The organism is Rhizobium sp. UFLA01-1127, assembly GCF_059803845.1.
In genome coordinates this window covers 54,990-105,117 of sequence record NZ_JAUQTZ010000002.1, presented here as the reverse complement: position 1 = coordinate 105,117, position 50,128 = coordinate 54,990, and the positions used below count along the sequence as shown (strand labels likewise).

50 protein-coding genes and 1 tRNA gene (1 of these 51 running past the window's edge) are annotated in these 50,128 nt (G+C 59.8%); 27 read left to right on the top strand and 24 right to left on the bottom strand.

The window, feature by feature from the left end:
* Positions 1–246: 246 nt before the first annotated feature.
* The gene (locus Q4Q11_RS01230; protein ID WP_498568296.1) at positions 247–1,161 is read right to left on the bottom strand and encodes a DMT family transporter; all 915 of its coding nucleotides are present in this window, start codon (positions 1,159–1,161) and stop codon (positions 247–249) included.
* A 144-nt stretch (positions 1,162–1,305) separates the two neighbouring features.
* Between Q4Q11_RS01230 and Q4Q11_RS01225 the strand changes: the two genes are divergently transcribed.
* The gene (locus Q4Q11_RS01225) at positions 1,306–1,779 is read left to right on the top strand and encodes an Lrp/AsnC family transcriptional regulator (RefSeq protein ID WP_112335727.1); all 474 of its coding nucleotides are present in this window, start codon (positions 1,306–1,308) and stop codon (positions 1,777–1,779) included.
* Between the two features lie 65 nt (positions 1,780–1,844).
* On the opposite strand, the gene mgtE is transcribed toward Q4Q11_RS01225, so the two are convergent.
* Together mgtE and Q4Q11_RS01215 are read right to left on the bottom strand one after the other, a co-directional pair.
* Complete coding sequence (mgtE, locus tag Q4Q11_RS01220) at positions 1,845–3,218, bottom strand: magnesium transporter (RefSeq protein ID WP_498568295.1); 1,374 nt, start codon at positions 3,216–3,218, stop codon at positions 1,845–1,847.
* Positions 3,219–3,648: 430 nt separating this feature from the next.
* Positions 3,649–4,866, bottom strand: coding sequence for an MFS transporter (locus tag Q4Q11_RS01215; RefSeq protein WP_498568294.1), 1,218 nt, complete (start codon positions 4,864–4,866; stop codon positions 3,649–3,651).
* Positions 4,867–5,182: 316 nt separating this feature from the next.
* Between Q4Q11_RS01215 and Q4Q11_RS01210 the strand changes: the two genes are divergently transcribed.
* Positions 5,183–6,130: a diacylglycerol/lipid kinase family protein gene (locus Q4Q11_RS01210; RefSeq protein WP_112505709.1), complete on the top strand. Its 948-nt coding sequence runs from the start codon at positions 5,183–5,185 to the stop codon at positions 6,128–6,130.
* Between the two features lie 4 nt (positions 6,131–6,134).
* Here Q4Q11_RS01210 and Q4Q11_RS01205 read toward each other — a convergent pair whose 3' ends face one another.
* Together Q4Q11_RS01205 and Q4Q11_RS01200 are read right to left on the bottom strand one after the other, a co-directional pair.
* Positions 6,135–6,305, bottom strand: coding sequence for a hypothetical protein (locus tag Q4Q11_RS01205; protein WP_498568306.1), 171 nt, complete (start codon positions 6,303–6,305; stop codon positions 6,135–6,137).
* Between the two features lie 183 nt (positions 6,306–6,488).
* Entirely contained in the window at positions 6,489–7,469 is a 981-nt protein-coding gene (locus Q4Q11_RS01200) for a glycosyltransferase family 2 protein (protein ID WP_498568305.1), read from the bottom strand.
* A 135-nt stretch (positions 7,470–7,604) separates the two neighbouring features.
* On the opposite strand from Q4Q11_RS01200, the gene Q4Q11_RS01195 reads away from it, so the two are divergent.
* Positions 7,605–8,564: a lysylphosphatidylglycerol synthase domain-containing protein gene (locus Q4Q11_RS01195; protein WP_112505707.1), complete on the top strand. Its 960-nt coding sequence runs from the start codon at positions 7,605–7,607 to the stop codon at positions 8,562–8,564.
* 4 nt (positions 8,565–8,568) lie between these two features.
* Here Q4Q11_RS01195 and Q4Q11_RS01190 read toward each other — a convergent pair whose 3' ends face one another.
* Genes Q4Q11_RS01190 through Q4Q11_RS01175 form a run of 4 tightly spaced genes read right to left on the bottom strand, consistent with a single transcriptional unit; the run spans position 8,569 to position 10,949 of the window.
* Positions 8,569–9,810 (bottom strand): RNA polymerase sigma factor, encoded by a 1,242-nt coding sequence (locus tag Q4Q11_RS01190; protein ID WP_498568304.1) that lies wholly within the window; start codon positions 9,808–9,810, stop codon positions 8,569–8,571.
* An 11-nt stretch (positions 9,811–9,821) separates the two neighbouring features.
* On the bottom strand, positions 9,822–10,199 hold the full coding sequence (locus Q4Q11_RS01185) for a YciI family protein (protein ID WP_112505705.1): 378 nt from the start codon (positions 10,197–10,199) through the stop codon (positions 9,822–9,824).
* Positions 10,200–10,216: 17 nt separating this feature from the next.
* Positions 10,217–10,579, bottom strand: a complete 363-nt coding sequence (locus Q4Q11_RS01180; protein WP_112505703.1) for a YciI family protein — start codon at positions 10,577–10,579, stop codon at positions 10,217–10,219.
* Positions 10,580–10,589: 10 nt separating this feature from the next.
* On the bottom strand, positions 10,590–10,949 hold the full coding sequence (locus Q4Q11_RS01175; RefSeq protein ID WP_112505700.1) for a YciI family protein: 360 nt from the start codon (positions 10,947–10,949) through the stop codon (positions 10,590–10,592).
* Between the two features lie 155 nt (positions 10,950–11,104).
* Between Q4Q11_RS01175 and Q4Q11_RS01170 the strand changes: the two genes are divergently transcribed.
* Positions 11,105–11,335: a hypothetical protein gene (locus Q4Q11_RS01170; RefSeq protein ID WP_112505697.1), complete on the top strand. Its 231-nt coding sequence runs from the start codon at positions 11,105–11,107 to the stop codon at positions 11,333–11,335.
* Between the two features lie 26 nt (positions 11,336–11,361).
* Here Q4Q11_RS01170 and Q4Q11_RS01165 read toward each other — a convergent pair whose 3' ends face one another.
* The 3 genes from Q4Q11_RS01165 to Q4Q11_RS01155 all read right to left on the bottom strand — a co-directional run bounded on the left by Q4Q11_RS01165 (position 11,362) and on the right by Q4Q11_RS01155 (position 13,704).
* On the bottom strand, positions 11,362–12,864 hold the full coding sequence (locus Q4Q11_RS01165; protein ID WP_112505694.1) for an AMP nucleosidase: 1,503 nt from the start codon (positions 12,862–12,864) through the stop codon (positions 11,362–11,364).
* Positions 12,865–12,983: 119 nt separating this feature from the next.
* Positions 12,984–13,151 carry a hypothetical protein gene (locus Q4Q11_RS01160; RefSeq protein ID WP_162701587.1) on the bottom strand — a complete coding sequence of 56 codons (168 nt, stop codon included), beginning with the start codon at positions 13,149–13,151 and terminating at the stop codon, positions 12,984–12,986.
* A gap of 214 nt (positions 13,152–13,365) precedes the next feature.
* Positions 13,366–13,704, bottom strand: coding sequence for a DUF2147 domain-containing protein (locus tag Q4Q11_RS01155; RefSeq protein ID WP_112505691.1), 339 nt, complete (start codon positions 13,702–13,704; stop codon positions 13,366–13,368).
* A gap of 465 nt (positions 13,705–14,169) precedes the next feature.
* On the opposite strand from Q4Q11_RS01155, the gene Q4Q11_RS01150 reads away from it, so the two are divergent.
* Positions 14,170–14,433: a tetratricopeptide repeat protein gene (locus Q4Q11_RS01150; RefSeq protein WP_112505688.1), complete on the top strand. Its 264-nt coding sequence runs from the start codon at positions 14,170–14,172 to the stop codon at positions 14,431–14,433.
* A 206-nt stretch (positions 14,434–14,639) separates the two neighbouring features.
* On the opposite strand, the gene Q4Q11_RS01145 is transcribed toward Q4Q11_RS01150, so the two are convergent.
* Entirely contained in the window at positions 14,640–15,752 is a 1,113-nt protein-coding gene (locus Q4Q11_RS01145) for a pyridoxal phosphate-dependent aminotransferase (RefSeq protein ID WP_112505685.1), read from the bottom strand.
* A gap of 237 nt (positions 15,753–15,989) precedes the next feature.
* A complete protein-coding gene (locus Q4Q11_RS01140; RefSeq protein ID WP_112505682.1) occupies positions 15,990–16,742 on the bottom strand; it encodes an SDR family oxidoreductase in 753 nt (250 codons plus the stop codon).
* 97 nt (positions 16,743–16,839) lie between these two features.
* Between Q4Q11_RS01140 and Q4Q11_RS01135 the strand changes: the two genes are divergently transcribed.
* Positions 16,840–17,748 carry an AraC family transcriptional regulator gene (locus Q4Q11_RS01135; RefSeq protein ID WP_498568303.1) on the top strand — a complete coding sequence of 303 codons (909 nt, stop codon included), beginning with the start codon at positions 16,840–16,842 and terminating at the stop codon, positions 17,746–17,748.
* Between the two features lie 110 nt (positions 17,749–17,858).
* Here Q4Q11_RS01135 and Q4Q11_RS01130 read toward each other — a convergent pair whose 3' ends face one another.
* Positions 17,859–18,257 carry a PilZ domain-containing protein gene (locus Q4Q11_RS01130; RefSeq protein WP_498568293.1) on the bottom strand — a complete coding sequence of 133 codons (399 nt, stop codon included), beginning with the start codon at positions 18,255–18,257 and terminating at the stop codon, positions 17,859–17,861.
* A 310-nt stretch (positions 18,258–18,567) separates the two neighbouring features.
* On the opposite strand from Q4Q11_RS01130, the gene Q4Q11_RS01125 reads away from it, so the two are divergent.
* A complete protein-coding gene (locus tag Q4Q11_RS01125) occupies positions 18,568–19,002 on the top strand; it encodes a glyoxalase superfamily protein (RefSeq protein WP_498568292.1) in 435 nt (144 codons plus the stop codon).
* Between the two features lie 64 nt (positions 19,003–19,066).
* The gene (locus Q4Q11_RS01120) at positions 19,067–20,434 is read left to right on the top strand and encodes an MATE family efflux transporter (RefSeq protein ID WP_498568291.1); all 1,368 of its coding nucleotides are present in this window, start codon (positions 19,067–19,069) and stop codon (positions 20,432–20,434) included.
* Between the two features lie 51 nt (positions 20,435–20,485).
* Here the strand turns inward: Q4Q11_RS01120 and iolB are convergent, their stop codons facing one another.
* From iolB to Q4Q11_RS01095, 5 genes are all read right to left on the bottom strand, one after another.
* Positions 20,486–21,283: a 5-deoxy-glucuronate isomerase gene (iolB, locus tag Q4Q11_RS01115; protein WP_498568290.1), complete on the bottom strand. Its 798-nt coding sequence runs from the start codon at positions 21,281–21,283 to the stop codon at positions 20,486–20,488.
* A gap of 174 nt (positions 21,284–21,457) precedes the next feature.
* On the bottom strand, positions 21,458–22,375 hold the full coding sequence (iolE, locus tag Q4Q11_RS01110; protein ID WP_498568289.1) for a myo-inosose-2 dehydratase: 918 nt from the start codon (positions 22,373–22,375) through the stop codon (positions 21,458–21,460).
* Between the two features lie 66 nt (positions 22,376–22,441).
* Positions 22,442–24,292 (bottom strand): 3D-(3,5/4)-trihydroxycyclohexane-1,2-dione acylhydrolase (decyclizing), encoded by a 1,851-nt coding sequence (gene iolD / locus Q4Q11_RS01105; protein WP_498568288.1) that lies wholly within the window; start codon positions 24,290–24,292, stop codon positions 22,442–22,444.
* A gap of 25 nt (positions 24,293–24,317) precedes the next feature.
* Positions 24,318–26,252 carry a bifunctional 5-dehydro-2-deoxygluconokinase/5-dehydro-2-deoxyphosphogluconate aldolase gene (locus Q4Q11_RS01100; protein WP_498568287.1) on the bottom strand — a complete coding sequence of 645 codons (1,935 nt, stop codon included), beginning with the start codon at positions 26,250–26,252 and terminating at the stop codon, positions 24,318–24,320.
* 179 nt (positions 26,253–26,431) lie between these two features.
* Positions 26,432–27,304 (bottom strand): MurR/RpiR family transcriptional regulator, encoded by an 873-nt coding sequence (locus Q4Q11_RS01095; protein WP_498568286.1) that lies wholly within the window; start codon positions 27,302–27,304, stop codon positions 26,432–26,434.
* 232 nt (positions 27,305–27,536) lie between these two features.
* Here Q4Q11_RS01095 and Q4Q11_RS01090 point away from each other — a divergent pair, with 232 nt between their 5' ends.
* From Q4Q11_RS01090 to Q4Q11_RS01080, 3 genes are all read left to right on the top strand, one after another.
* On the top strand, positions 27,537–28,652 hold the full coding sequence (locus Q4Q11_RS01090; protein WP_498568285.1) for a Gfo/Idh/MocA family protein: 1,116 nt from the start codon (positions 27,537–27,539) through the stop codon (positions 28,650–28,652).
* Between the two features lie 156 nt (positions 28,653–28,808).
* A complete protein-coding gene (locus tag Q4Q11_RS01085) occupies positions 28,809–30,026 on the top strand; it encodes an NAD(P)/FAD-dependent oxidoreductase (RefSeq protein ID WP_498568284.1) in 1,218 nt (405 codons plus the stop codon).
* Positions 30,027–30,154: 128 nt separating this feature from the next.
* Positions 30,155–30,244: transfer RNA gene (locus tag Q4Q11_RS01080), tRNA-Ser, on the top strand.
* Between the two features lie 69 nt (positions 30,245–30,313).
* On the opposite strand, the gene Q4Q11_RS01075 is transcribed toward Q4Q11_RS01080, so the two are convergent.
* Positions 30,314–31,228, bottom strand: a complete 915-nt coding sequence (locus Q4Q11_RS01075; RefSeq protein WP_498568283.1) for a LysR family transcriptional regulator — start codon at positions 31,226–31,228, stop codon at positions 30,314–30,316.
* 119 nt (positions 31,229–31,347) lie between these two features.
* On the opposite strand from Q4Q11_RS01075, the gene Q4Q11_RS01070 reads away from it, so the two are divergent.
* The 4 genes from Q4Q11_RS01070 (at position 31,348) to Q4Q11_RS01055 (ending at position 35,525) form a co-directional block, all read left to right on the top strand.
* Entirely contained in the window at positions 31,348–32,076 is a 729-nt protein-coding gene (locus Q4Q11_RS01070; protein ID WP_498568282.1) for an SDR family oxidoreductase, read from the top strand.
* Positions 32,077–32,103: 27 nt separating this feature from the next.
* The gene (locus tag Q4Q11_RS01065; RefSeq protein ID WP_498568302.1) at positions 32,104–32,391 is read left to right on the top strand and encodes an Atu4866 domain-containing protein; all 288 of its coding nucleotides are present in this window, start codon (positions 32,104–32,106) and stop codon (positions 32,389–32,391) included.
* Between the two features lie 536 nt (positions 32,392–32,927).
* Positions 32,928–33,989 carry a porin gene (locus Q4Q11_RS01060; protein ID WP_112506805.1) on the top strand — a complete coding sequence of 354 codons (1,062 nt, stop codon included), beginning with the start codon at positions 32,928–32,930 and terminating at the stop codon, positions 33,987–33,989.
* Between the two features lie 441 nt (positions 33,990–34,430).
* Positions 34,431–35,525, top strand: a complete 1,095-nt coding sequence (locus Q4Q11_RS01055) for a porin (RefSeq protein WP_113215449.1) — start codon at positions 34,431–34,433, stop codon at positions 35,523–35,525.
* A 119-nt stretch (positions 35,526–35,644) separates the two neighbouring features.
* Here the strand turns inward: Q4Q11_RS01055 and Q4Q11_RS01050 are convergent, their stop codons facing one another.
* Both Q4Q11_RS01050 and Q4Q11_RS01045 read right to left on the bottom strand, forming a co-directional pair.
* The gene (locus Q4Q11_RS01050; RefSeq protein WP_498568281.1) at positions 35,645–36,538 is read right to left on the bottom strand and encodes an alpha/beta fold hydrolase; all 894 of its coding nucleotides are present in this window, start codon (positions 36,536–36,538) and stop codon (positions 35,645–35,647) included.
* 126 nt (positions 36,539–36,664) lie between these two features.
* A complete protein-coding gene (locus tag Q4Q11_RS01045; protein ID WP_498568301.1) occupies positions 36,665–38,587 on the bottom strand; it encodes a lytic transglycosylase domain-containing protein in 1,923 nt (640 codons plus the stop codon).
* A gap of 346 nt (positions 38,588–38,933) precedes the next feature.
* Between Q4Q11_RS01045 and dapA the strand changes: the two genes are divergently transcribed.
* The gene (gene dapA / locus Q4Q11_RS01040) at positions 38,934–39,818 is read left to right on the top strand and encodes a 4-hydroxy-tetrahydrodipicolinate synthase (protein WP_113215452.1); all 885 of its coding nucleotides are present in this window, start codon (positions 38,934–38,936) and stop codon (positions 39,816–39,818) included.
* A gap of 150 nt (positions 39,819–39,968) precedes the next feature.
* Positions 39,969–40,448 (top strand): SsrA-binding protein SmpB, encoded by a 480-nt coding sequence (gene smpB, locus Q4Q11_RS01035; protein WP_112506815.1) that lies wholly within the window; start codon positions 39,969–39,971, stop codon positions 40,446–40,448.
* A 387-nt stretch (positions 40,449–40,835) separates the two neighbouring features.
* Here smpB and Q4Q11_RS01030 read toward each other — a convergent pair whose 3' ends face one another.
* Positions 40,836–41,420: a LabA-like NYN domain-containing protein gene (locus Q4Q11_RS01030; RefSeq protein WP_112506817.1), complete on the bottom strand. Its 585-nt coding sequence runs from the start codon at positions 41,418–41,420 to the stop codon at positions 40,836–40,838.
* 310 nt (positions 41,421–41,730) lie between these two features.
* On the opposite strand from Q4Q11_RS01030, the gene rpoZ reads away from it, so the two are divergent.
* The 10 genes from rpoZ to Q4Q11_RS00980 all read left to right on the top strand — a co-directional run.
* A complete protein-coding gene (gene rpoZ / locus Q4Q11_RS01025; protein ID WP_075852112.1) occupies positions 41,731–42,129 on the top strand; it encodes a DNA-directed RNA polymerase subunit omega in 399 nt (132 codons plus the stop codon).
* Positions 42,130–42,229: 100 nt separating this feature from the next.
* Positions 42,230–44,452: a RelA/SpoT family protein gene (locus tag Q4Q11_RS01020; RefSeq protein ID WP_498568280.1), complete on the top strand. Its 2,223-nt coding sequence runs from the start codon at positions 42,230–42,232 to the stop codon at positions 44,450–44,452.
* Positions 44,453–44,644: 192 nt separating this feature from the next.
* Positions 44,645–44,794, top strand: coding sequence for a DUF3563 family protein (locus Q4Q11_RS01015; protein WP_075852114.1), 150 nt, complete (start codon positions 44,645–44,647; stop codon positions 44,792–44,794).
* Between the two features lie 221 nt (positions 44,795–45,015).
* Positions 45,016–45,603 (top strand): DUF2062 domain-containing protein, encoded by a 588-nt coding sequence (locus Q4Q11_RS01010; RefSeq protein ID WP_112506821.1) that lies wholly within the window; start codon positions 45,016–45,018, stop codon positions 45,601–45,603.
* A 38-nt stretch (positions 45,604–45,641) separates the two neighbouring features.
* Complete coding sequence (acpS, locus tag Q4Q11_RS01005; RefSeq protein WP_112506823.1) at positions 45,642–46,046, top strand: holo-ACP synthase; 405 nt, start codon at positions 45,642–45,644, stop codon at positions 46,044–46,046.
* A gap of 115 nt (positions 46,047–46,161) precedes the next feature.
* Positions 46,162–46,908, top strand: coding sequence for a signal peptidase I (gene lepB / locus Q4Q11_RS01000; RefSeq protein ID WP_112506825.1), 747 nt, complete (start codon positions 46,162–46,164; stop codon positions 46,906–46,908).
* Entirely contained in the window at positions 46,905–47,624 is a 720-nt protein-coding gene (gene rnc, locus Q4Q11_RS00995; RefSeq protein ID WP_112506827.1) for a ribonuclease III, read from the top strand. The genes lepB and rnc overlap by 4 nt, the downstream gene beginning before the upstream one ends.
* Positions 47,625–47,759: 135 nt before the next feature.
* Positions 47,760–48,704 carry a GTPase Era gene (era, locus tag Q4Q11_RS00990; protein ID WP_112506829.1) on the top strand — a complete coding sequence of 315 codons (945 nt, stop codon included), beginning with the start codon at positions 47,760–47,762 and terminating at the stop codon, positions 48,702–48,704.
* A gap of 85 nt (positions 48,705–48,789) precedes the next feature.
* Entirely contained in the window at positions 48,790–49,545 is a 756-nt protein-coding gene (locus tag Q4Q11_RS00985) for a Crp/Fnr family transcriptional regulator (protein ID WP_112506831.1), read from the top strand.
* 219 nt (positions 49,546–49,764) lie between these two features.
* On the top strand, positions 49,765–50,128 hold the 5' portion of the coding sequence (locus Q4Q11_RS00980) for a response regulator (protein WP_498568300.1). The gene runs 119 nt beyond the window's last position; only the first 364 of its 483 coding nucleotides appear in the window; its start codon is at positions 49,765–49,767; its stop codon lies beyond the right edge, outside the window.

The following is a 50,128-nucleotide window of genomic DNA, read 5'->3' as shown; positions in this document are numbered from 1 at the left end:
ACGGACCGGCACGTGGCTTTCAACGCGCCATTCTATGCGTCCTTAGGATTTCAAATCCTCGATGATGGAGAAAGGCCGGCCGCTCTCACGCAGATCCTGGAGAATGAATTGGCCCACGGCGCCGATCCGGCCAGACGCGTAGCCATGGCGCTTCGATTTTGATCCTAGCTCCATGAATTTCAGAGGCAAATAGAAAGAGCGGCTCAGCACTTCGCTGAACCGCTCCATATCTCAGCAAAATGCGATTTAATGCTGGACGGCCTTCCGGGCGAGCAGGCCTGTGGAAAGGGCAACGCCGACGCCGGTCACGATTGCGGCTGCAATCCCTGCCATTCCGATTTCCTCGCCGAGCAGAAAGCCGCCGCCGATCGTGGCCAGAACCGGAGTGATCGCGGTGAACGCTGCGGCTTGGGTGCCACCGAGAGCCTGGACGGCAAGACCGTAGGCAAGCGTGGCGGCAAGGCCTGATAGTAGCCCCTGGCTGACGATCTGCAGGCCGATTTCCGGCAGGGGGATTGAAGTCAGCGAGCTGCCGAAGATGGCGGCCAGACCGGCATGAATCAGGAACGACCAGACGGCGATGATGGCGCTCGATTGCACGGCGCTGAGGCCCGAGCGACGGAAAGCGTGGGTGTAGGTTGCCCAGAGCAGAGCGGCAAGCGGCAGCAGCGTGAAGCCTTCCCAGGAGATCTGCACGCCATAAAGGCTGCGGGCAAGCAGGATGACGACGCCGGCGACGATGCCACCAAGGCCGAGCCAGCGCGTGATATCGGGCCGTTCGCGAAACAGGAGCACGCCGATCAAAGCGGCCGCCAGCGGCATGGAGCCGCCGAGCAGGATACCGGCCGATGAGGCGGGCGTGAACTGGATGGCGAAGGTGGTGAGCTGGAAGAAGAGGGCGCCGGAGCCGCAGACCATCAGCGCCAGCAGCTTCAGCGGCACGCTCTTCGGCAGCAGGCCCGTCCGCCACCAGACGGGAGCGAGCACCAGCGCCGGCACGCCGTAGCGGATTAGCCCGAGGTCGATGGTGCCCATCTGCGCTTCGGCCGTGTGGCGGGTGGCCAGAATCCAGTTCGCCCAGATCAGGACTGTGACGATGGCACCGGCATAGCCGACCACGGTGGGGGTTGCCTTGCGGGTGGAGAGAGACAAAGCGGTCATCGACATATCCTTTCCAACGATCCGGTTCTCTTTCGAATGAAGAGAAGATAGCGCCGAAGGCCGAGGCATGTCCTTGCTAGTTATGTCTCAAAAATCGTGTTATCAGCAATAATCTGCCAATATCGATAATTGGACTTTTCGGATATGCCAAAACTGGATAAATTCGATATCGCGATCCTCAATTGCCTGCAGGAGGATGCGCGCGCTACCAATGTCGAGATTGCCGAGCGGGTAAATCTCTCGCCGTCTCCCTGCCTGAGGCGCATCCGAAATCTGGAAAAATCGGGGCTCTTGCGCGGCTATCGCGCAGATATCGATCGCAAGCAGGCCGGTCTCGGTCTCACGGTCTTCGTGGAACTCAAGGTAGGCCATCATTCGAAGGAGAATTCCGAGACGCAGCAGGCAGCGTTGCTCGCCATTCCGGAAGTCGTCGCCTGCCATCTGATTTCGGGCACGGCCGATTTCCTGGCGGAAGTCGTGGTCGAGGATTTGGCTGCCTATGAGAAGGTGATGTCGGAAAAGCTTCTGGTGCTTCCGGGCGTGGTCGACCTGCGTTCCAACTTTGCGATCCGCACCATCAAGACCAATGGTGCTTTGAAACTGCCACAGCCTGAATGAAACAGCCGGAGTAAAAACACAAAAGGGCCGTCGCCGGCCCCTTTGCGAGGAGAGTCTGATTATTCTCAGAGCATCGTGCCGCTGAGGATCAGCAGCGCGACCGAGAAATAGATCACAAGGCCCGTGACATCGACCAGCGTCGCGACGAACGGCGCCGATGCGCTGGCGGGGTCGAGCCGCAGCTTCTGTAAGATGAAGGGCAGCATCGAGCCGGCCAACGAGCCGAAAGTGACGATACCGATCAGCGCCGCGAATACGGTAAAGCCGACCAGCTGCCAGTGCGGACCGTAGTCGAACAGGCCAAGGCTTTGCCAGAGCACGATGCGGGCGAAGCCGACGAGGCCAAGGATCGCGCCGAGTACGATGCCGGTCGGAAGTTCCCGGAACGCAACGCGCCACCAGTCCGCAAGCTTGAGTTCACCAAGCGCCAGCGCTCGGATGATCAGCGAGGTCGCCTGCGAGCCGGAATTGCCGCCGGAGCTCATGATCAAAGGAATGAAGAGCGTCAGCACCACGGCCTTCTCCAGCTCGCCTTCGAAGTGCTGCATGGCACTTGCCGTGAGCATTTCGCCGAGGAAGAGGGCTGCGAGCCAGCCGGCACGCTTGCGGATCATGCCGGCAAAGCTGATCTTCATATAGGGCTGGCCGAGGGCTTCCATACCGCCGAACTTCTGGGCATCTTCGGTCGTATCGGCGATCATCGTGTCGATGACATCGTCGACGGTGACGATGCCGAGCATGTGGCCCTTGTCGTCGACGACCGGGAGCGCCAGCAGATCGTGGCGGCGGATCAGGCGCGCGACATCCTCCTGCTTCATCAGCGGCGGCGCCGTGACCGGCACGCCCTTCTGGGCCACGGTCAGGATGCAGGCATCCGGCTCGCCGGTGATGAGACGGCGCAGCGTCACGACATGCAGCAGCACATGCGTTTCGTCGTCGAGAACATAGATGGCGTAGACGGTTTCGCGGGAGCGCTCGACCTGGCGAACGTGGTCGAGCGTCTGGGCCACGGTCCAGCTTGCCGGCACGCTGACGAATTCCGTCGTCATGATGCCGCCTGCCGTGCGCGGCGGATAGCCCATCAGGCCCTGGATCGCCTGCTTTGCATGTTCGTCGAATGTTGCGAAGAGCCGGGCGCGAGTTTCGACATCCATTTCCAGGAGCACGTCGGCGACGCGGTCGTTGGACATGCCATGCAGCAGCCGTGCGGCGTCCGCATTGCCCATGACTTCGAGAATGGCGGGAGCGTTACGCAGTTCCGGTCGGTCGAGAATGCGCACAGCGCGCTCTTCCGGCATTTTGGCGAGAATGCGGGCAGCCTCTGCCACATCTACTGCGTTCAGAGCCTCGACACGTTCCGCAATGGTGACGGCTCGATTGTTATTGATGAATGCGCGCGCGGCATTGCCGGCCCGCGTGGGAAAGCTGTTGATGTTCATTATAGCTCGCCTTTCCGGTCGATCCGCCGTCGTAGCGGATCGTGGCGAGCCGACAGGAGTCGGTTAGTGCACGAATGCTACTGACGGCAAAGGCAATCGACTACTACTGTCGCTAGGCATCGAAAGATGACTCCGGTTAATCGGTATGGAAAACGCTGTTCCCCACGTGCGGAGAAGTCGCGCCGAAGGAATGAAAAGTCAAGAGGTGGACGCGGTTTAAGGGCCAATGTCGCAAGAAAAATTTGCTTAGGCGGCTGAAGCTTATGCAATGCACCGAAATTCGTTGCCGAACCGCCAAAGTAGCGTGAGCGGACGACACGCGTCCGGCTCGATTTTTCGGGAATTTCGCCGGCTCGGAAGCCGGTGATGATGGCCAGCTCATCATTTTCCCGCGGCGAACAGGCCGATATCGCCCTTTGAATCCACAGTCTCAGACGTGACCGGTGCGCCGCTCCAGGCCAACCGAGAGGGCGAAGACGGCAAGGCCGCCGACAGAGAGAACCGCGCCGACATATCCGGTCGCGGCCGCGGTGAAGCCCCAGGAGATTACGAGCCCGCCGAGCCAGGCGCCGAGCGCATTGGCGATATTGAAGGCGGAGTGATTGGAGGCCGCGGCCAGCGTTTGCGCATCCGCAGCCACATCCATCAGGCGGGTCTGTACGGCGGGACAGGCGGCAAAGCCGCAGCCGATCAGAAAGACGCAGATGCAGAGCATGACGGGATTGGCGGCGGTCAGGGAGAACAGCATCATGATAACGATGTTGAAGATCATCATGCCGCCGATCGTTCCCTTGATCGAGATATCGCCGAGGCGCGAACCGACGATATTGCCGACATTCATGCCGATGCCGAAGAGAGCAAGCACCACGGGCACCATGGCGCTGCCGAGGCCGGCGACCTCGGTCGTCGTTGTGGCGACGTAGCTGAAGATCGAAAACATGCCGCCGAAGCCGATGGCGGCGACGCCAAGCGAAAGCCAGACCTGGATACGCTTCAAGGCACCCAGTTCGCGGGTGATGCTGGCGCCTTCCTCGACCTTGTCCTTCGGCAGGAAGAGGGCGATCAGCAGCATAGCAACGAGGCCGACGCCGCCGACCATCATGAAGGCCGCACGCCATTCGAGAACCTGGCCAAGGAAGGTTGCGATCGGCGTACCGATCAGCGTCGCGATCGTGAGGCCAAGCATGACCTGGCCGACGGCGCGCACACGGCGGTGGGCCGGCACCATAGAGGCGGCAACGAGCGCCGCGACACCGAAATAGGCGCCATGCGGCAAGCCGGTGATGAATCGCAGCGCGGTGAAGCTTTCGAACGTCGGCGCAAAGGCGCTGGAAATATTGCCGGCGGCAAAGATCGCCATCATCAGCAGGAGCAGCGTGCGGCGCGCCATCTTGGCGGCAAGTACGGCGATAATGGGCGCACCGACGACGACGCCGAGGGCATAGGCACTGATCACGTGGCCCGCTTCCGGCGTGGTGACGCCGAAAGTGCCGGCAACATTGGGCAGAAGTCCCATGATCACGAATTCGCCCGTGCCGATGCCGAAGCTGCCGACCGCCAGAGCCAATGTCACCAGCGCGATCGTGGCGCGTGAGGGCGCTTCGAGGGAGGTTTGGGTATCGAGGACCTCGACGGCAATATCGCTCACGAAAACTCCTTGGGCGGCAAATCGGATCATGCGCCGAGAATGAGGCGGCAAATCCCAGCACGGCGCTCAGTGCATCAAAATGGAATAAGGGACTGGTGGGGCATGGACATGCCTCCGTTGATACTATCAATGAGGGCATTATTTCTGTCGTGTGCATTTTTTGCAGCGCAGTATGTCGGATCATGCATAAGTCTGTTGCCGCCGGTCGGGCGAAGCGGTCGCCATGCTTGAAATCGTTCCAACCGAAACCATCTGACAAGGAGCGCACGGGGTTTCAGCCCCTCAGAGATAATTTGCGGGAAGACCGAGAGCCCCAATGAAGTTGATCGGCTTTTTCAATCGCGACGGCGGCACGTTCCGCACAACCGATATGGCTGCTTACGAGAAAAAAGCGGAACAGGTCTTTCGCGACGCCGGCCACGATTTCGAAGCTGTGGTGGTGGAGGGGCGCAACATCGTGTCGTCGATGGAGCGTGCCGCACGCCGCGACGACATCGACGGGATCGTCGCAGGCGGAGGAGACGGCACGATTTCGGCGGCCGCCGCCATCGCCTGGAAGAACGGCGTCGCGCTTGGCGTCATCCCAGCCGGCACCATGAACCTCTTTGCCCGCTCGCTGCGCCTGCCGCTCGACATCTGGCAGACGCTCGTCGTGCTGGCGACAGGCGAGGTCGACAATGTCGATATCGGCAGCGCTAATGGCCGCGCCTTCATTCATCAGTTTTCAGCGGGCCTGCATGCGCGCATGGTGCGCTATCGCAACGCCTATACCTATCGCTCCCGCATCGGCAAAATGTCGGCGAGCACCCGGGCCGCCTTCGGCGTCATCGCCAATCCGCCGGAATTCGATGTCGATTTCGAGGCCGGCGGCATTCGCGAGCGCAGGCATGTCTCGGCGATCTCCGTCTCCAACAATCCCTTCGGCGCCAATGCGTTGCTTTACGCCGACAGTCTTCGCAGCGGCGAGCTCGGTTTTTACACGGCAAAGCCACTGCGGCCGCTCGGCGTTGCCCGCCTTGCGTTCGATATGCTGCGCGGCCGGGTTCGCGAGAACACGGACGTCATGGTCATGCACGCGCCGGAGGTGCATCTGCATTTCCCGAAGCTGCGGCACCTTTCGAACTGCGTCATGGATGGTGAATTGCTGCCGCTCGAGCGGGACGTGACGCTGAAGGTGCACCCCGGCGAGCTTAGGGTCATGGTTCGGCAAGGGACCGCCGCCAGCGTCAAGCGTGAAGGTATCATCGATAGCGTGGCTATTTGATCGCTCAAAGGCGGGGCACGTAGGTCCGATAGTCGAAATCCGAAGCGCAGCGCAGATGGCGGATCGCTTCCTTGTGCTTCGTATCTCCGTAAAGCCGCTGATACCGCTCACTGAAAATATCCTGCATGCTGGCTTCGCCGCCGCTCGTCATCAGCCTTGAGGAAGTAGATGCCATGGTGCGCATCGCGCGGGGCGCGCTCGACGCTGTCTGGGCGAAAGTGAAACCGTGATCAGCGCCTCGGCGCTGATGCCGGCACTTCCCGCTTGCCCGCCTTGTGAAGGCTCTTGATATCCTCTTTCGGACCAATGCGCGGTTCAGCTCCTTTTGCGGATAGGCCCGTGCATGGGCGCAATATGCCTAGGCGTCCTGATGATCGCGATCGAAGATCTTGCGCACGATGTAGTTCGGCGAAAGGTCGTCGCGATAATAGATGCGGGCGATCATTTCGGCGAGAATGCCTGTCGTGATCATCTGCACCGATGACAGGAGCAGCACGACGCCGACCATCAGTAGCGGACGGCTGCCGATATCGTCGCCGAAGATGAATTTATCGATGAAGAGCCAGAGCAGGATCACGCCGGCAAGCGCACCGAGGCCGAGGCCGAGCGAGCCGAAGAAGTGTCCCGGCCGTGCCTTGTAGCGCATGAAGAACATCACCGACAGCAGATCGAGGATGACGCGGAAAGTGCGCGAGATCCCGTATTTCGACGTGCCGTGCTGGCGGGCATGGTGGGTGACCGGGACTTCGCCGATCCGCGAGCTCGGTACGACGCCGGCAACCCAGGCGGGGATGAAGCGATGCATCTCGCCCATCAGCTTCACCTGCTTGATGATAGAGGAACGATAGATCTTCAGGCTGCAGCCATAATCGTGCAGTTTGACGCCGGTGATGCGGCCGATCAGGTAATTGGCGCACCATGAGGGAATCTTGCGCAGCAGGAGGCCGTCCTGGCGGTTCTTGCGCCAGCCGACGAGCAGATCGAGCTGGCGCCGTTCAAGCTCTTCGACCATGGAGGGGATATCCCTCGGGTCGTTCTGCAGGTCGCCGTCCATGGTCGCGATCAGACGGCCGTTGGCCGCATCGATGCCGGCCTGCATAGCCGCGGTCTGGCCGAAATTGCGCTGAAGCTCGACGATGCGCAGGATCAACCCTTCCTGCGAAAGCGACCGTCGGGCATTGACGAGCGTCGCGTCCGTGCTGCCGTCGTCGACCAGGATCAGCTCCCAGGATTTGGCAAAGCCGGTCATGGCTGCACAGATGCGCTCGATGAGCGGGCCGACGCTTTCTTCCTCGTTGAAGACGGGCACGACCAGCGAAAGCTCAAGGGGACTCGCCATATCGGCCTGGGGGAGGGGCGACTCTGCCGTTGTCTGCAACACTTCTTTCTCCTAAAAGACCGGCAGAACCTGCCGGACGGAACGAGCGAGAAGTCCGGTTTCAGCCTTCCGCTCGCATTTGGGTGCCCTAACTACATGAAGACTCCGACGGTTGCCAGCCGACAGAATTGGTTTATTCGCAACCGAATGACGCTGCTGACGCTCGCGGTCGTAGTAGCCTACGCCGGCTTCATCGAATGGTTCTGGGGCTGGGGCTCGATCCTGGCGCAATGGGGCAAGGTCGGCGCATTGCCCATCCTTCTCGCTCTCGCATTTCTGACCGGCACCTATTTCCTGCGGACCTGGCGCATCTATGACTACTTTCCGAAGGAAACATCGGGCCATTTCGCGGCGCTGTTCCGCGTGACGCAGGTCCATAATCTGCTGAATATCATGATGCCGTTCCGCACGGGGGAAACGAGCTTTCCGGTACTGATGCGCTCGGAGTTCGGCATTCCGCTGGCGCGGGGAACCTCGGCGCTGTTCGTCATGCGGCTGCTCGACCTGCATGCGCTGCTGGCCGCAGCCGGCGTCGGCCTTGCGCTTGCTTCGTCTTATCATGTCCTGGCCTGGATGCTGTGGGCGGTTTTTCTGCTGCTGCCGGTCGCAGGCTTTGCCTCTCGCCGGCCCCTGATCCGTCTTGCAGCCCGCGTTCTGCCGAAGAAGGCGCAAGGGTTGGTGCATGAGCTGGAACGCGGCCTGCCGGTCAACGCCCGGGCCTTTGCGCGCGCCTGGCTGACGACCATCGTCAACTGGCTGGTCAAGGTCGTGGTGCTTGCCTGGGCGCTCGGCCTGATGAACGTGACGCCGCTCTCGGCAAGCTTCGGCGGCGCGCTCGGCGGCGAACTGTCGTCAGTCCTGCCCGTGCATGCGCCAGGAGGTGTGGGCACCTATCCGGCCGGCATCACCGCCGGCGCGATGGCCTTCGGCGCTTCGAGCGCGAAGGAGGCAATCGAAAATCTCGCACAGGCCAGCATCAATGCTCACCTGCTGATCGTGGTTTCCGCGCTGACGGGAACCGCGATCGGATTGTTGATCTCGCGCAAGCGCGGCTGACCGGCTACTGTAGCGTCTTGCTCTCAAGCTCGGCCAATCGCCTGCGCAGGAATGCCTGCTCCGGCGCCTGCTGACACAGCGAAAGCGCGGTTTGGTAAGATTGCCGCGCCTCGTCCGTCCGGCCAAGTTGGCGCAGAAAATCGGCCTTCGCCGCATGGGTGAGATGATACCGCGCCATGCGTTCCTCTTGCAGCAATCCGTCGACAATGGAAAGCGCCGCCGACGGTCCGTCACGCATGGAGACGGCGACTGCCCGATTGAGTTCGATCACCGGGGAGGGGCTTGCGATCAGCAGCAGGTCGTAGAGCATCACGAGTTGCCGCCAGTCGGTATCCTCAGCGGTCACGGCGCGCGCATGTTCCGCCGCAATCGCGGCCTGCAGGGTGTAGCTGCCTACGCTCTCCGCTGACATGGCCCGCGCCGATAGCGCCAGGCCTTCGCGGATCTGACTGTGATCCCAAAGCGCGCGATCCTGGTCGACAAGCAGCACCAGATCGCCTGATGTATCGGTGCGCGCATCTCGTCGCGAATCCTGCAGCAGCATGATCGCCAGCAGCCCCTCGACCTCCGGATCCGGCAATAGCTGCAGCAGCAGCCTGCCGAGCCGTATGGCCTCCGCGGCAAGATCGGCGCGCACGATCGCAGCGCCCGATGATGCCGAATAGCCCTCGTTGAAGACGAGGTAGATGACATGCAGCACCTGCGCCAGCCGCTCCGGCAGATGAGCTTTATCGGGCACTTCGTAGGGAATATGGGCAGCACGGATGCGGTTCTTGGCGCGGACGATGCGCTGGGCGACTGTCGGAGCCGGGATCAGGAAGGCATGGGCGATCTCTTCCGTCGTTAGCCCGCAGACTTCGCGCAAAGCCATGGCCATACGTGCCTCGGCGGGTACGAGGGGATGGCAGCAGGTGAAGATCAGCCGCAGCATGTCGTCCTCGATCTCCTCGTTTTCCGACGTCTCCATTGTTTCGCCCTCCGGATAGAGACTGTCAGCGATATCGGCCTGCGCAGTATCGAAGCGCGTTCGGCGCCTGATGTGATCGATCGCGCGAAAGCGGCCGGCTGAGACGAGCCAGGCATAGGGATTGGCCGGGATCGTCTCCTCCGTCCATTGCTGCGCCGCTGCTGCAAAGGCATCGTGAAGGGCCTCCTCGGCCCTGTCGAAATCGCCAAGCAGACGGATCAGCGTTGCCAGCACGCGGCGTGAGTGACTGCGATAGATACTATCGATGGTCTGGTTCAGCGACACGGGCGTCAATTATTCTCCGCGAGATCGCCTTGAAGCGTCAGGATGCGCACCGGGCGGATCTCGACGGCGCCGTAACGCGCTGAGGGAATGCGCTTGGCGATATCGGCAGCGCCCTCGAGGTCTGGGGCTTCGATGAGATAGAAGCCGGCCAGATGCTCCTTCGTCTCCGCGAACGGCCCGTCCGTCACCGAAAATCCTTTGCCGTCCGGGCGGATGACGATCGATTTGTCCCGAAGCGCCAGCGCTTCCGAAACGATCATGGTGCCGTCCCGCTGTAAGGCTTCGTCAAAGACGAAATGCTCGGCGACCAGATGATTCATTTCCCTTTGCGTCAGTCTTCCGTCGATATCGACGGGCATGTAGATCAAGCATAGAAACCGCATCTATTTTCCTTTCTCAATCATTCGTCCGGAAAGCGGATGTCGAAGGCTGCGCGAACCTCGATCATGCCGTAGTGCGCGACGGGGAAGGTGGCGGCGATACGGGTCGCTTCCTCCATGTCCTGGGCCTCGATCAGCACGAAGCCGCCGAGATGTTCCTTGATCTCCGCGAATGGGCCGTCGGTAACGGTGGTTCCGTCCTTGCGTACACGAACCGTTCTCGCCGTCTCCGGTTCGCGCAAGGCATTGGCGACGATGAGATGGCCGCTGTGGCGCAGCCGGTTGTCGTTGTCGATCGAATCCTGCGTCAGCTTTCGCCCTTCCTCTTCGGAAATCTTGGCGATTTCCGCGCTCTCGAACCACACCTGGCAAAGGAATTTCATCGTCGCCTCCTCAAACGTTCGGGCCGAAGGAATAGATCGGCCGCACCTCTATGGCGCCGAGCTTGGCCAGCGGAATGCCGGCGGCAATCCGGATCGCATCATTCAGGTCCTTCGCTTCGATCAGGATGAAGCCGCCTAGGTACTCCTTGGTTTCGATGAAGGGACCGTCCGTCACCGATGTCTCGCCATTACGGACCCGCACTGTCACCGCAGACTTCGGCGATTGCAGCGCTTCGGCATGGATCATATTTCCGCTCGCCATCAGATCTCGGTCATAGCCGAGCGAATCCGCATCGAGCTTGTGCTTTTCCTCCTTGGCCATGGCATCGAGCCTCGTGCCATCGAACCAGACCTGGCAGAGATATTTCATCGCAGCGTCTCCTCTTCAATTTGCTGACAGCCATAGACGAGCGGCTGCGAAGCAAATCGACATCCCGATCCGCAGCATGACAAAAATTTCCGGTGCTGTCGAAAAAGCTCGAGGCCGGACGACCAGTTCCGTCATCTCAAAAAGGAGAAACGGACATGTACAATCTTGAAGCAGCCCTCATCCACAACTGGCACAAGAAGACCCTGTCGGATGAAGAGTTATTGCAAATGTCAAATCCCGGCGAAGTGATTGCCCGCACGATGATCGGATTTGCTATTTTTGCCGTGATGATCCTTGGTCTGAATTTATGGGCGGCGCCAAACGACGAACGGCCGCAAGTCGCGGCCGCTCACCAGGAGCAATCGGTGTCAGCAGAAAAGCAATAGGGTGAAGCCCCATTGCCTGCTGGCGCTTACTGAAATGCCGTTTCGAAGAAGCTGCGCAGCTTGCGCGAATGCAGCGCTTCCGGCGGCATGGCGGCCAGTTTCTGGATGGCGCGGATGCCGATCTGCAGATGCTGGTTCACTTGCGTACGGTAGAAGGCCGTCGCCATGCCAGGCAGTTTCAGCTCGCCATGCAGAGGCTTGTCCGAAACGCAGAGCAATGTGCCGTAGGGAACGCGGAAGCGGAAGCCGTTGGCGGCGATCGTTGCCGATTCCATATCGAGCGCGACAGCGCGGGCCTGCGACAGCCGCTTCACCGGGCCTGCCTGATCGCGCAGTTCCCAGTTGCGGTTGTCGATGGTGCCGACTGTGCCCGTGCGCATGATGCGCTTCAGCTCGAAGCCTTCATAGCCGGTGATCTCGGCAACGGCGGCCTCAAGCGCCACCTGCACTTCGGCGAGCGCCGGGATCGGCACCCAGACCGGCAGATCGTCATCGAGAACGTGATCCTCGCGCATATAGGCATGGGCGAGCACATAATCGCCGAGGCGCTGGCTGTTGCGCAGGCCGGCGCAATGGCCGAGCATCAGCCAGGCATGCGGGCGAAGCACGGCGACGTGGTCGGTGATCGTCTTGGCGTTGGAGGGACCGACGCCGATATTGATCATGGTGATCCCGGCATGGCCTTTCTTCTTCAGATGGTAGGCGGGCATCTGCGGCAGTCGCGGTGGCGTGGTGTCGCCTTCGGGATGACTGAAGCCAGCCTTGGTGATGATGTTTCCCGGTTCGACAAACTCGGTATAACCGTCGCCGCCCTTGGCCATCAGATCCCGCGCCCAAGTGCAGAATTCGTCGATATAGAACTGGTAGTTCGTGAACAGCACGAAATTCTGAAAATGCGCCGCGCTGGTCGCCGTGTAATGGACGAGGCGAGCCAGAGAATAGTCTATGCGCTGCGCCGTGAAGGGTGCAAGCGGCGAGGGCTCGCCTGGTGGCGGGATATATTCCCCGTTGGCGATTTCGTCGTCGGTCGTGTTCAGATCGGGCGTATCGAAGAGGTCGCGTAGCGGAATGTCTTCGAAGACGGCAGCAGAGGATTCGACATGCGCACCTTCGCCGAATGCGAAATGCAGCGGGATCGGCGTCGTCGATTCCGACACGACCACCGGAACATTATGGCTGCGCATCAGGAGCGTCAGCTGTTCCTTGAGATAATGCTTGAAGAGCTGCGGGCGGGTGATCGTCGTCGTATAGACGCCTGGCGCGGTGACATGCCCGTAGGAGAGGCGCGAATCGACATGGCCGAAGCTCGTCGTCTCGATGCTGACTTGCGGATAGAAGGCGCGATAGCGCGCCGTGATTGGCGCGCCCTTGGCAAGCTTGGCGAAATTGTCGATCAGAAACGCGGTATTGCGCTCATAAAGCTCGGCCAGCGCATCGACGGCCTTGCCCGGATCATCGAAGGTCCGGGGCTGGAACGGGCTGGGGGAGGAGATGTCGAGGGGTGAAAAAGAAGAGATTCTGTTGCTCATGAGCCATTATAGAGTGTCATTGGTTACAAGCAAACGACGTTGCGGCTCATGATCCGAATTCTCGCAGCTATTTTGCGGCCACATCGGGTCCTCCGCGCATCGGGCGCGGAGATAGTCCCTTACTGCACGGTCGTGCAGTAAGGGGTGCCGGTTTGCAGGCAAGTGAAGCTTGCACCGAAATGCGACTGCGCACCGCTGCGGCCCGCATGCTCCACCGCAACCGAGAAGCTGAATGCAAAGACGGCGGCAAACAGCATGATAACAACAAAACGCCGTGCGATAATCATCGAGTCCATGTTCCTGGCCCTACCAGTGCCCTATACTGGACATTGTTTTGCCATGGTCAGGCTGAACAGGTGCTGAGATACCGGTTCATCCGGCGTTCAGAAATATTACCGGTTTCGAATGGTCGCCCGCCTTTATCCGCAGGCAAATAACAAAAGACCTGCCGGCTGATAGCGGGCAGGCCTGACATGCATTTTGTAAGAGGCAAACGCCTTTTTAAAGTCTCGTCCAGGTCTGCGATTTGCAGAATACCTTCAGCACGCAGCCCTTCATCCTCACGCTATTGCCGCTCACGGTGCCGGAACCGCTATAGGTCTTATCTTCGGAGGGATCTGTCAGCTCGCCTGTATAGCTGCCGCCCTTGCCCTGCATCTTGCCGATCTGCTTGCCGGCATATTTTCCGGTCTTCAGCGTTACGCAGTAGCTGTCCGCACAAGGCATGATGGCGGCGGTATCGCCCTCGACGGTTTTCCAGTTGCCGACGATCGGCTCTTCGGCAAAAGCCGCGCTCGCGCCCAGCAGCAGCGCGGCAGCAAGAATGGTGGCACGGATCATGATGTTGTTTCTCCCCCGGACGCCGCCCGGCATTCCAGACGGGCATAAGGTCAAGATTATCTGACGCGAACGTAAAGGTAAATATGGTTTTCGGAGCGCAGATCGCCTCTGTCGTCTCGTCCATCAGCCTTGTTGAATACTTCATCCAATCGGAACGCGTTCCTTTTGTGGTGAAGAAAGAGTTTAAATTCAAATCCTAACAGAAGATTAAACTCGCCCGAAAATCCTTAATTTGCAAGGGAAGCGATGTTTAACAAAATCCCAAGTTTACCAAGCATTTGCACTTTGTTTGCATCGAATTAATCATGCATTTTAGGCGTTTTTTGAAAGCCGTCTGCGATAGTGAAGCCATCAAACGAGCGGGGCAAACCCGCCGGCCGGAAGAACCGGAAAGCCGCGAACGACGGCAAGGTTCGGACGGAAAACAGGGCAGATACGAACAGAAGTCAAACAGGGATAATAGCAATGGCACGCTTCGAAACGACGATGTCTGGAAATGCCATGATGGGTGGTAACGGCGCCGATGCACTTTGCGAATTGGGCGTGAACTACGCGACCGGCAGGGGCTGCACCGCGGACCTCATTGCCGCTCACAAATGGTTGAATATCGCGGCCATCCGCGGCAGCGAGCGTGCCGCCGAACTTCGTGCCGACGTCGCAGCGACCTTGACCAAGATGCAGCTCGCAGCAGCGCTGCGCGCCGCCCGCGAATGGATGACCACGCACTGAACCGCGTCGAATCGAATGCCACTTCCTGACCTCGGAAGAGGGGATGCCGGCGGCCGAAGGAGATGCCAGCCGAAATGATGAAAACCGCGACCGGCCGGGACAAGGCAGGCGCGGTTTCGTCGTTTCGCAGCAACTCCAGGAAAAGCATGTAGCGGTTTTTCGTCCGGAATTGTGTAAAAAAATCAATACAGGATGCCTCCCGCCGGTCAGCCGATCGCCTTCAGTACTTTCGGCAGTGCTTCGGCCAAGAGATCCAGATCCTGCTTGGGGCCGACGCTGACGCGGATGCAGCGATTGAGCGGGGCTACGCCCGGCATGCGGATAAAAACGCCGTGCTGGATCAGCCCGTCGACGATCGCGCGGGCATAGGTGCCGTCTCGGCCGCAATCGATGGCGACGAAGTTTGTGGCCGAGGCAAGAGGCAGCAAGCCATTGTCGCGGGCGATCGTACCGATCTCTTCGCGCGCGGCCCGGATCTTGCCGACCACCTCGGCGAGATAGGCCTGATCCTTCAGGGCAGCAAGGGCCGCCACGGTCGCGAGCCTGTTCATGCCGAAATGATTGCGGATCTTGTCGAAGGTCAGCACCGTCTCCGGCGCGCCGATGGCATAGCCGACGCGGGCGCCGGCCAGCCCATAGGCCTTGGAGAAGGTGCGGGTGCGCAGCACGTTCGGCAGGCCGATCAGATCGGAAATCGCCGGCAGCGAGCTGGCCGGTCCGGTTTCGCTATAGGCTTCGTCGAGCACCAGCAGACAGTTTTCCGGCAGCGCACGGGCAAAGGCGACGATCTTGTCGGCATCCCACCAGCTGCCCATCGGATTGTCGGGATTGGCGAAATAGACGAGCGGCGCATTCTCGCGCTTCACCGCCTCAAGCAGCCCGCCGAGATCCTCGCGGTCATCGACGTAAGGCACGGTAACGAGGCGACCGCCGAAACCGGCGACATGGAAATTGAAGGTGGGATAACCGCCGAGCGAAGTGACGACGGGCGTGCCCGGTTCGACGACCATACGGACGATCAGGCCGAGCAGGCTGTCGATGCCTTCACCGACGGCGATGCTCGCCGCCTGTACGCCGAGGTGCGCGGCAAGCGCCTGCTTCAGCTCGTAATTTTCCGGATCGTTGTACATCCAGATATCGCCGGCCCCTTCGCGCATGGCCGCGATGACGGAAGGCGCTGGTCCAAAACCGTTTTCATTGGCGCCGATACGGGCTCGGACCGTCAACCCGCGCTGACGCTCCAGCGCTTCGGGGCCGACGAAGGGCACGGTGGAGGGAAGGGCGCTGATCAGCGGCGTGAAGCGCGAGAAGGCGGACATGCTGGCTTTGTTTCCCGAATGCAGTTGCAAGACGCAGCAGAATAGGCGCTTGGCAGGTGGTTGCAAGGTGGAAAGACATTCGTCCACCTTGCGCTATTTGCAGTCATCGCAACCGATGAAGGATCACCTGTTCGACAATTCATAAGGCAGCGTAAACGCGCTTCGCTAGACGGCTGCGCGTTCCTGTTAATGCATGGTCGGTTGGAACAGCAGTTTTTCGGCGGCCACGGTTTCCGGTTACAAACCTGCCTCGGCCATCCAAAGCTCGGCATCCGCACCTCCCGGAATTCGCAGCGGCGCGGATGGATCGTTGGCAGCCCGCCAAACCGCCTCCGCCACGTCGGGAGCATAAGTCACTGGACCGGTGTCGTCCTGCACATTCTTTACGAATTGCTGGATCAGTGGCGCATAATCCGGATCGTCCAAACCACGCAAATGCGGACGCGCATTCTCCCCAAAACGTGTTTCCGGTGAGCGGCCTGGCAAGACAATATGCACCCGGACGCCAAACGGCTCCATCTCCACCGACAAGGACTCGGTGAAGGCGTTCACCGCTGCCTTGCTTGCTCGATAGACCCCAATTACCGGTAAGATCTTAACGGTCACCGTGGACGTGACGTTGACGATGACTCCGGTCCGGCGTTGACGCATCTGGGGCAATACAGCCTGAACCATCGCCAGTGTGCCGATCGTATTTGTCTGGAACAGCGACTGCACCGTCTCCGGTGCGGTCAGCTCGACCGGTGCGGGCGCTCCGAAACCGGCATTGTTGACCAATACGTCTATCGGACCGGCAGCCTTCACAGCCTCCCCGATGCTTGCCGGGTCAGCGACGTCGAGCGCGAGAATACGCAGGCGCTCGGAAACCGGCAGTAGCTCGGGTTTGGGTGTGCGCATTGTCGCGATCACATCCCACCCTCGTTCAAAAAACAGTTTCGCAGTCTCCAGGCCGAAGCCAGACGAGCAACCGGTGATCAATATCGTGGACATGAGCTTCTCCAAACGAAAGGAATGATGCCATGGTAGTGACCAAGCCAGAGACTTTATATACGCTGCAGTCTCCATTTCTTTAGCGTTAGTCCTGATGATGACAATTGATCCTCTTGCCGAAATCGTCACGCTGTTGCAGCCGGCCGCACGCTTTTCGAAACTGGTGGAATGCGCCGGCGCCTGGCGAATTCATCGGGAGGCCACGGGCGAACCATTCTATTGCGCAATCCTTGAGGGGCGTTGCCGCGTAACGTTTGAAGGGCATCCGCCTTTTATTCTCCAGGCCGGTGATTTCGTGCTCGTGCCGGCCATGCGCGACCTTATCAACGAGAGCGTCGATGCACCGGCCGATCTGTCTCCCATGGTTCCGATGCAGTTGAGTGGCGGCCATTTCCGTGTCGGCCGCCTCGACGAGCCGGCCGATGTGCGCATGCGCATCGGGCATTGCAGCTTCGGCGCGCCGGATGCGGCCTTGCTCGTTTCCCTCCTGCCTGACGTGGTTATCGTTCGCGATGAGCCCCGACTCGCTACACTGATGCAATTGGTCGGCGAGGAAACACGTGAGCGGCGGCCGGCGCGCGAACTCGTGCTGCAACGGCTGCTGGAAGTACTGTTGATCGAGGCATTGCGATCCGGCGCGGAAACAGCCGTCACGCCGAGCCTGAGCCGCGGCCTTGCGGATGAACGCTTGGCTGCAGCACTTCACGCGATGCATGCGCGTCCTGCCTATCCTTGGACCGTGGCGGATCTTGCAACCGAAGCGGCCCTGTCTCGATCGGCTTTCTTTGCGCGTTTCAGCCGCGTCGTTGGCTTGCCTCCAATGGAATATCTACTGGCCTGGCGTATGGCTCTTGCAAAGCAGCTATTGCGCAGTCGCGAATTGGGCATGGATCAGGTGGCCGAACGCGTAGGTTATGGATCAGCAAGCACTTTCAGCGTCGCCTTTGCGCGATATGCAGGCATGCCGCCTGCTCGATATGCCCGTGGGGACGTGAGAAACGACTGAGGACGTGAAGTCGTCAACTAGCGCTAAGAGACGGTCCCGCCAGACGAATATGGGAATGGCGGCTCAAGGCCGAACGCAGCCATCGGCGGCCCTGCCATTTCTCATGGAATTTATACCAGTTGCCTCTTGCCGCGCGCAGCCAGCGCTTCGGTATTGCCGATCATGAAATCGGCACGCACCACGCGGCGCAATGTCTCCGGCTCGATCAGGTTGATGAAGCGGACGTGGACGCGGTTGCCGTTGCGGTTCACCTCGGCGCAGGCGATGCGATAGGCAAGACCGAGAATGTTCAGGTAATAGTGGCTCGGCAGGCCGACGGTCGTGCCGACGACGAAACTGGCGCCGCCGCGCGAGATGTCGATGATCTCGGCGCTGCGCACGGAGATGCCGGTGAGGCAGGGACGGACCGCCACGAGGCGCGCCGGCCTCTGGACGTAGAAGCGTTCCCAGCTGCGTTCATAAACTTCGGATTTGACTTTCGCCAGATGGGTCGCGCGAAGCATTGTCATTCCCTGTTGAAGAACAGACCGAATTCATCTCGGTTACTCCATGAACCTTGCACGGAGGTTTTGCGGAAGCGTCAATTCCATAGATAGAATTTTAACGGGTTCGTCTTTTGTATCGATTTTAGCGCATCTTGACACTGGGATCGGCTTCGATCATAGGAATGCTCGGTTCGAGGCGCCTGCCGCTCGCGGATGAAAATCCAAGGTGAAGTCCTCGCTGTTCTTGGTCACAGCCACATAGGGCATGCTGATCGACGGTAACGCGAGCTCCGTTTCACGGTCGTAAGTGCGTGCCTTAGCAAAGGCTGATCCTATGACGACGTATCCGTCCATAGACGAATTGAAGGCTCAGGCCCGGCGTCTGCGTCAGGCCATGATCGGGCGCGGCGACGACATGAGCCACAGCACGGCACTGGAGCTGATCGCCAAGCAGCATGGGCTGCGCGACTGGAACACGCTGTCGGCACTGGCGGCGAAACCGAATGATGGGCCGGATGCGCCCTTCGATGTCGGCTCCGCCGTGCGCGGACGCTACCTGAACAAGCCCTTCACAGGCAAGATTCTGGCGATGTCGGCAAAATCCGGCGGGCTCTACCGGATCACCATTCACTTCGACGAACCGGTCGACGTGGTGGAATTCGAGAGCTTCTCGGCATTCCGCCGGCGCATCAACGCGCAGATCGACGCCGACGGCATTTCGCCGCGCAGGACGTCGAACGGCGTACCCCATCTGGTTCTCGACATCTGACTTCATCTTTCATCGATAGGCGGCTATCTTTGCCGATAGCGAGCATTCTCGTCCGGATTCCCCCATGACGCACACTCTCGAAAACAATATGTTCCTCACAGGCTGGCTGCCAGGTGTCTTTGCCAAAACCGCCGCGCCAATCGTCGTCATCACGACAGTCAACGGCCTCTTTGCCGTCATCGACGCCTATTTCCTCGGCGCCTATGTCGGGGCCGATGCGCTGTCGGCGGTGAGCCTTATCTTTCCTGCGCTCATGCTGCTGATTGCGCTTCAGACGCTGGTTTCGAACGGTATGGCGAGCATTCTCGCGCGCCGTCTCGGAGCTGGAGATCGCATCGGGGCACGAGCGGTATTCACCGGCGCGCATGGGCTGGCGATCGCCATCGTACTGGTCGTCAATCTCGTTTATTGGCTCGCAGGGCGGCAGCTTATCGCCGCTGCCGCGGGCGGAAACGCCGATGTCGCCCAAGGTGCCGAGGCCTTTATGGGCATCATGGTCGCCTTCGCGCCGGTCAGCTTTTTGCTCTCGCTGCATGTCGATGGACTGCGCTGCGACGGCAAGCTCGGCTTCATGATGCTGGTGACGATTGCCTCCACGCTGCTCAATATGCTCGCAAACTGGCTGCTGATGGCGGTTGCCCATTGGGGCGTGGTCGGCTCCGCCGGCGGCTCGATCCTGGCACAATTCATCTGCCTGGCGATCATCTTTTCATATCGCCTGCGCCGCCCTGGCGCGTTGTCGGTCGATATTGGGCTGCACCTTCGCGAGTGGCGCGGCATCTTTGCCTTCGGTGCGCCGATGAGCCTCGGCTTCATTGGAGTTTCGCTGAGCTCGGCCGCAATCCTCTTCAACCTGTCGATCTGGCACGAGGGGGACTATGTCGCAACGGTCGGTGCTTATGGCATCGTCACCCGGGTGATGACCTTGGCCTATCTGCCGCTTCTCGGCTTGAGCATCGCTCTGCAGACCATATCGGGTCACAATCACGGTGCTGCGCTTCCCGCCCGTGTCGGCCATAGCGTTGTCATCGCCATGGTTTCGGCGCTGATCTACTGCGCGGCCGTCGAGCTCGTCGTCGAATTGCTTGCGGCACATCTGGGCGGAATTTTCGTCGCCGATCCCGTGATCGTCGATGAAGTCGGCCATATCCTGCCCTGGACGATCGGCGCCTATTTCCTCTTCGGGCAGGCGGTCATTCTGTCGTCCTATTTCCAGTCGATCGGCGATGCGAAGCGCGGCGCGATTTTCGGTCTGTCCCGGACGTATCTGTTCACCGTGCCGCTGACATTCGTCTTGCCGCTTGTCTTCGGTGAACGCGGGATCTGGATGACACCCATCTTCTCGGAAGCGGGCATGATCCTGCTCACCTGGCTGGTGCTGTCGCGTAATGCCAGGGATCGGAAATGGCGCTACGGCCTGCTGCCCGCATGAAATGAAGAAGGCCGCGTCCAAGAGGGCGGCCTTTTTTGTCGAGTGCTCATCTCAGCCCTTGAGCAGCCATTCATGCTCCACGGCATTGTGGAATTTCCAGATGCGCTTCGGGCCGGCCATGACGTTGAGATAGTAGAGATCGTAGCCGTGGCAAGCGGCGCAAGGGTGGTATCCCTTCGGCACCAGCGTCACATCGCCATCCTCCAGCACCATGACTTCGTCGAGCGAACGGTCATCCGTATAGACGCGCTGGAAGCCGAAGCCCTGCGGCGGGTTGAGGCGATGATAGTAGGTTTCCTCCAGGAAACTTTCGTGCGGGAGATTGTCCTGATCGTGCTTGTGTGGAGGATAGGAAGAGGTATGTCCGCCTGGCGTGATCACCTCTACCACCAACAGAGAGTGCGCCGCGCCATCGTCTTCCGGCATGATGTTGTTGACGTATCTGACGTTGGTGCCCTTGCCGCGCGTCAGCGCCGGATGGGTACCGGGCGGGATGGCGCGGACTTCATGAGAGCCGCCGCCGGGTGCCGAGCAGACGGCCAGTTCCAGATCCGTCTCGGCGGTCACCGACCAGCTCGAGCCAGAGGGAATATAGAGCGCGTAGGGCGCGCCCTCGAAGGGGCTCATGCGTTCTCCGAGCAAGCCGAAATCCTTCGCACCGGCCTTGGCGCTTCCTTTGCCGCTGACCCAGACGAGGCAGACCTCGCGATCGCCTGTTTCGGCCGAAACGGTTTCGCCCGCCTTCAGGCGGTGGAGATCGAAGCCGACATAGGTCCAGCCGGCGCTTTCCGGCGTGACATGGGTGACGCGGCCGTGCGAGCCGTCAGGTCTGACCTTGAGATTGGGCATGGGTTCTTCCTCCATTGCTTGGAAAACACCGCTCGCCATCCTTCGACGCAGGAGAGGGGCGTTCATCTCTCGAGCAATTCCAGGAAAAGTTCGCAGCGGTTTTTCGTCCGGAATTGCTAGATGACAAAGAGCTTGAGCGTTTTCGCGATTCGAAGAAAAGCGGAAGCGCTCTAGCTATCCCTTGGGAAAGCCTTCGGTTTCCACCGTATAGCCTGCGGCCGTCATGACGCGCATCAGTTCGGCATGGCCGATCTCGGCCATCTTCTGCGGTGGCGCCTTGCGCGGATCCTGCTCGGCTTCGACCACGAACCAGCCTTCATAGCCGTAATCGGCGAAGCGCTGGACGATGGCGCCGAAATCGAGCGAGCCGTCGCCCGGCACGGTGAACGCCCCGAGCGCCACAGCATCGAGGAAGGACTGCCGGCTGCGGTCCAGACCATCCACCACGGACTTGCGGATATCCTTGACGTGGACGTGGTTGATGCGGGCATGGTGGTTGTCGATAGCACGCAGAACGTCGCCGCCGGCAAAGGCCAGATGGCCGGCATCGAGCAGCAGCGGAATGCCTTCGCCGGAATTGCGCATGAAAGCGTCGAGTTCAGGCTCGGTTTCCACAACGGCCGCCATGTGATGGTGATAGGAAAGCGGCATGCCCTGCGCGGCGCACCATTCGCCGAACTCGGTGACGCGGCGGGCATAGGCCTTCATCTCGTCATCGGAAAGGCGTGGCTTTGTGGCGAGCGGCTTGGAGCGATCGCCCTGGATGGAGCGGCCGACTTCGCCATAGACGATGCAGGGCGCGTTGACCGCCTTGAACAGTTCGATCATCGGCGCGATGCGGTCCTTGTTGGCCGCAAGCTCCTCGTTGACGAGCGTACCCGAGAACCAGCCGCCGCAGAGCGTCACGTCGGCGGCACGCAGGATCGGCAGCATCTCGTCGGGATTGCTGGGGAAGCGCCGCCCCTGTTCCATGCCGGTGAAGCCCGCACCGCGTGATTGGCGCAGGCATTCCTCGAGGGATACGTCGTCGCTGAGCTCAGGAAGGTCGTCGTTCCACCAGGCGATGGGCGACATGCCGAGTTTGGCCTTCATCAATGGTCTCCTTGAAAGCATGATTGGAGGAGCCGCAAGCTCCTCCAGAAAAATGACGGAAATGGATCAGCCGATGCGCTGGCTGGCGCGGGCCTGTTCGTAGGCGGCGCGCGCCTTGTTGACTTCGGCGCGCGGGCTGACCTCGGGAACGGCAACGTCCCACCAATGGCCGCCTTCGTTTGTGGTGATCAGCGGGTCGGTGTCGATGACGATGACCGAGCTGCGGTCGTTCTTTTTCGATGCTTCGATGGCCTGTTCCAGCTCGGCGATGGAGGAAACCTTCACAGCAATGGCACCCATGCTGGCCGCATGCGCCCGGAAGTCGATCTCCGGCATCACTTCGAACCGCGAGTCCTTCAAGAGGTTGTTGAAGTTCGCGCCGCCGGTCGCCATCTGCAGGCGGTTGATGCAGCCGTAGCCGCGGTTGTCGAGCAGGACGACGGTGATTTTCAGGCCGAGCATGACCGAAGTCGCCAGTTCGGAATTCAGCATCATGTAGGAGCCGTCGCCGACCATGACGACGACATCCTTCTCCGGCCGCGCCATCTTGATGCCGAGCCCGCCCGCAACCTCATAGCCCATGCAGGAGAAGCCGTATTCCATATGGTAGCTGCCCGGTGCCGTCGCCGGCCAGAGCTTGTGCAGCTCACCGGGCAGGCCGCCGGCTGCGCAAACCAGGATGCTGTCCTTGCCGCCAAGCGTGCGCGTGACCGCGCCGATGACCTGGGCGTCGGAGGGCAGGGCAGCATTGGTCGTTGCCATTGCCTTGGCGGCAGCCTCCATCCAGATTTGCTTTTCTTTCGTCGCCTTTTCGGCAAGCGAGGCCGGAGCGCGCCAGCCTGTCAGGCCGGCGGAGAGCGCTTTCAACCCTTCGCGCGCATCCGTCACCAGCGGGTGACTGTTGTGCTTGAGCGCATCGTAGGCCGCGATATTGAGGCCGACCATCGCCAGCTTCTCGTTCTTGAAGAGCGCCCAGGAGCCGGTGGTGAAGTCCTGGCAGCGGGTGCCGACGGCGATCACCAGATCGGTATCCTCGGCAATGGCGTTGGCCGCAGACGTGCCGGTCACGCCCACAGAGCCGAGCGCGAGGGGATGCGTTTCGTCAATGGCCGATTTGCCGGCCTGAGTGACGACGACGGGAATGTCGTGCGCTTCGGCGAAAGCTGTCAGTTCCTTCGTCGCTTGCGAATAAAGCACGCCGCCGCCGGCCAGAATAACCGGCTTTTCGGAACGGCGGATCAGCGAAATGGCGTTGGCGAGTTCGTCGGCATCCGGCTGCGGGCGGCGCTGCGTCCAGACCCGCTCTTCAAAGAAGCTTTCCGGATAATCGAAGGCTTCGGCCTGCACGTCCTGGCAGAGCGAAAGCGTCACAGGGCCGCAATCGAGCGGATCGGTCAGCACCTGCATGGCGCGCTTCAGCGCCGACATGATCTGTTCGGGGCGGGTGATGCGGTCGAAATAGCGGGAGACGGGACGAAAGGCGTCGTTGGCGGAGATGGTGCCGTCGCCGAAATCCTCGATCTGCTGCAGCACCGGATCGGGCGCGCGATTGGCAAAGACATCTCCCGGCAGGAAGAGAACGGGGATGCGGTTGACGTGGGCTACGCCGGCGGCCGTGACCATGTTCAGCGCACCAGGACCGATGGAGGTAGTGCAGGCCATGAAGCGCTGGCGGAAGCTCGCCTTGGCGTAGGCGATGGCGGCATGAGCCATGCCCTGCTCATTGTGAGCGCGGAAGGTCGGCAGCTCCTCGCGCACCTGATAGAGCGCCTCGCCGATGCCGGCGACGTTGCCGTGACCGAAGATCGCCCAGACACCGCCGAAGATCGGCAGCTTCTGCCCGTCGATGACGGTCATCTGCTTCTTGAGGAAATGCGTGACGGCCTGTGCCATCGTCAGTCGGATCGTCTTGCCCATCGGGCGCCTCCCAAATGCTTTAATGTCACCGGCCGCGGGTTTTCAGCCACGCATCCGTCAGTTGCCGGAAGCGGCCGGCCATGTCGGCAATCGCTTCCTCGTCGTTCATGCCGCCCGATAGCCACGCGCGGGCCGCATCGGAAAAGATGGTCCGCCCGACGGCAAAACCCTTGACCGAGGGAGCCGCCAGCGTCGCCTCGAAGCTGCGGATCAGTTCCTCCGCCGGCGCCTCCAGGCCAAGCAGCACGATACCGCGGCACCATGGATCATTTTTGGCGATCACGGCATCGATTTTTTTCCAGGCGGCAGTCGATTCCTGCGGTTCCAGCTTCCACCAGTCCGGCTTGATGCCGAGTGCGTAGAGCTCTTCCATCGCCGTCGGGATCGTGTCGTCGGTGAGCGGTCCGTTCTTGCCGGCGATGATCTCGATCAGAAGCTCGCGGCCGACCTTGCGCGCGGCTTCGAACAGCGTGCGCAGCTTCTCCTGCTGCTCCGCCTTCAATTCCTTCGGATCGTCCGGATGGTAGAAGCACAGGCATTTGATGCAGTGATTGAGCGGCCATTCGACGAGCTGCGAGCCGATATCCTGACTGAATTCGAATTTCAGCGGCTTCGATCCCGGCAGTTCGACGGGGCGGCCGATCCAGGAGAAATTCTTGGTGGCGGCATCGAAGAAAGCATCGCGCCCGAAGCGCTCGTCGATCAGCATGCCGTAGCCGCGTCGGCCATCGGCTACCCGCGCCGCTGCTTCGACGGCAAGCCGCTTGAAGGCGACGATCCTGTCGTGGCCGATGCCGAGCTCATCGCAGACGCTGACGAGCTGCGAACGATGGTCGATCGCAAGCGCCATCAGCAGCGGGATCTCGTCGCCGCGTCGGGTCGTCGCCCAATGGATGTGGTTGATCGCCTCGTCCTTGCGCAGCGCCCGATGCTTGCTGCCCGTTTTCAGGAAGAAGTCGAGTTCCGCCCAGGTCGGATATTCCGGAGAGCAGAGCAGGCGGGAAACGGCAAAGGCGCCGCAGGCATTTGCCCAGGTAGCGCAGGTCTTCAGCGGTTCGCCACGCAGATAGCCGCGCAGGAGGCCGGACATGAAGGCATCGCCCGCGCCGAGGACATTGAACACTTCGATCGGGAAACCCTGGCCGACGATGCCGGCTTCGAGATCGTCCGAGATCGGGCCTTCGTAAACGATGCAGCCCATGGCGCCGCGCTTCAGCACGATGATAGCGGATGAGAGGCGGCGGATTTCCTTCAAGGCGCCGAGTACGTCGTCGGCGCCCGAGGCGATCATGATCTCTTCTTCGGTCCCGACGATCAGATCGCAGTCCGGCAGCGTCTCCTTCATCTTGGAGGATACGCGATCCGACTTCACGTAGCGCTCGAAACCCTCGGCATGGCCGGCAAGGCCCCAGAGGTTCGGCCGGTAATCGATGTCGAAGATCACCTTGCGGCCGTTCGCCTTGGCGATTCGGATCGCCTTACGCTGGGCCGCTTCGGTGTTGGGCTTGGAAAAATGCGTGCCGGATACCAGAACGGCACCAGAGGATTTGATGAAGTTCTCATCGATATCGTCTTCGTCCAGCGCCATGTCGGCGCAGTCGGAGCGATAGAAGATCATCGGCGAGACACCTTCGGCCTCGACCGCCAGCAGAACAAGCGCCGTCAGCCGCTCCTTGTCCGTCGCGATCCCATCGACGGCAACGCCCTCTCGGGCTGCCTGCTCGCGGATGAAGCGGCCCATCTGCTCGTCGCCGACGCGGGTGATGAGGCCGGATTTCAGGCCGAGCCGTGCGGTGCCTATGGCGATATTGGCCGGGCAGCCGCCGACCGATTTGGCGAAGGAAGCGATGTCCTCGAGCTTCGAGCCGATCTGCTGACCATAGAGGTCGACGGAGGACCGGCCGATGGTGATCACATCGAGTTTTGTCTCTGGCTGTGCGCCAGGATTGTCGTGTGCCATAATGTCCTCCCGTCGGGGCATGACCTCTCTTGCTCTACAGCCTGTGCCGAGGTCATGCGTTATTGATAGTGCCGGTATGCGTTTCGTCTCGGTTGCGATGGATCGGATGGCCATCTCCCGCAGCCGCGATCCTGGCAATAATGAAACATTGGTTCCGAGATTTTGTCAATTCGGAATGTTTATTCCATTTTCGTTTTGTCGGCTTTTGTCGCTCCTTTGCGCCGGCGCTCTGCGATGGCGACCGGAAAGGCCATGATAAGCGCCATGGAGGCCGACAATGAGCGAAAGCCCGCAAAGTCGGCCTCGGCCACTTCGAACCAACGGGTGGCGCAGGCGCTGAGGGGCGAGAAGGCCGAATCGGTGATGGCGATGACGGGTACGTTGCGTGCGGCGAGATCCTGCGCCTGCGCCAGGCTGTCTGCGGCATAGGGCGAAAAGCTCGCAGCGATCGCTGCGTCCTTCTCCGTGGCGAAACGGGCGATCTCGCCATCGATGCCGTTGGGGGAGGCGACGATCTGATGGCGGATGTTCAGCTTGGAAAAGGCATAGCTCAGATGGGCCGTCAGCGGATAGGAGCGGCGCTTGGCGATAAGATAGATCGTTTCGGCCGAGGCAAGGATATCGACCGCCTTGGCGAAACTATCTGTTTCGATGGTTGCGGCCAGCTTGTTGATGGATTGGCTTGCGGCGGAAAGAAAGCCGGAGAGAATGCCGGCTTCTTCATCCTTGATTCCGGACTGTTCGAGCGTCACCAGCCGCTCTTCATAGCTCAGCGTTCGGTCGCGCAGCCTTTCGCGGAAGATGCTTTGCAGGTCGGAAAAGCCTTCATAACCGAGATGATGGGCAAGGCGTACCAGCGTCGAAGGCTGGACCTCCGCGGCGGCTGCTATGCTGGCGGTCGTGCCGAAGGCGATTTCATCGGGATTGCCGAGCGCAAAGGCGGCAACCTGCGCCAGACGTTTCGGCATGGCGTTCTTGCGCTCGATGATGGTGCTGCGCAGACTCTCGAAGTCGCGCGGCACTCTGGTTTGCTTCCCGACATTGTTGTCCATGCGCCGTCCTTCAGCTCCCCCAATGCTCTCAATGAAACAAATGTTCCATATTCGCAACGATAGCGGATTTTGGATAACTCGGCACGAATAATTTTAATCTGTTGATTTTAAAAGAATAAACATGAATTCTGCCTTCTTGAAGAGATTTTGCTTGCAAGGCTCCGCTTGTCAAAACGGTCCAAATATTCCAAAAATCACCGACTTTGGGAGAGTATTTTGAGGGGAGCAGGCGATGAAGCCGTTGGGCGTTGGATTGATCGGAACCGGCTATATGGGGAAATGCCATGCGCTGGCGTGGAATGCGGTGAAAACCGTGTTCGGAGATGTCGCGCGGCCGCGCCTGGTGCATCTCGCCGAAGCCAATGCCGATCTGGCAAAGGCCCGCGGTGACGAATTCGGCTTCGAGAAGGCAACGGCCGACTGGCGGGATCTGATTGCGGACCCGGATGTCGACGTCGTCTCGGTCACGACCCCCAACCAGTTCCACCCGGAAATGGCGGTCGCAGCGCTTGAGGCCGGCAAGCATGTCTGGTGCGAGAAGCCGATGGCGCCGTCCTATGGCGACGCCGAGCGCATGCTGGCTGCGGCCAGCGCCTCCGGCAAGGTCGCCATCCTCGGCTACAATTATATTCAGAACCCGGTGATGCGGCACATCAAGTCGTTGATTGCAGAAGGCGCGATCGGTGCGGTCAACCACGTCCGCGTCGAGATGGACGAAGATTTCATGGCCGATCCGAACGGCCTTTTCTATTGGAAGAGCGAGCTTGCCTCCGGCTACGGCGCTCTCGATGATTTCGCCGTGCATCCGCTTTCGCTGCTCTGGTTCCTCTTCGGTCACGTTGAAGCCGTCATCACCGACATGGTGAAGCCCTATGCCGAACGGCCGCTGAAGGACGGCGGCCGCCGCGCCGTCGAGAATCATGATCTTGCCAATGTGCTGATGCGGCTCGGCGGCGGCATCTCCGCCGTGCTCATGGCCAATCGCTCCGCCTGGGGCCGCAAGGGCCGGATCGCTCTGCAGATCTTCGGCTCCAAGGGCTCGATCTCTTACGATCAGGAGCGCATGAACGAATTCGAGCTCTACCAGGCTGAGGGCAGGGACAGCGAGCAGGGCTTTCGAAAGGTGTTGGCCGCCCCCGCCCACAGGCCCTATGACCGCTTCATCCCCGCACCCGGCCACGGGCTCGGTTTCAACGATCTGAAGATCATTGAATGCCGCGAGCTGATCTGTGCCATATCCGGCGAGGCGGCGTCGGTCGTGGCTTTCAAGGATGGGCTGCGCATCGAAAGATCCGTGCATGCCATGGCGCAATCCTTCCACGAACGGCGCTGGGTTGAAATCAGCTAGGCATCCGAGCCCGCCGGCCTAACTTTCTCCCGATCCGGGGCGCAGGGTCAGTCGTGATTGACGCTTGCGGGCGCAAGCGTTACCCCTTGAATCCAAGCGTATCCGATCGTCTTCGCGCCGTTCGGATCGCGATAATAAAATGAGGGAGTACGGATCGTGACGGGCAGATTGGTCATTGTCGGAGCCGGGCAGGCGGGTTTCGCGCTTGCAGCCAAATTGCGCGGGCTGGGTGATCTCAGGCCGATCACCATCGTCGGCGCCGAGGAGAACCTTCCATACCAGCGGCCGCCATTGACCAAGAAGTATCTGCTCGGCGAAATGGCCTTCGATCGCCTGCTGTTCCGGCCGGAACATTGGTACGCGGACAATAATGTCGAGATTCGCCTGTCCACCTGGGTCGAACAGATCGATCGCGCTGCAAAGCGGATCGTCATGCAGGATGGCTCGACGCTGCAGTACCACACGCTGGCTCTTTCGACGGGCTCGACCCCGCGCCGCCTTCCGCCGTCCGTCGGTGGAGCGCTCGAAGGCGTCTATCTGGCTCGCGACAAGCGTGATGCCGATCGCCTTGCCGCTGAAATGCGCCCCGGGCGCCGGGTTCTCATCATCGGCGGCGGCTATATCGGTCTTGAGGCTGCCGCTGTCGCGCGCCATCGTGGCCTCGAGGTAACCCTCATCGAAATGAGCGATCGTATCCTGCAGCGTGTCGCAGCTAAGGAAACGGCCGATATTTTCAGGGCCATCCATCAGAAGCACGATGTCGTCATTCGCGAAAAGACGGGGCTGAAGCAGCTCATCGATCGCAACGGCCATGTCGCGGCCGCGGAGCTGTCCGACGGGTCCAGAATCGATGTGGATTTCGTTGTCGTCGGCATCGGTGTCGCTCCCAACGACAGGCTTGCCAAGGAAGCAGGCCTTGAAGTCGGCAACGGCATCGTCGTCGATTCGTTCGCCCGCACCTCCGATCCCTCCATCTTTGCGATGGGCGATTGCGTGGAGCTGCCGTGGGAGGGCGGGCGCGCCCGTCTCGAATCAGTCCAGAATGCGGTCGACCAGGCGGAAGCCGCCGCCGCGATCATAGCGGGCGGCGACGAAGCCTACGATCCGAAGCCGTGGTTCTGGTCCGATCAATATGATGTGAAGCTGCAGATCGCCGGTTTCAATCTGGGTTACGACGAGACGCTGTTGCGTCCAGGCACCCGCGAGGGAGCTGCGTCGATATGGTATTTCAAGCAGGGCCGCTTCGTCGCCGTCGATGCCATCAACGATGCAAAGGCCTATGTTACCGGCAAGAAGCTTCTGGAAACCGGTTCCAACCCTTCCAAGGACATCCTTTCCGACCCAGCCGCCGATTTGAAGCAGCTGCTGGCTTGATGTAAATTTCAAGCTGGCCGGAGCATGCTTCGGCCGGCAATCGCCTGTTGCTGAATCATGGAAAGAACGTACATAAAGGCGAAAAAGCGCTTGCGTCGATAAATGAATGGCCCTATCAGGGCCGCACCGGAGAGGTGGCCGAGTGGTCGAAGGCGCTCCCCTGCTAAGGGAGTATACCAGAAATGGTATCGTGGGTTCGAATCCCATCTTCTCCGCCATTTTGGCTCAATTGCCCGCATCTGCTAACGGCAGATGAAGTGTGAGCCGCCAAATCCCAAAGACAGATATTATCGGAAATTTCGGCTTGGAAAGCCCTCGTAGCGCTTCAGATATGTTATCAGCGCCCTAAGCTTCGGAGCCATGTTTCGTCGATTGGGATAGTAGAGATAGAAGCCAGGAAAATAGGGGCAGTATTCCTCCAGGATCGGCACCAGCTCGTTTCTGCCGATGAAGGCGTGAAAGCTTTCCTCCATCCCGAATGTGATTCCCGCTCCGGCGACGGCCAGCTTGATCATCACGCCCATGTCATTCGTCGTTACCTCTGGTGCGACCTCCACCCGGAATTCCTTGCCCTCTTCCGCAAACTCCCAGCGATAGGGAACTGCCTTCGGCGAGGGGCGCCAGCCGATGCATCGATGCATGGAGAGCTCCTTCGGATGCTTGGGGATGCCGAATCGGGTGCGATAGGCAGGGGAACAGACGGCCAATTGCCGCTCGTTGCCGGCGACGGGTACGGCAATCATGTCCTGCTCGATGACTTCGCCCAGGCGGACGCCGGCGTCGTAGCCTTCCGAGACGATGTCGAATTCTTCGTCCGTGACGGTGATGTCGAGCTGTATCTCGGGATTGGCATCCGCGAAGCCTGCGAGAAAGTCGCCGGCGAGAAACCGCTCGGCGATCGAGGAAACGGCAAGCCGTAACTGACCGCGAGGCCGTCTCCGCAACGTATCCGTCTTTTCCATTGCTGTGCGTATGTCCGATACCGCCGGCTCCACGTCTGCATAAAGCCGTTCGCCAGCCTCCGTCAGGCTGACACTGCGGGTTGTGCGCTGCACCAGCGCAATGCCCATGCTCTCCTCCAATCGCCGGATGGTCTGGCTGACCGCTGAGCGTGTAACGCCGAGCCTATCGGCCGCAGCGCGAAAATTTCGCTCCTGTGCGACGAGAATAAACACGGAGAGAGCATTAAGATCGGGCCACATTGGTAATTTCTGCTTTCCAAGCTGTTATTGAATTGATGCCTTATCACGACAATGAAGCTCTGTATCCTCCTTGCAGCCGGTTCCAGCGGAGAACCGTTCACATAGCAAGGAGTGGTCACATGCCTATCGATAAAGTCATTCTCATCACGGGTGCCTCCAGCGGCATCGGCGCTGGCATCGCCCGCGAACTCGCCTCCGCCGGCGCAAGGGTCATGCTTGGCGCGAGGCGCCTTGACAGATTGGAAGCATTGGCGGCCATTTTCCGAGAAATGGGCGGCGCGGTGATGACCCGTCAGCTCGATGTAACCGACAGGGCTGACGTTGCTGCCTTTGCAGATGCGGCGCGCCTGGCCTGGGGAAGCATCGATGTGATCGTCAACAACGCCGGTATCATGCCGCTTTCTCTGATGACCTCGATGAAAATCGAGGAATGGGACAGGATGGTCGACGTCAACATCAAAGGCGTGCTTCATGGTGTTGCTGCCGTCCTGCCGGAAATGACAGCGCGCGGCTCTGGTCACATCATCAATATCGCTTCGATCGGGGCGCTTGCAGTCTCTCCGACCGCCGCGGTCTACTGTGCGACCAAGTACGCCGTTCGGGCAATCTCCGATGGGCTGCGCCAGGAGTGCCGCGATATCCGGGTCACCTGTATTCATCCTGGCGTCGTCGAGAGCGAACTGGCCGATACGATCACGGACCCAGTCGCGGCTGAAGCGATGAAGTCCTATCGAGCCATTGCCTTGACCCCGGATGCCATCGGTCGGGCGGTGCGCTTCGCGATCGAACAGCCCGATGATGTCGATGTCAATGAGATCGTCGTGCGCCCGACGCGGGCGGCACATTGATTCGCCGCCATTCTTATCCCGGCGGGCATCCCGCTCGCCTCGCCGACATTTTCTGAGGATCGAATCAAAATGAAGAAACTGACAAACTCTTACGTCGGCATGTGGACAACGGCCAATAACCATATTCGCCATGAGCTCCTGCCGAATGGCCGCTACATAGAGGCGCGGGGCAGCCGTGAACGTGCCTATCAGGGACGCTACATCGTGACGAACGATCATATCGACTATTGGGATGATACCGGCTTCACCGCCGACGGTGACTTTATCGATGGAGTGCTCCATCACGCCGGAATGATCCTCTATCGAAGGACATGATGGTTCGGCGCGCGTTTGCCCTTGGCGATACGTCCTTGCTCATGTCAGTCGCAGCTGTCCGAATCGCTCATGTCGGAATCACCCGCGTCCCTGCTTCGTTTTGGGACGCGGGTCGAACTCATCGGCAGCTGCTCATCTCGCGACAAAGGAAGGCAAGCGTCGGAAAGAGCTTGCCAAACCGCACAAAACTTGGCCGCTCAGCCATCGAATGGCCATTTGGCTGCCTTTTTCCGGCCGACTGGGGCCATTTTGGAAGTTCGCGTAAGTACCGGTAGATTAAGAGGTTTCTTAACGAAGTCTAAATAAATGCGGCCGCCCGGTTGCCGACTTGTGTCCTTTCAGCAACAGGAATTGCGGAAGGCTTACGCAAATCCCCCTTTCCGAGAAGATGTCGATTGCGTGACAGGCCGCGTCTTGTATTTTCACTCTCGGAAGCGAGGGCGATTGATCGTCCACTTCTTGAAACGCGAGGATGGGACAGGGAATACCTTCGGGTAGTTCTCATTCTCGATATAAAACTTTGACTGGAGGTCAATATGAACATCAAGAGCCTTCTTCTCGGCTCCGCTGCTGCACTGGCAGCAGTTTCCGGTGCTCACGCAGCTGACGCAATCGTCGCTGCTGAGCCTGAGCCGCTGGAATACGTTCGCATTTGCGACGCCTACGGTGCTGGTTACTTCTTCATCCCGGGCACGGAAACCTGCCTCAAGATCGGCGGTAAGGTTCGTACCGAAGGTCAGTGGTTCGACCCCTACAACCCGAACACTCACTTCGGCACCAAGTGGCACACCCGCGCTGAGCTGCAGCTGCAGACGGCTTCGGACACCGAATACGGTCCGCTGAAGACCAACACCGAAATTCGTTGGGACTGGAACGACGGCAACGCCACCAAGACCAACCTGCTGCACGCCAGCATCAGCCTCGGCGGCTTCCTCGTTGGTAAGGAAGACTCGCAGTTCAACGTCTTCACCGGTTATGCCGGCGACGTCATCAACGACGACGTGATCTATGACGGCCCGTACGAACTGAACCAGTTGACCTACAACTACGACGCCGGCAACGGCTTCACGGCTGTGATCTCGGTTGAAGACACCAATTCCGGCACCGGTGCTACCGGCGCCAACGGCGAAGACAGCCACAACCACTACGCTCCTGACGTCGTTGCCGGTGCTGGCTACAAGGCTGGTGCATGGAGCTTCAAGGTCGTCGGCGGTTACGACTCGATCGTTGAAGAAGGCGCCATCAAGGCTCGTGTCGATGCCGACTTCGGCGTATTCTCGGCCTTCTTGATGGGCGGCTGGAACACCGACGGCTCCAAGCTCAACAAGTATGCCGGTGCAAACGGCGGTGGCGATGCAAGCGGTATCGGCTGGGGCGACTGGGCTGTTTGGGGCGGCGTTGGCGTTCCGATCAACGAAAAGCTGAAGTGGAACCTGCAGCTCGCCTACACCGACTCCAAGATCTTCGCTGCTACGACGAACGTCAAGTGGAATCCGGTCAAGAACCTTCTGGTTATGCCGGAAGTTTCCTACACCAACTGGGACTCCATCAAGGAAGATCAGTGGGCAGGTATCCTCCGCTTCCAGCGTTCGTTCTAATCTGATCGACTTCGGTCTATCTGATTTTCACTACGGTGACGGAAAGCCCGGCCAATGGCCGGGCTTTCTGTTTATTGGAATTGGCAGGATGAATCACGGTTCTTAGTATGCCGCATCTTTCTCTGCAAATAATTTGCCTTAAGTTGTGTATTTTTCGAAGTAATATCGAGTAGATTTCGGCTGTTGGCATGCCGGCGATATGACAGTTTTGCGACGTGATTTTTGTGCAACGCACTTTTTGAAACACGCGTCACAAATGATCATAGTTTACCTCTGATATTGTTCTGAAAAAAACGATCTGTAGGTTCCAAATCGGAAACAAGACTTCGTCGTCTTGGTTCTCCCAGATCAGGGGTCAACATTAAAACCAGGTGGGGTAGGGCATGTCGATCTTCTCGACGTGAGTTGTCATACCTAATCGATATTGGAACTGGAGTTACTATGAACATCAAGAGCCTTCTTCTTGGCTCCGCTGCTGCGCTGGCAGCAGTATCCGGTGCTCATGCTGCTGACGCTATCGTCGCTGCTGAGCCGGAGCCGATGGAATACGTTCGCATCTGCGACGCTTATGGTGCAGGCTACTTCTTCATCCCGGGCACCGAAACCTGCCTCAAGATCGGCGGCATGGTCCGTACCGAAGGCGGCTGGTACAATGCCTACAATCCAGGCCCTGGCGGCGACCGCGGCACGTATTGGCATACCCGCGCTCAGCTGAGCATCGACACGGCATCTGACACCGAATACGGTCCGCTCAAGACCAACACCGTCTACCGTTTCGACTGGAACGACGGCAACGCCACGACCACTAAGCTGCTCTGGGCTAACATCAGCCTCGGCGGCTTCCTCGTCGGTAAGCAGGACTCGCAGTACAACCTGTTCGCCGGCTATGCTGGCGACGTCATCAACGACGACGTGATCTATGACGGCCCGTACGAACTCAACCAGTTGACTTACAAGTATGATGCCGGCAACGGCTTCTCGGCTGTAGTCTCGCTCGAAGACAGCAATTCCGGTTCGGATGCGTCTTCCTACGGCGGCGCCTGGGTTCAGTCGAAAGCCAATCACTACGCTCCGAACGTTGTAGCTGGTGTTGGCTATAAGGCTGGCAACTTTGGCTTCAAGGTCGTCGGCGGTTACGACTCGATCGTCGAAGAAGGTGCTGTCAAGGCTCGTATCGACGCGGACTTCGGTTTCCTCACGGCCTTCTTGATGGGCGGCTGGAACACCGATGGCTCCAAGCTCAACCAATATGCCGGTTCGAACCTGAACGCATCTGCTTGCCCGGCTGGCCGTGGTGATCTCTGCGGCTGGGGTGACTGGGCTGTCTGGGGCGGCGTTGGCGTTCCGATCAACGACAAGCTGAAGTGGAACCTCCAGCTCGCCTACACCGACTCGAAGATTTTCGAAGCCACCACGAACGTCAAGTGGAACCCGGTCAAGAACCTGCTCATCGAGCCGGAAGTCACCTACACCAACTTCGATTCTGTGAACCAGGATCAATGGGCTGGTATCCTGCGCTTCCAGCGCAGCTTCTAATTCGGTCCGCCGAATCGTATTTGACAGATCTTCCGATCGGAAGAGCAAGGCCCCGTTCTTCGCCGGAACGGGGCCTTTTTTCATGTCGTGCTGGTATCGGGTGCCTTGACCGCCCGCTGTCAAAGCCTCGAGATGAAGCGCCGGATTGCCTCCGGAATATCGCCGAAATGAAGAAGGGGCGCATGCCCTTGCCCCGTTGCGATCTTGACGACCGTGCCTGGATGGCGTCTTGCCATCTCGTCGGTCGTGGCCTGCGTGAGAAGCTTGGAGTTTTCGCCGCGAATCACCATCAGCGGGATGTCTTGGAAGCCCTGGAACTGCTGCCACAGGTCGGGGATCGGCGCCTCGAGATCGAGCGATTGCATCTGGACGGCGATGGCGGGGTCATAATCGGCAATAGGCTTGCCGCCGGAAAAAGCATAGATCGCCCGCGCCATATCCTGCCAGTCGTCTTCGCTAAGCGCGGTGAAGGCGCTGCCGTGATTCTCCCGCAGGATTGCGGCCGCATCAGTCCAGTCGGCCGGTTTTCTGTCACGATTGAGATAATCACGAATATCCGCCAGCCCGATCTTTTCCAGGACGGGGCCGATATCGTTGAGAATGACTGCCTTGAGGATGTCAGGCCGGCTGCCCGCAAGCACATGCAAAACCAGCCCGCCGCGCGAGGTGCCGACGAAGATGGCCTGCCGAATATCGAGCGCCGAGCAGACCGTCAGGACATCCTGCGCTTCCACGGCAAGATTGTAGCGGGTTTTGTCCTTATCCCATTCGGACGAGCCGCGCCCGCGGGCATCGAGCGTGATCACCCTGCGCGGCGCGGCAGCATCCCGCGAAAGAAGCAGCGCCAGTTGATGAAAGTCCCGCGAATTGCGCGTCAGGCCGGGCAGGCAGATGATCGGCAACCCGGTGAGCGCAGCGGTCCCGTTACCGGCATAATCGCGCACATGGAGCTTCAGGCCGTCCTCGGCCCGAATGGCCTTGGCAAGGAAACCGCTTTCGTCGTCGCTGCCCATGCGTCATCCCTCGTGCTTCCGATATTGCGGGGGATGTAACGTCATTTCCGCAGCCGACACAACCGCAGCTATCGCCGAAAGCAGGTCATGCGGCGCAATGTTGCGGCCTTGCTGCCATGGCACGTTTTAGCCTCGGCCGTCGACCAGATCGTGTATGATGTCGGTCTTCTGTCCCAGCCGCACCTTGTAGACCTGGTAGTTTTCCATGACTCGCTGCACATAGTTGCGGGTTTCGGGGAAGGGAATGCGCTCGATCCAGTCGATCACGTCGTCAAGCGACTTGCCGCGCGGGTCGCCATAGCGGGCGATCCATTCCGGCACCTTGTTCGGCCCCGCATTGTAGGCGACGAAGGTGAGAATGTAGGACCCACCGAACGCATCGATCTGCTCGCCGAGATAGTGGGCGCCGAGCGTGGCATTGTAGCCGGCATCCTGCGTCAGCTTGTCGGCGGAGTAGGCCATGCCGTGCCGGCCGGCGACCGCCTTTGCCGTCTTCGGCAGCAGTTGCAGCAGGCCCCGCGCGTTGGCCGAGGAAATGGCGGCCGGATTGAAAGCGCTCTCCTGCCGGGCAATGGCATAGGCGAGCGCCTTGCCGGAGCCGGAAATATTGGCATTGTCCGGAATGACGCCGATCGGGAAAGCGAGTGCGGCGACGTCGATACCGCGCCCATAGGCGATCTTGCCGACCTGCAGCGAAAGCTGATGGTTGCCGGAGCGCTCAGCCCGCGCGGCCAGCATGGCGATTTCGCCGGGACTATCCAGCTGTTTTGCCAGGGCGCGATAGAGCGCTTCGGCACGCCAGCCGTGACCTGCCGCCTCAAGCCGCGAGATCGCTTGAACGGCCTCGCGCCCTTGGAAGCGCTGCCTATCATCGGATGAGGGAGAGGGATAGGTAACGTTCAAGGTGCGGCGTCCGAGCTTCTCGGCGGCAAGCTGGCCGTAGAACGTGCTCGGATAGGCGGCGGCCTTCGCATAGAAATCGGTCGCCTTGCCCGGGCCACCTGCCTCTGCTGACCGGCCTAACCAGTACCAGCCGCGCGATTGCGAGATCGGCCCGTTCGAAACCTGCAGGATCTTGCGGAAATGGGTCGCCGCGTTCATACCGTCCTGCAGGCCGCGCAGCGCGTACCAGCCCGCATGAAATTCGGCCTCGCCGATATCCTGTGGGCTTTCCGCGACGCTCGCGTCGACGACACGATAGGCATCCTTGAAGTCGCCCTGATCCACCAGGCCTCGGCTGACGATGCGCTGCTCACCCCACCATGCGCCGGGGCTGACGAGCAGGCTGCGATCACGCGGCATCTGCGCCAGAAGATTGGCAGCCTCGTCATATCTGTTCTGGCGGCGCAGGTTTTCGATCCGCATGAAGAGATAGGCAGGGTCCTTGCGCCATTGCGTATCGACGCCTGCGATCAGCGCGTCGGCTTTCGGCGAGCGATCATTGACCGCCGCCCACGCCTTGTAGAGCGATTGCGCCCTGCCGAGGTCGCCGAAGCGTTTGGCCTGCGCGGTCCGGTCGCGATAAAGCAGATAGTCCATGCGCGCCTTGTGATCGGCAGGCGAAAGCAGGTTCGGAAATTCCGCGAGGATCTTGTCCTCGAGAGATTTGTCGAGCGGCTCGTCGCGCCAGATCTTGCGGATCAGCCTGCCGGCCTGTGCGGAAGCGCCGCGCGCCATGTATGCGCGCGAGAGGATAATGGCGCCTTCCGCAGTCTCCGGCTGCGTGTTGCCGAACGCCGCGAGAACTTGATCCGTCGCCGGATTTTCATTGTAGAGCGCCCGCTCGGAATTGGCACGCAGGCTGCCGAGTCCCGGCCAGCCCGCAAGCTCGCGGGCGGCGGCGGCAATCTCGCCGGAGGGAATGCCCGGCTGGCCCGAAGTCGCGATCGCCCAGGTCAGGATATGGCGATCGAGCGTGCCGTCACCCATGCCGTTGCGGATGGCAAGGGCCTGCATCGGGTTCTTGTTGGAAAGGGCGTCAAGGCCGGCTTTCAGGTCTCCGCTGACAGGCGCGATGGCGCCGCTGCCCCGGATTGCGGCCGTGTTCATCGGGTCCGTCGCCAAGGCAACGTCGGCGCCGGCGGGTGTCGATGCCTGCTGGCCGGGAAGCTGCGAGGCAAGCGTGCCCCACGCGACCGCCAAGCCCACAGCGGTCCAGATCATGATGGGTCTCTTCATCCGGCTACTCACAAAACAAACAGGCCCCTCTCATTTGCCAAATGCAATATTAACGAAACCTTACCGGTGGTCCGAATTTCAATCAATTATGATATCGGAAACTGCCCTTCACCATTCAAAGCGTGCTTGTCGCGGCCAAGCCGGCGCTTTATGGTGCGCGGATTCATAACCATGGATTGCGGCTGAAGCATGGATGCCGCGCCGCTAGGAGACTTGCATGTTCCAGGGATCCATTCCCGCACTCGTTACGCCATTCACAGACGCCGGCAAGGTGGATGAGGCTTCTTTCGCTTCGCATGTCGACTGGCAGATAAAAGAGGGCAGCAGCGGATTGGTGCCGGTGGGAACGACGGGCGAATCTCCGACCCTGTCGCATGATGAGCACAAGCGCGTCGTCGAACTCTGCATCGAGATTGCGAACAAGCGCGTCCCTGTCATGGCGGGAGCGGGGTCGAACAATACCCGCGAGGCGATCGAGCTGGCACAGCATGCCGAAAAGGTCGGCGCGAATGCGGTTCTGGTCGTCACGCCCTATTACAACAAGCCGACCCAGAAGGGGCTTTACGCCCATTTCGCCGCCGTTGCGGAAGCCGTGAAGCTGCCGATCTACATCTACAACATTCCCGGCCGATCGGTCGTCGACATGACGCCGGAAACGATGGGCGCGCTCGCCAAAGCCTACAGCAATATCGTCGGCGTGAAGGATGCGACGGGCAAGATCGAGCGCGTTTCCGAGCAGCGCATCAGCTGCGGCCGCGATTTCCGCCAGCTTTCCGGCGAAGATGCCACCGCGCTCGGCTTCAATGCCCATGGCGGCGTCGGCTGCATCTCTGTCACGGCCAATGTCGCGCCGCGCCTGTGCGCCGAATTCCAGGCGGCGACACTTGCCGGTGACTATGCAAAGGCTCTGGAATATCAGGACCGCCTTATGCCGCTGCACAAGGCGATTTTCCTGGAGCCCGGCGTTTGCGGCGCCAAGTACGGTCTTTCCCGCCTTGGCCGCATGAGCCGCAATGTGCGTTCCCCGCTCTTGTCGATCCTGGAGCCGGGCACGGAAGCTGCGATCGATGCCGGCCTGCGCCATGCTGGCCTGCTGAACTGAAGGCCCCTGAACTGAAGTCATCGCGTGCCCGTTGCCGAAACTCCGCCGGACCGCTCTCTTCACAAGGAGGGCGGTCTCGCTTATTTAGGGGTCTGGAACTTGGCGCGCCTCCGGCCGCTGCCGGTATGATCTAAGAAAAGAAGAAGAAACATGGCACCCAAAGGCAGCCAGCGCGTGGTAAAAAAGATTGTGGCCGAGAACCGCAAGGCCCGCTTCAACTACGAGATCATCGATACTTATGAGGCAGGCCTCGTGCTGAAGGGCACGGAGGTCAAGTCGCTGCGCGAGGGCAAGGCCAATATCGCCGAATCCTACGCTTCGGATGAGGACGGCGAGATCTGGCTGATCAACTCCTATCTGCCGGAATATCTGCAGGCCAACCGTTTCAATCACGAGCCGCGCCGCCGCCGCAAGCTGCTGCTTTCCGGCCGCGAAATCGGCAGGCTGCGTTCAGCCATCAACCGTGAGGGCATGACGCTGGTGCCGCTGAAGATCTATTTCAACGACAGCGGCCGTGCGAAGCTGGAATTGGCTCTCGCCAAGGGCAAAAAACTCCACGACAAGCGCGAATCCGAAAAGGAACGCGACTGGAACCGGCAGAAGAGCCGGCTGCTCAAAGACAACGGGTGAGGGTGAGGAGCGATCGGGCGAAGCCCGAGCAATCGATCCAGTGAATCGATTGCAGCGACGAACGCCCTGAGCCTTAGCGAAGGGCCGGCTGTTGCGGCGAACGCAAAAGGCGTCCGTCGTGCGCAACTATCCCTGGGCAACGCAGCCGCCCCTTAGTCGATTGCAGCGACGAACGCCCTGAGCCTCAGCGAAGGGCCGGCTGTTGCGGCGAACGCAAAACGCGTCCGTCGTGCGCAACTATCCCTGGGCAACGCAGCCGCCCCTTAGTCGATTGCAGCGACGAACCCCCTTCGGCAAGCTCAGTATGCCTTAGCGAGGGCCGGCTGCCGCGGCTAAGGCGAAATGATTCCGCTGCGGCAAACCTAACTTCTCAGATGCAGCCCCAAATTATTCCTCGGTATCCGCCGGGGCATGACTAGCTTCCACAGTCCGGGCAGGGCGTTCCGAGACTTCGCGGCCGATTTCCGCCTTCAGCGATACGAGATCGATGAAATGGTCGGCTTGGCGGCGCAGGTCGTCGGCGATCATCGGCGGCTGTGTCGACATGGTCGAGATGACCGAAACCTTGCGGCCGCGGCGCTGCAGGGCCTCCACCAAGGTCGTGAAGTCGCCGTCGCCGGAAAAGATCACCAGATGATCGACGGTCTCGGATTGCTCCATGGCATCGATCGCCAGCTCGATGTCCATGTTGCCCTTGATCTTGCGGCGCCCCATGGAGTCCGTGAATTCTTTGGCCGGCTTGGTGACGACCTTGTAGCCGTTATAATCGAGCCAGTCGATCAGCGGACGGATGGAGGAATATTCCTGATCCTCGATGAGGGCGGTGTAGTAATAGGCGCGCAGCAGATATCCGCGCTTTTGAAATGCCTTCAGGAGCTTGCGGTAATCGATATCGAAACCGAGGCTCTTGGATGCAGCGTAAAGATTGGCGCCGTCGATAAAGAGTGCAATTTTTTCGCGTGGGTCAAACATCGCTTACATATCCACTGTTATAAAAACGTAATCACTTCATTCAAAGTCAGCTAAAACAATGCCTTGTGGGCCGCTGCAGAATAATTCGTAGTACTTTATGAATTATTCATATAATCGAGATTTAGGGCACGAAATGCAATATTCCAAGCAACCAAAGGTAGAAATCATCGTTTGTCTAGGAGAATTTTAACACTTTCACGAAGGGTGAAAAGACGCTCAAACAGGAAAAACTTGAATTTGCCATCGTTTGCTTGTATCGGCGTGCTACTCCGAGACATGATGACGACATCACGACCGCAAAGGACAGGCAATGGCCCGTGTCACAGTAGAAGATTGCATTGATAAAGTAGAGAACCGGTTCGAGCTCGTGCTGCTCGCCAGCCATCGCGCCCGCCTGATTTCGCAGGGCTCCTCGATCACGATCGACCGCGACAACGACAAGAACCCGGTCGTTGCTCTGCGCGAAATCGCCGACGAGACGCTGTCGCCGGACGACCTCAAGGAAGACCTGATCCATTCGCTGCAGAAGCATGTCGAAGTGGATGAGCCCGAGCCCGATCCGGCAAGCCTTCTGGCGGCCGGCGCTTCCGCCACTAGCGAAGAGGAAGAAGATCTGCCGGAAACCGTTACTTTCGATCAGATGTCGGAAGAAGAGCTTCTGGCGGGTATCGAAGGTCTTGTTCCGCCGGAAAAAAGCGACGATTACTGATCGTTGATCTTGATGCTCCGGGCAGGAGCGATATGATGGCAAGATGCGTGCGCCGGTCAGCTGACTGGCGCGCTTTTGTTTTTGCTGGAGTAGCTTTGGAATGATGCGGCAATACGAGCTTGTCGAGCGCGTGCAGAAATACAAGCCCGATGCCAACGAAGCTCTCCTCAACAAGGCCTATGTCTATGCGATGCAGAAGCATGGCCAGCAGAAACGTGCCAGCGGCGATCCCTATATTTCCCATCCTCTCGAAGTTGCTGCCATCCTGACGGACATGCGTCTGGATGAATCGACCATCGCGGTCGCTCTTCTCCATGACACGATCGAGGATACGACGGCGACGCGCGCCGAAATCGACGAACTTTTCGGCGAGGATATCGGCCGTCTGGTCGAAGGCCTGACGAAGATTAAGAAGCTCGATCTGGTCACCAAGAAGGCGAAGCAGGCGGAAAACCTGCGCAAGCTGCTGCTCGCCATTTCCGACGATGTGCGCGTGCTTCTGGTCAAGCTCGCCGACCGCCTGCACAATATGCGCACGCTCGATCATATGTCGCCGGAAAAGCGCGCCCGTATTTCCGAAGAGACGATGGAAATCTATGCGCCGCTTGCCGGCCGCATGGGCATGCAGGACATGCGCGAGGAGCTCGAAGAGCTTTCCTTCCGCCATATCAACCCGGAGGCGCATGAAACCGTCACCAAACGTCTCGAGGAGCTCTCGCGGCGCAACGAGGGTCTCGTCAAGAAGATCGAAACCGAGCTGCGCGACCTGCTTGTTGCCAATGGCCTTGCCAATGCCATGGTCAAGGGCCGGCTGAAGAAGCCTTATTCGGTCTTCCGCAAGATGCAGTCGAAGTCGCTGTCCTTCGAGCAGCTTTCCGATGTCTACGGTTTCCGCCTCCTCGTCGATGACATTCCGTCCTGCTACAGGGCGCTCGGCATCGTGCATACCCGCTGGCGTGTTGTGCCCGGCCGCTTCAAGGATTATATCTCGACGCCGAAGCAGAACGACTATCGTTCTCTGCACACGACGATCGTCGGTCCTTCCAGTCAGCGCATCGAGCTGCAGATCCGCACCAAGCGCATGCATGAGATCGCCGAATTCGGCATCGCCGCCCATACGCTCTACAAGGACGGTGCCAGCGCCAATGGTGACGGTGAATTGCTCTCGCGGGAAAGCAACGCCTATTCCTGGCTGCGTCATACCATCGAGGCGCTGGCCGAAGGCGACAGTCCGGAAGAGTTCCTCGAGCACACAAAGCTCGAACTGTTCCAGGACCAGGTCTTCTGCTTCACGCCCAAGGGCAAGCTGATCGCCCTGCCGCGCGGCGCGACGCCGATCGACTTTGCCTATGCGGTCCATACCAATATCGGCGATACGACCGTCGGCGCCAAGATCAACGGCCGCATCATGCCGCTGGTGACGCGTCTGAACAACGGCGATGAAGTCGAGATCATCCGCTCCGGCGTGCAGGTGCCGCCGGCCGCCTGGGAGGAAATCGTGGTCACCGGAAAGGCGCGCGCCGCCATTCGCCGCGCGACCCGCCTTGCCATCCGCAAACAATATGCCGGCCTTGGCCACCGCATTCTGGAGCGCACCTTCGAGCGTGCCGGCAAGGTCTTCTCGCGCGATGCGCTGAAGCCGGCTCTCCATCGCCTCGGCCAGAAGGACGTGGAGGACGCGATCGCCGCCGTCGGGCGAGGGGAGATGTCGTCGCTCGACGTACTGCGCGCGGTCTATCCGGATCATCAGGACGAGCGCGTCACCGTGAAGCCGGCCGGCGACGAGGGCTGGTTCAACGTCCGCAGCGCCTCCGGCATGATCTTCAAGATCCCCGGCAAGAACAAGGCCGAGGTTTCCGACGGCGCCGATATCGATGCGCCGCCGATCCGCGGCATTTCGGCTAATGTCGAGGTGCATTTCGCATCGACCGGCGCCGTTCCGGGCGACCGTATCGTCGGCATCATGGAAAAGGGCAAGGGCATCACCATATATCCGATCCAGTCGCCGGTTCTGCAGCGGTTCGATGACGAGCCGGAACGCTGGATCGATGTGCGCTGGGATCTGGACGAGGCCAACAAGTCCCGTTTTGCCGCACGCATCCTCATCAATGCGCTGAACGAGCCGGGCACGCTGGCCAAGGTGGCGCAGACAGTCGCGGACGTGGACGTCAATATCCGCGTGCTCAACACGGTTCGTGTCGCAGCTGACTTCACCGAGATGGCGCTGGATGTCGAGGTCTGGGATCTGCGTCAGCTCAACCAGCTTCTGGTGCAGCTCAAGGAGCTCGATTGCATCGCGACCGTAAAGCGTCTCTACGAGTGACGCCACATGGCGTCGCTGTCGATCCGATGCAGTCTGCATATTTTGTGATCATTTCATGACCAAAATCGAGCGTCTTTCCGGGTAGATATGCATTTGGTGCATGGCTGCGTATATTTTAGAGCGGTGGTAATTAACCTCTCTCGAGCCTATCTTTTGATCATCGAAGAAACGAAACTGAGATGAGAGAAGACAATGTTTACCCCGATCAAGAAAATCGCCCGTGCCCTGCGTGTTCCGAGTGTTGAAGAACGCGAAATGGCTTATCTGAACGGCTCGCATGACCGTTTTGACCTTGAATATCGTCAGCGTCAGGTCGATCGCGGTCTGTTCCGCACGCGTTAATCGCTGTTAATACTTGAAAGGCCAGGAGGGGCGCGTCGTTGTTGCGCCCTTGGGAGTATCCCGAACTTGAGGGATTGTTGCCGGCGAATGAAGGGAATGTCCGTTTTCTGCATCCTGAGCAGGCGACGTTCCAAAAAAGGGCCGCACTTTCGGTTCTTAATCAGTGCGTGACAGTTTGGCCGCCCTTGTCACGACGGCCCCCATTGCACTAGATAAGCCGCATGCTATTTCGTCGCCGAAAACCACTGACATTCAAGGAAAAACTGCGGGAGCACCTTTGGCCCCGCAAGGGTTTCGTCCGTTCGTTCCAATATTTCGGCAAGCGCCTCGTTCGCCTTGCCGCTTCGCCGCATTCGGTTGCGGCCGGCTTTGCAGCCGGTATCGTCGTGTCATGGACGCCCTTCATCGGCGTGCATTTCGTCATGGCGATCATCATCGCCTATCTGGTCGGCGGCAATGTCATTGCTTCCGCGCTCGGCTGCCTGGCCGCCGGCAATCCCATAACCTATCCCTTCATCTGGGCGCTCACCTGGGAAATCGGTCATCTGATCTTGTCGCGCGACAGCGGCGGGCAGGGCGGCAGCATCGATCTGCCGGCGCTGTGGCATAAGGGCGATCTCTCGCAAATCTGGGACCCGGTTTTGAAGCCGATGCTGATCGGCGGCATTCCGCCTGCGATCGTCACCGGCGTCATCGTCTATGCGCTCACCTATTACGGTGTGAAGACCTTCAAGGCGCGCCGTAAGGAGCGCTTGATGGAGCGCGCCCGCGAGCGTCTGGCGCTAGCCGAGAACGCATCGAGCGTCTGACGAGCCTGACATCGTCCAGGCCGCCAGGAGGGCCATTCATGATCATCGGCATAGGCAGCGATCTCATCGACATCCGCCGGGTGGAGAAGACGATCGAACGTTTCGGCGCACGGTTCATCGAACGCTGCTTTACCGGCATCGAGCGCGCCAAATCCGAAGGCCGCAAAAACAGGGCGGCATCCTATGCCAAGCGCTTTGCCGCGAAGGAAGCCTGTTCCAAGGCGCTGGGCACCGGCCTGGCACAGGGCGTCTTCTGGCGCGACATGGGCGTCGTCAATCTGCCGAGCGGCAAGCCGACCATGCAATTGACCGGCGGTGCTGCAGAAAGACTGGCTTCGATGCTGCCGACAAATCACCGCGCCGCCATTCATTTGACGATAACGGATGATTTTCCTCTTGCGCAGGCCTTCGTGATCATCGAGGCGCTGCCGATGGACGGCTGAATCACAGCCATATGACGCTTTTGGCGCTCCCGGCATTGCCGCCGTGATTTGAAGCGAGTAGAGAGAGCCTGAATGCAAGTTGCGCCGGTGGGGTGCGAAGAAGGAATAAGACTGCGTGTCCGAGAAAGCCGTAAAACAGCAGAACGCCCTGTGGGAAAACATCAAGGTCATCGTCCAGGCGCTCGTCCTGGCCATGATCATCCGCACGGTTCTCTTTCAGCCATTCACCATTCCGTCCGGCTCGATGATGCCGACGCTTCTTGTCGGCGACTACATCTTCGTCAACAAGTTCGCTTACGGTTATTCGAAATATTCGCTGCCGTTCTCGCCGGATCTGTTCAGCGGCCGCATCTTCGGCAGCGAGCCGAAGCGCGGCGACGTCGTGGTTTTCCGTTTCCCGCCGAATCCGGATGTCGATTACATCAAGCGCGTCATCGGTCTGCCGGGCGACCGTATCCAGGTCAAGAACGACATTCTCTATATCAACGGTCAGGCTGTTCCGCGTGAGCCGCACGGCACCTTCTCGTCGGATTACAGCCAGGAACCGGGTGACAACATCCCTGTTTATAGCGAGCGTCTGTCGGATACGGGCAAGGTCTATGACACGCTGGACCTTTCGCCGAACTCCCGCGGCGACAACACCCAGGAATATGTCGTGCCGGCCGGCCATTACTTCATGATGGGCGACAATCGCGACAATTCCGACGATAGCCGTTTCGATGTCGGTTATGTGCCCGCCGAAAACCTCATCGGCCGTGCAAGCGTGATCTTCTTCTCGCTGGGTCACGACACCTCGTTCCGCGAGGTCTGGAAATGGCCGACCAACATGCGTTGGGATCGCCTCTTCAAGGTTGTCGAATGACGAAGGTGTTGACGCTCTCCCAGGCGGATCGTGCCAGGCTTGAGGTCGTTATAGGCCACGAATTCGCCGAAAAGGAGCGTCTCGACCGGGCGCTGACGCATGCGAGCGCCCGCACACACAAGACGGGCAACTATGAGCGGCTGGAGTTTCTCGGCGACCGGGTTCTTGGCTTGTGCATTGCCGAGCTGCTGTTCAAGACTTTCGGCACGGCGACGGAAGGCGAGCTTTCGGTGCGCCTCAACCAGCTCGTCAGCGCCGAAACCTGCGCCGAGGTCGCCGACGAGATGGAGCTGCATCTCTATATCCGCACCGGCGCGGATGTGAAGAAGCTGACGGGTAAGCGCATGCTGAACGTGCGCGCCGATGTCGTCGAAAGCCTGATTGCCGCGCTCTATCTGGATGGCGGCCTTGAAGTCGCCCGAGCTTTCATCTTGCGGTTTTGGGAGCGCCGCGCCATTCGGCCCGACGGCGCAAGGCGAGACGCCAAGACGGAATTGCAGGAATGGGCGCATGCGAAATTCGGCGTCACCCCAATCTACAGGGTTGATGATCGCAGTGGACCGGATCATGATCCGCGCTTTACGGTGACGGTGGAAGTGGCGGGTACGGCGCCCGAAACGGGAATAGAACGTTCCAAGCGGGCGGCCGAGCAGATGGCCGCGACGCGGATCCTGGAACGTGAAGGTGTTTGGCAGCCTCAGTTGACTGAGAAGTGACTGCTAGAGCATGGTGCCGAAAAGTGTGAGCGGTTTTTGGACGGCATCATGCTCTACTTCTTTGATTTTAGAGCGGATTCATATTTTAGGTCGGTTCGGCCTAAAATCATCCGGCTCTAGGGAACGACGAAAAAAATGAGTAATCAGCAGGATACGCCCGCCGAAGACGGCGCGGTTGAACATATCGGCCCGACGCATTCGGGCTTCGTGGCTCTCATCGGCCCGACCAATGCGGGCAAGTCGACGCTTGTCAACCGGCTCGTCGGCGCGAAGGTCTCGATCGTAAGCCACAAGGTGCAGACGACGCGCGCGATCGTGCGCGGCATCGCCATCCACAAAAATGCGCAGATCGTCTTCATGGACACGCCCGGCATTTTCAAGCCGCGCCGCAGGCTTGATCGTGCCATGGTAACGTCTGCCTGGGGTGGGGCAAAGGATGCCGATCTCATCATGCTGCTGATCGACAGCGAGCGCGGTTTGCGCGGCGATGCCGAGGCCATCCTGGAAGGGCTGAAGGAAGTTTCCCAGCCGAAGATCCTGGTGCTGAACAAGATCGATCGTGTCCGCCGCGAGGATCTGCTCGCGCTTGCCGCCGCCGCCAACGAAAAGATCGCTTTCGATCAGACCTTCATGATTTCGGCCGAGAATGGCTCTGGCTGTGACGACGTCATGGACTATCTGGCGAAAACCTTGCCGGAAGGTCCGTGGTATTATCCCGAGGATCAGATTTCGGACCTGCCGATGCGGCAGCTTGCGGCTGAAATCACCCGCGAAAAGCTGTTTCTGCGCCTGCATCAGGAGCTTCCCTATTCCTCGCATGTCGAGACGGAAAAGTGGGAGGAGCGCAAGGACGGTTCGGTGCGCATCGAGCAGGTCATCTATGTCGAGCGCGATAGCCAGAAGAAGATTGCGCTCGGCAAGGGCGGTGAGACGATCAAGGCGATCTCGACCGCGTCGCGCAAGGAACTTTCCGAAATTCTGGAACAGCCGGTGCATCTGTTTCTCTTCGTTAAGGTGCGCGAGAATTGGGGTGACGATCCTGAGCGCTTCCGGGAGATGGGGCTGGACTTCCCGCATTGACGAGAGTTTGCGTTCTTGCAACGCTTAATATTACAGTGGCTTATTGGGCATATTCTGTTTGCCGCCGTAACTTGAGGGGTGTTTCATGGCGAAGGCAGCAGCGACGGTGCATGGACGACGCACGCCCTGCCAGCAATGTCCGCTGAGATCCCTGCCGCATTTCCGAGAATTCGAGCGCGACGAGCTGAATTTCATCAGCGGCTTCAAGAAGGGCGAGCTCCTTGTCGATGCCGGTGCCACGATCTTCCTCGAAGGCGCGCATAGCGCTCACCTTTTCACCATCCTCTCCGGCTGGGGCTTCCGATACAAGACGCTGGAGGATGGCCGCCGCCAAATCCTGAACTACGTGATGCCCGGCGATCTGATCGGATTGCAGGGGTCGATCATGGGGGAGATGCAGCATTCGACGGAAGCGCTCTCGCCAGTATCGCTCTGTGTTTTCGAGCGCACGGAGCTGATGACGCTCTATAATTCTCATGCTTCGCTGGCCTATGATCTGACCTGGATTGCATCGCGCGAGGAGCGGATTCTCGATGAGCATCTGCTGAGCATCGGCCGCCGCTCCGCGATGGAGCGAGCAGCTTATCTCATTGCATATCTGCATCAGCGCGCCAGCACTCTGCGGCTTTTCAACGGCAGCAAGGTCATCCCTATCACTCAGCAGCATGTCGCCGACACACTCGGCCTGTCGGTCGTCCATACCAATAAGACTTTGAAAAAGCTGGCGGCTCGAGGGTTGCTTCTTTGGCAGGAGAAGGGCTGCGAGGTTCTGGATGGGGAGGGGCTTGCAGAACTTGCAGGCTGGGACGGTTTTGATTCGGGCAAGCGCCCCTTCATCTAAGCTCGGCCTTTTAGGCAAACGGCATGTCTTTTTTAAATGTCGGCGATAACTGTATCAGCATAGATTATTGTCACCGTCACTTTTCCACCAGTTTCACCTTTTACTAACCCCGGCGGCAAAAGCGATTGGAGCACGTCGACGAGCCCATAGTACCGCAGTGCAAAAAGTGCGAAGCGGTTTGGAGGCGAGGTCATGTCGCAAGAGACCGAGCCAGCGCGGATGGGAAATACCATCCATTCAACACGGGCCGATGATTGGCACCGGAGGGATAGATGTGGGACTTTTTACGGGGAGCGCCGGCTGGCGCGCACATGCAAGGATGGCGTTGATATGAGGGTTCAGCGCGTCCTTATTCTCGAGGACAATCTTATCATTGCCATGGAGGCCGAGGAAATTCTTCGCCTTGTAGGGGTACAGTATGTTGAGATTGCTTCGAATCTGGAACAGGCGGTCAACGCTGTTCATTCCGAACATTATGATTTTGCGATGCTGGACGTTAATCTTGGGGAGTCGACGAGCTTCGGCTTCGCCCGGTTGTTGATGAAGCGCGGCATCTCCTTCGGCTTCGTCAGCGGCTATTCCG

What these genes read in the sequence shown, in the direction of transcription:
- Q4Q11_RS01230 (WP_498568296.1), bottom strand. Translation starts at nt 1,161, where the DNA reads ATGACCGCTTTGTCTCTCTCCACCCGCAAGGCAACCCCCACCGTGGTC.
- Q4Q11_RS01225 (WP_112335727.1), top strand. Translation starts at nt 1,306, where the DNA reads ATGCCAAAACTGGATAAATTCGATATCGCGATCCTCAATTGCCTGCAG.
- mgtE (WP_498568295.1), bottom strand. Translation starts at nt 3,218, where the DNA reads ATGAACATCAACAGCTTTCCCACGCGGGCCGGCAATGCCGCGCGCGCA.
- Q4Q11_RS01210 (WP_112505709.1), top strand. Translation starts at nt 5,183, where the DNA reads ATGAAGTTGATCGGCTTTTTCAATCGCGACGGCGGCACGTTCCGCACA.
- Q4Q11_RS01205 (WP_498568306.1), bottom strand. Translation starts at nt 6,305, where the DNA reads ATGGCATCTACTTCCTCAAGGCTGATGACGAGCGGCGGCGAAGCCAGC.
- Q4Q11_RS01200 (WP_498568305.1), bottom strand. Translation starts at nt 7,469, where the DNA reads ATGGCGAGTCCCCTTGAGCTTTCGCTGGTCGTGCCCGTCTTCAACGAG.
- Q4Q11_RS01195 (WP_112505707.1), top strand. Translation starts at nt 7,605, where the DNA reads ATGAAGACTCCGACGGTTGCCAGCCGACAGAATTGGTTTATTCGCAAC.
- Q4Q11_RS01185 (WP_112505705.1), bottom strand. Translation starts at nt 10,199, where the DNA reads ATGCGGTTTCTATGCTTGATCTACATGCCCGTCGATATCGACGGAAGA.
- Q4Q11_RS01180 (WP_112505703.1), bottom strand. Translation starts at nt 10,579, where the DNA reads ATGAAATTCCTTTGCCAGGTGTGGTTCGAGAGCGCGGAAATCGCCAAG.
- Q4Q11_RS01175 (WP_112505700.1), bottom strand. Translation starts at nt 10,949, where the DNA reads ATGAAATATCTCTGCCAGGTCTGGTTCGATGGCACGAGGCTCGATGCC.
- Q4Q11_RS01170 (WP_112505697.1), top strand. Translation starts at nt 11,105, where the DNA reads ATGTACAATCTTGAAGCAGCCCTCATCCACAACTGGCACAAGAAGACC.
- Q4Q11_RS01165 (WP_112505694.1), bottom strand. Translation starts at nt 12,864, where the DNA reads ATGAGCAACAGAATCTCTTCTTTTTCACCCCTCGACATCTCCTCCCCC.
- Q4Q11_RS01160 (WP_162701587.1), bottom strand. Translation starts at nt 13,151, where the DNA reads ATGATTATCGCACGGCGTTTTGTTGTTATCATGCTGTTTGCCGCCGTC.
- Q4Q11_RS01155 (WP_112505691.1), bottom strand. Translation starts at nt 13,704, where the DNA reads ATGATCCGTGCCACCATTCTTGCTGCCGCGCTGCTGCTGGGCGCGAGC.
- Q4Q11_RS01150 (WP_112505688.1), top strand. Translation starts at nt 14,170, where the DNA reads ATGGCACGCTTCGAAACGACGATGTCTGGAAATGCCATGATGGGTGGT.
- Q4Q11_RS01145 (WP_112505685.1), bottom strand. Translation starts at nt 15,752, where the DNA reads ATGTCCGCCTTCTCGCGCTTCACGCCGCTGATCAGCGCCCTTCCCTCC.
- Q4Q11_RS01140 (WP_112505682.1), bottom strand. Translation starts at nt 16,742, where the DNA reads ATGTCCACGATATTGATCACCGGTTGCTCGTCTGGCTTCGGCCTGGAG.
- Q4Q11_RS01135 (WP_498568303.1), top strand. Translation starts at nt 16,840, where the DNA reads ATGACAATTGATCCTCTTGCCGAAATCGTCACGCTGTTGCAGCCGGCC.
- Q4Q11_RS01130 (WP_498568293.1), bottom strand. Translation starts at nt 18,257, where the DNA reads ATGACAATGCTTCGCGCGACCCATCTGGCGAAAGTCAAATCCGAAGTT.
- Q4Q11_RS01125 (WP_498568292.1), top strand. Translation starts at nt 18,568, where the DNA reads ATGACGACGTATCCGTCCATAGACGAATTGAAGGCTCAGGCCCGGCGT.
- Q4Q11_RS01120 (WP_498568291.1), top strand. Translation starts at nt 19,067, where the DNA reads ATGACGCACACTCTCGAAAACAATATGTTCCTCACAGGCTGGCTGCCA.
- iolB (WP_498568290.1), bottom strand. Translation starts at nt 21,283, where the DNA reads ATGCCCAATCTCAAGGTCAGACCTGACGGCTCGCACGGCCGCGTCACC.
- iolE (WP_498568289.1), bottom strand. Translation starts at nt 22,375, where the DNA reads ATGAAGGCCAAACTCGGCATGTCGCCCATCGCCTGGTGGAACGACGAC.
- iolD (WP_498568288.1), bottom strand. Translation starts at nt 24,292, where the DNA reads ATGGGCAAGACGATCCGACTGACGATGGCACAGGCCGTCACGCATTTC.
- Q4Q11_RS01100 (WP_498568287.1), bottom strand. Translation starts at nt 26,252, where the DNA reads ATGGCACACGACAATCCTGGCGCACAGCCAGAGACAAAACTCGATGTG.
- Q4Q11_RS01095 (WP_498568286.1), bottom strand. Translation starts at nt 27,304, where the DNA reads ATGGACAACAATGTCGGGAAGCAAACCAGAGTGCCGCGCGACTTCGAG.
- Q4Q11_RS01090 (WP_498568285.1), top strand. Translation starts at nt 27,537, where the DNA reads ATGAAGCCGTTGGGCGTTGGATTGATCGGAACCGGCTATATGGGGAAA.
- Q4Q11_RS01075 (WP_498568283.1), bottom strand. Translation starts at nt 31,228, where the DNA reads ATGTGGCCCGATCTTAATGCTCTCTCCGTGTTTATTCTCGTCGCACAG.
- Q4Q11_RS01070 (WP_498568282.1), top strand. Translation starts at nt 31,348, where the DNA reads ATGCCTATCGATAAAGTCATTCTCATCACGGGTGCCTCCAGCGGCATC.
- Q4Q11_RS01060 (WP_112506805.1), top strand. Translation starts at nt 32,928, where the DNA reads ATGAACATCAAGAGCCTTCTTCTCGGCTCCGCTGCTGCACTGGCAGCA.
- Q4Q11_RS01055 (WP_113215449.1), top strand. Translation starts at nt 34,431, where the DNA reads ATGAACATCAAGAGCCTTCTTCTTGGCTCCGCTGCTGCGCTGGCAGCA.
- Q4Q11_RS01050 (WP_498568281.1), bottom strand. Translation starts at nt 36,538, where the DNA reads ATGGGCAGCGACGACGAAAGCGGTTTCCTTGCCAAGGCCATTCGGGCC.
- Q4Q11_RS01045 (WP_498568301.1), bottom strand. Translation starts at nt 38,587, where the DNA reads ATGAACACGGCCGCAATCCGGGGCAGCGGCGCCATCGCGCCTGTCAGC.
- dapA (WP_113215452.1), top strand. Translation starts at nt 38,934, where the DNA reads ATGTTCCAGGGATCCATTCCCGCACTCGTTACGCCATTCACAGACGCC.
- smpB (WP_112506815.1), top strand. Translation starts at nt 39,969, where the DNA reads ATGGCACCCAAAGGCAGCCAGCGCGTGGTAAAAAAGATTGTGGCCGAG.
- Q4Q11_RS01030 (WP_112506817.1), bottom strand. Translation starts at nt 41,420, where the DNA reads ATGTTTGACCCACGCGAAAAAATTGCACTCTTTATCGACGGCGCCAAT.
- rpoZ (WP_075852112.1), top strand. Translation starts at nt 41,731, where the DNA reads ATGGCCCGTGTCACAGTAGAAGATTGCATTGATAAAGTAGAGAACCGG.
- Q4Q11_RS01020 (WP_498568280.1), top strand. Translation starts at nt 42,230, where the DNA reads ATGATGCGGCAATACGAGCTTGTCGAGCGCGTGCAGAAATACAAGCCC.
- Q4Q11_RS01015 (WP_075852114.1), top strand. Translation starts at nt 44,645, where the DNA reads ATGTTTACCCCGATCAAGAAAATCGCCCGTGCCCTGCGTGTTCCGAGT.
- Q4Q11_RS01010 (WP_112506821.1), top strand. Translation starts at nt 45,016, where the DNA reads ATGCTATTTCGTCGCCGAAAACCACTGACATTCAAGGAAAAACTGCGG.
- acpS (WP_112506823.1), top strand. Translation starts at nt 45,642, where the DNA reads ATGATCATCGGCATAGGCAGCGATCTCATCGACATCCGCCGGGTGGAG.
- rnc (WP_112506827.1), top strand. Translation starts at nt 46,905, where the DNA reads ATGACGAAGGTGTTGACGCTCTCCCAGGCGGATCGTGCCAGGCTTGAG.
- era (WP_112506829.1), top strand. Translation starts at nt 47,760, where the DNA reads ATGAGTAATCAGCAGGATACGCCCGCCGAAGACGGCGCGGTTGAACAT.
- Q4Q11_RS00985 (WP_112506831.1), top strand. Translation starts at nt 48,790, where the DNA reads ATGGCGAAGGCAGCAGCGACGGTGCATGGACGACGCACGCCCTGCCAG.